The sequence below is a fragment of the Paenibacillus sp. T2-29 genome (assembly GCF_052921365.1).
Genome location: NZ_JBREVE010000016.1, coordinates 1 through 57,671 on the forward strand (window position 1 = coordinate 1; position 57,671 = coordinate 57,671).

General features: G+C 43.9%; 45 protein-coding genes, 2 rRNA genes, 2 pseudogenes and 1 riboswitch (1 of these 50 running past the window's edge). Of the genes and pseudogenes, 32 read left to right on the top strand and 17 right to left on the bottom strand.

Translation table 11 applies throughout. The features are described 5' to 3' along the window. The 4 genes from ACU1JV_RS26210 to ACU1JV_RS26225 form a co-directional block, all read left to right on the top strand. A 23S ribosomal RNA gene (locus ACU1JV_RS26210) occupies positions 1 to 97 on the top strand; the annotation flags it as partial. 145 nt (positions 98 to 242) lie between these two features. Beyond that, positions 243 to 359 (top strand): 5S ribosomal RNA (gene rrf, locus ACU1JV_RS26215). A gap of 383 nt (positions 360 to 742) precedes the next feature. Next, positions 743 to 1,594 carry an alpha/beta fold hydrolase gene (locus ACU1JV_RS26220; RefSeq protein ID WP_013371126.1) on the top strand — a complete coding sequence of 284 codons (852 nt, stop codon included), beginning with the start codon at positions 743 to 745 and terminating at the stop codon, positions 1,592 to 1,594. 257 nt (positions 1,595 to 1,851) lie between these two features. After that, a complete protein-coding gene (locus ACU1JV_RS26225; RefSeq protein ID WP_058831409.1) occupies positions 1,852 to 2,574 on the top strand; it encodes a YjjG family noncanonical pyrimidine nucleotidase in 723 nt (240 codons plus the stop codon). 182 nt (positions 2,575 to 2,756) lie between these two features. On the opposite strand, the gene ACU1JV_RS26230 is transcribed toward ACU1JV_RS26225, so the two are convergent. Together ACU1JV_RS26230 and ACU1JV_RS26235 are read right to left on the bottom strand one after the other, a co-directional pair. After that, complete coding sequence (locus ACU1JV_RS26230) at positions 2,757 to 5,030, bottom strand: alpha-galactosidase (protein ID WP_413986126.1); 2,274 nt, start codon at positions 5,028 to 5,030, stop codon at positions 2,757 to 2,759. Between the two features lie 70 nt (positions 5,031 to 5,100). Next, complete coding sequence (locus tag ACU1JV_RS26235) at positions 5,101 to 6,099, bottom strand: LacI family DNA-binding transcriptional regulator (RefSeq protein ID WP_192443092.1); 999 nt, start codon at positions 6,097 to 6,099, stop codon at positions 5,101 to 5,103. 175 nt (positions 6,100 to 6,274) lie between these two features. Here ACU1JV_RS26235 and ACU1JV_RS26240 point away from each other — a divergent pair, with 175 nt between their 5' ends. The 7 genes from ACU1JV_RS26240 (at position 6,275) to ACU1JV_RS26270 (ending at position 15,894) form a co-directional block, all read left to right on the top strand. Beyond that, positions 6,275 to 8,083 (top strand): cache domain-containing sensor histidine kinase, encoded by a 1,809-nt coding sequence (locus ACU1JV_RS26240; RefSeq protein ID WP_413986127.1) that lies wholly within the window; start codon positions 6,275 to 6,277, stop codon positions 8,081 to 8,083. Then, the gene (locus ACU1JV_RS26245; RefSeq protein ID WP_413986128.1) at positions 8,076 to 9,182 is read left to right on the top strand and encodes a response regulator transcription factor; all 1,107 of its coding nucleotides are present in this window, start codon (positions 8,076 to 8,078) and stop codon (positions 9,180 to 9,182) included. Before ACU1JV_RS26240 ends, ACU1JV_RS26245 begins: the two co-directional genes overlap by 8 nt. A 195-nt stretch (positions 9,183 to 9,377) precedes the next feature. Beyond that, complete coding sequence (locus ACU1JV_RS26250; RefSeq protein ID WP_413986129.1) at positions 9,378 to 10,679, top strand: ABC transporter substrate-binding protein; 1,302 nt, start codon at positions 9,378 to 9,380, stop codon at positions 10,677 to 10,679. A 78-nt stretch (positions 10,680 to 10,757) separates the two neighbouring features. Further along, a complete protein-coding gene (locus ACU1JV_RS26255; RefSeq protein WP_025678388.1) occupies positions 10,758 to 11,636 on the top strand; it encodes a carbohydrate ABC transporter permease in 879 nt (292 codons plus the stop codon). Positions 11,637 to 11,664: 28 nt separating this feature from the next. Further along, positions 11,665 to 12,507 (top strand): carbohydrate ABC transporter permease, encoded by an 843-nt coding sequence (locus ACU1JV_RS26260; RefSeq protein WP_013371135.1) that lies wholly within the window; start codon positions 11,665 to 11,667, stop codon positions 12,505 to 12,507. Positions 12,508 to 12,701: 194 nt separating this feature from the next. After that, positions 12,702 to 14,303 (top strand): alpha-amylase family glycosyl hydrolase, encoded by a 1,602-nt coding sequence (locus ACU1JV_RS26265; RefSeq protein WP_446724705.1) that lies wholly within the window; start codon positions 12,702 to 12,704, stop codon positions 14,301 to 14,303. 526 nt (positions 14,304 to 14,829) lie between these two features. Beyond that, positions 14,830 to 15,894 (top strand): Gfo/Idh/MocA family oxidoreductase, encoded by a 1,065-nt coding sequence (locus tag ACU1JV_RS26270; protein WP_413986131.1) that lies wholly within the window; start codon positions 14,830 to 14,832, stop codon positions 15,892 to 15,894. Between the two features lie 161 nt (positions 15,895 to 16,055). Here ACU1JV_RS26270 and ACU1JV_RS26275 read toward each other — a convergent pair whose 3' ends face one another. Continuing rightward, positions 16,056 to 16,574 carry a DUF3231 family protein gene (locus ACU1JV_RS26275; RefSeq protein ID WP_413986132.1) on the bottom strand — a complete coding sequence of 173 codons (519 nt, stop codon included), beginning with the start codon at positions 16,572 to 16,574 and terminating at the stop codon, positions 16,056 to 16,058. 150 nt (positions 16,575 to 16,724) lie between these two features. Between ACU1JV_RS26275 and ACU1JV_RS26280 the strand changes: the two genes are divergently transcribed. The 5 genes from ACU1JV_RS26280 to ACU1JV_RS26300 all read left to right on the top strand — a co-directional run bounded on the left by ACU1JV_RS26280 (position 16,725) and on the right by ACU1JV_RS26300 (position 21,070). Then, positions 16,725 to 16,988 carry a WGxxGxxG family protein gene (locus ACU1JV_RS26280; protein WP_413986133.1) on the top strand — a complete coding sequence of 88 codons (264 nt, stop codon included), beginning with the start codon at positions 16,725 to 16,727 and terminating at the stop codon, positions 16,986 to 16,988. Positions 16,989 to 17,178: 190 nt separating this feature from the next. Continuing rightward, positions 17,179 to 17,607, top strand: coding sequence for a MarR family winged helix-turn-helix transcriptional regulator (locus ACU1JV_RS26285; protein WP_025678381.1), 429 nt, complete (start codon positions 17,179 to 17,181; stop codon positions 17,605 to 17,607). A 213-nt stretch (positions 17,608 to 17,820) separates the two neighbouring features. Next, a complete protein-coding gene (locus ACU1JV_RS26290) occupies positions 17,821 to 18,843 on the top strand; it encodes an NADH:flavin oxidoreductase/NADH oxidase (protein ID WP_013371141.1) in 1,023 nt (340 codons plus the stop codon). A 193-nt stretch (positions 18,844 to 19,036) separates the two neighbouring features. Then, positions 19,037 to 20,089 (top strand): helix-turn-helix transcriptional regulator, encoded by a 1,053-nt coding sequence (locus ACU1JV_RS26295; protein ID WP_413986134.1) that lies wholly within the window; start codon positions 19,037 to 19,039, stop codon positions 20,087 to 20,089. Positions 20,090 to 20,275: 186 nt separating this feature from the next. Further along, complete coding sequence (locus ACU1JV_RS26300; RefSeq protein ID WP_413987565.1) at positions 20,276 to 21,070, top strand: SDR family NAD(P)-dependent oxidoreductase; 795 nt, start codon at positions 20,276 to 20,278, stop codon at positions 21,068 to 21,070. 276 nt (positions 21,071 to 21,346) lie between these two features. Here the strand turns inward: ACU1JV_RS26300 and ACU1JV_RS26305 are convergent, their stop codons facing one another. Beyond that, positions 21,347 to 22,732: an MFS transporter gene (locus tag ACU1JV_RS26305; RefSeq protein WP_013371144.1), complete on the bottom strand. Its 1,386-nt coding sequence runs from the start codon at positions 22,730 to 22,732 to the stop codon at positions 21,347 to 21,349. 112 nt (positions 22,733 to 22,844) lie between these two features. Here ACU1JV_RS26305 and ACU1JV_RS26310 point away from each other — a divergent pair, with 112 nt between their 5' ends. The 5 genes from ACU1JV_RS26310 to ACU1JV_RS26330 all read left to right on the top strand — a co-directional run bounded on the left by ACU1JV_RS26310 (position 22,845) and on the right by ACU1JV_RS26330 (position 30,387). Continuing rightward, positions 22,845 to 23,723, top strand: coding sequence for a LysR family transcriptional regulator (locus ACU1JV_RS26310; RefSeq protein WP_413986135.1), 879 nt, complete (start codon positions 22,845 to 22,847; stop codon positions 23,721 to 23,723). Positions 23,724 to 24,073: 350 nt separating this feature from the next. Beyond that, positions 24,074 to 25,447 carry an MFS transporter gene (locus tag ACU1JV_RS26315; RefSeq protein ID WP_413986136.1) on the top strand — a complete coding sequence of 458 codons (1,374 nt, stop codon included), beginning with the start codon at positions 24,074 to 24,076 and terminating at the stop codon, positions 25,445 to 25,447. Positions 25,448 to 25,677: 230 nt separating this feature from the next. Then, positions 25,678 to 26,682, top strand: coding sequence for a LacI family DNA-binding transcriptional regulator (locus ACU1JV_RS26320; RefSeq protein WP_413986137.1), 1,005 nt, complete (start codon positions 25,678 to 25,680; stop codon positions 26,680 to 26,682). 579 nt (positions 26,683 to 27,261) lie between these two features. Next, a complete protein-coding gene (locus tag ACU1JV_RS26325; protein ID WP_413986138.1) occupies positions 27,262 to 28,599 on the top strand; it encodes a glycoside hydrolase family 5 protein in 1,338 nt (445 codons plus the stop codon). Positions 28,600 to 29,382: 783 nt separating this feature from the next. Next, the gene (locus tag ACU1JV_RS26330) at positions 29,383 to 30,387 is read left to right on the top strand and encodes an aldo/keto reductase (RefSeq protein ID WP_413986139.1); all 1,005 of its coding nucleotides are present in this window, start codon (positions 29,383 to 29,385) and stop codon (positions 30,385 to 30,387) included. 36 nt (positions 30,388 to 30,423) lie between these two features. On the opposite strand, the gene ACU1JV_RS26335 is transcribed toward ACU1JV_RS26330, so the two are convergent. Beyond that, positions 30,424 to 31,245, bottom strand: a complete 822-nt coding sequence (locus tag ACU1JV_RS26335; RefSeq protein WP_413986140.1) for a helix-turn-helix domain-containing protein — start codon at positions 31,243 to 31,245, stop codon at positions 30,424 to 30,426. Positions 31,246 to 31,332: 87 nt separating this feature from the next. On the opposite strand from ACU1JV_RS26335, the gene ACU1JV_RS26340 reads away from it, so the two are divergent. The 5 genes from ACU1JV_RS26340 (at position 31,333) to ACU1JV_RS26360 (ending at position 35,748) form a co-directional block, all read left to right on the top strand. After that, complete coding sequence (locus ACU1JV_RS26340) at positions 31,333 to 31,620, top strand: xenobiotic reductase b (RefSeq protein ID WP_413986141.1); 288 nt, start codon at positions 31,333 to 31,335, stop codon at positions 31,618 to 31,620. A gap of 158 nt (positions 31,621 to 31,778) precedes the next feature. After that, positions 31,779 to 33,290: an aminotransferase-like domain-containing protein gene (locus ACU1JV_RS26345; RefSeq protein WP_413986142.1), complete on the top strand. Its 1,512-nt coding sequence runs from the start codon at positions 31,779 to 31,781 to the stop codon at positions 33,288 to 33,290. 36 nt (positions 33,291 to 33,326) lie between these two features. Further along, positions 33,327 to 34,244 carry a D-alanine--D-alanine ligase gene (locus ACU1JV_RS26350; RefSeq protein ID WP_413987566.1) on the top strand — a complete coding sequence of 306 codons (918 nt, stop codon included), beginning with the start codon at positions 33,327 to 33,329 and terminating at the stop codon, positions 34,242 to 34,244. A gap of 301 nt (positions 34,245 to 34,545) precedes the next feature. Further along, entirely contained in the window at positions 34,546 to 35,100 is a 555-nt protein-coding gene (locus ACU1JV_RS26355) for a GNAT family N-acetyltransferase (protein ID WP_064963314.1), read from the top strand. A 36-nt stretch (positions 35,101 to 35,136) separates the two neighbouring features. Next, entirely contained in the window at positions 35,137 to 35,748 is a 612-nt protein-coding gene (locus tag ACU1JV_RS26360; RefSeq protein WP_013371156.1) for a DUF1349 domain-containing protein, read from the top strand. Between the two features lie 451 nt (positions 35,749 to 36,199). Here ACU1JV_RS26360 and ACU1JV_RS26365 read toward each other — a convergent pair whose 3' ends face one another. The 6 genes from ACU1JV_RS26365 to uxuA all read right to left on the bottom strand — a co-directional run bounded on the left by ACU1JV_RS26365 (position 36,200) and on the right by uxuA (position 43,791). Beyond that, complete coding sequence (locus ACU1JV_RS26365; protein ID WP_165084025.1) at positions 36,200 to 36,928, bottom strand: HAD family hydrolase; 729 nt, start codon at positions 36,926 to 36,928, stop codon at positions 36,200 to 36,202. A gap of 29 nt (positions 36,929 to 36,957) precedes the next feature. Beyond that, on the bottom strand, positions 36,958 to 38,007 hold the full coding sequence (gutB1, locus tag ACU1JV_RS26370) for a 2-amino-2-deoxy-D-mannitol dehydrogenase GutB1 (protein WP_413986143.1): 1,050 nt from the start codon (positions 38,005 to 38,007) through the stop codon (positions 36,958 to 36,960). A 34-nt stretch (positions 38,008 to 38,041) separates the two neighbouring features. Further along, entirely contained in the window at positions 38,042 to 39,310 is a 1,269-nt protein-coding gene (locus ACU1JV_RS26375; RefSeq protein WP_254207958.1) for an aspartate aminotransferase family protein, read from the bottom strand. Positions 39,311 to 39,532: 222 nt separating this feature from the next. Beyond that, on the bottom strand, positions 39,533 to 40,741 hold the full coding sequence (locus tag ACU1JV_RS26380) for an MFS transporter (RefSeq protein WP_025678347.1): 1,209 nt from the start codon (positions 40,739 to 40,741) through the stop codon (positions 39,533 to 39,535). 362 nt (positions 40,742 to 41,103) lie between these two features. Next, positions 41,104 to 42,711, bottom strand: a complete 1,608-nt coding sequence (locus tag ACU1JV_RS26385; RefSeq protein ID WP_058712355.1) for a mannitol dehydrogenase family protein — start codon at positions 42,709 to 42,711, stop codon at positions 41,104 to 41,106. Then, positions 42,712 to 43,791, bottom strand: a complete 1,080-nt coding sequence (gene uxuA, locus ACU1JV_RS26390; RefSeq protein WP_040101342.1) for a mannonate dehydratase — start codon at positions 43,789 to 43,791, stop codon at positions 42,712 to 42,714. Between the two features lie 158 nt (positions 43,792 to 43,949). Between uxuA and ACU1JV_RS26395 the strand changes: the two genes are divergently transcribed. Beyond that, positions 43,950 to 44,603, top strand: a complete 654-nt coding sequence (locus ACU1JV_RS26395) for a GntR family transcriptional regulator (protein WP_058831429.1) — start codon at positions 43,950 to 43,952, stop codon at positions 44,601 to 44,603. Between the two features lie 186 nt (positions 44,604 to 44,789). Here ACU1JV_RS26395 and ACU1JV_RS26400 read toward each other — a convergent pair. Both ACU1JV_RS26400 and ACU1JV_RS26405 read right to left on the bottom strand, forming a co-directional pair. After that, a pseudogene (locus ACU1JV_RS26400) lies at positions 44,790 to 45,643 on the bottom strand (SDR family oxidoreductase). Between the two features lie 98 nt (positions 45,644 to 45,741). Beyond that, complete coding sequence (locus ACU1JV_RS26405; RefSeq protein ID WP_413986144.1) at positions 45,742 to 46,557, bottom strand: AraC family transcriptional regulator; 816 nt, start codon at positions 46,555 to 46,557, stop codon at positions 45,742 to 45,744. A gap of 139 nt (positions 46,558 to 46,696) precedes the next feature. Between ACU1JV_RS26405 and ACU1JV_RS26410 the strand changes: the two genes are divergently transcribed. Then, positions 46,697 to 50,344, top strand: a complete 3,648-nt coding sequence (locus ACU1JV_RS26410; RefSeq protein WP_413986145.1) for a glycosyl hydrolase 115 family protein — start codon at positions 46,697 to 46,699, stop codon at positions 50,342 to 50,344. A gap of 85 nt (positions 50,345 to 50,429) precedes the next feature. Here the strand turns inward: ACU1JV_RS26410 and ACU1JV_RS26415 are convergent, their stop codons facing one another. Then, the gene (locus ACU1JV_RS26415; RefSeq protein ID WP_090739207.1) at positions 50,430 to 51,317 is read right to left on the bottom strand and encodes a dihydrodipicolinate synthase family protein; all 888 of its coding nucleotides are present in this window, start codon (positions 51,315 to 51,317) and stop codon (positions 50,430 to 50,432) included. Between the two features lie 210 nt (positions 51,318 to 51,527). Continuing rightward, positions 51,528 to 52,172, bottom strand: a complete 645-nt coding sequence (locus ACU1JV_RS26420; RefSeq protein ID WP_346835727.1) for a YczE/YyaS/YitT family protein — start codon at positions 52,170 to 52,172, stop codon at positions 51,528 to 51,530. Between the two features lie 114 nt (positions 52,173 to 52,286). On the opposite strand from ACU1JV_RS26420, the gene ACU1JV_RS26425 reads away from it, so the two are divergent. From ACU1JV_RS26425 to ACU1JV_RS26435, 3 genes are all read left to right on the top strand, one after another. Further along, positions 52,287 to 52,739, top strand: a complete 453-nt coding sequence (locus tag ACU1JV_RS26425) for a MarR family winged helix-turn-helix transcriptional regulator (protein ID WP_013371169.1) — start codon at positions 52,287 to 52,289, stop codon at positions 52,737 to 52,739. A 30-nt stretch (positions 52,740 to 52,769) separates the two neighbouring features. Then, positions 52,770 to 53,291: a GNAT family N-acetyltransferase gene (locus ACU1JV_RS26430; protein WP_413986146.1), complete on the top strand. Its 522-nt coding sequence runs from the start codon at positions 52,770 to 52,772 to the stop codon at positions 53,289 to 53,291. Positions 53,292 to 53,299: 8 nt separating this feature from the next. After that, positions 53,300 to 53,398, top strand: a riboswitch (guanidine-I (ykkC/yxkD leader). Between the two features lie 94 nt (positions 53,399 to 53,492). Beyond that, positions 53,493 to 53,669: an SMR family transporter gene (locus ACU1JV_RS26435; protein ID WP_274597500.1), complete on the top strand. Its 177-nt coding sequence runs from the start codon at positions 53,493 to 53,495 to the stop codon at positions 53,667 to 53,669. Between the two features lie 67 nt (positions 53,670 to 53,736). On the opposite strand, the gene ACU1JV_RS26440 is transcribed toward ACU1JV_RS26435, so the two are convergent. Both ACU1JV_RS26440 and ACU1JV_RS26445 read right to left on the bottom strand, forming a co-directional pair. Then, positions 53,737 to 55,905, bottom strand: a complete 2,169-nt coding sequence (locus tag ACU1JV_RS26440) for an amidase (protein ID WP_413986147.1) — start codon at positions 55,903 to 55,905, stop codon at positions 53,737 to 53,739. A gap of 469 nt (positions 55,906 to 56,374) precedes the next feature. Beyond that, positions 56,375 to 56,615, bottom strand: a pseudogene (locus ACU1JV_RS26445) (LysR substrate-binding domain-containing protein); the annotation flags it as partial. 209 nt (positions 56,616 to 56,824) lie between these two features. Between ACU1JV_RS26445 and ACU1JV_RS26450 the strand changes: the two are divergent. Next, positions 56,825 to 57,671, top strand: partial view of an RICIN domain-containing protein gene (locus ACU1JV_RS26450; protein ID WP_413986148.1) — the 5' portion only. 827 nt of this gene lie beyond the right edge of the window; 847 of the gene's 1,674 nt are visible here — the first part of the coding sequence; the start codon lies at positions 56,825 to 56,827; its stop codon lies beyond the right edge, outside the window.

Genomic DNA, 57,671 nt, shown 5'->3' on the forward strand with positions numbered 1-57,671 from the left:
GTAAGACCCCTTGAAGACGACGAGGTAGATAGGTTGGGGGTGGAAGTGCAGTAATGCATGGAGCTGACCAATACTAATCGGTCGAGGGCTTATCCTAAAGATAAGACGCAATGAGTTTCGGATCCAGTTTTCAGGGTGTAAGTTCAGTATATCGTCAGCTCAAGTAGCTGAAGTTACACGAACAAACACACAGCATTTGGCGATGCTGATTCCTGAAAAAGAATTTAGGGTGTAAATTCATGTTTGGTAGCGATAGCGGAGGGGTTCCACACGTACCCATCCCGAACACGACCGTTAAGCCCTCCAGCGCCGATGGTACTTGGACCGCAGGGTCCTGGGAGAGTAGGACGTTGCCAAGCACAAAAAAAGAGCACAGCCTTAATGGCTGTGTTTTTTTTGTATATCCGATTCATTTATCATTCATATGAAAGGCTCATGGCATGCCTTTGGTTAAAAGCACTACAATATTCTGGTTGTTCCCTTGTATAGTGCTGCTGCTGGAGGACACTTAAGGCTTGAAGTTTACGGGTAATTTCCTTTTGCCACTTTGTATCTCCGACTTGACGACAAGATTGAGAAGATCCAAATTCGGTTTTGTTTTAGAAAAAATCATGTTAAACTTTTCTCATAAAATAAACAGACTTTCAGAGGTGAGTTATAGTGCTGGAACGATCTATGGAGAATACAAGGGATTTAAACAACGGAAAGGGAGTGATTTAAAGAAGAAAAGGAGACGATGGAGATGAGCACTTATCAAACGGTTATTAGTGATGGATTTGAGCTGAAATATACTATAAGAGGTAACGGAAAGCCGATATTGGTGATCGGCAGTAGTGTATATTATCCTCGCTTATTTTCAGACCATTTATATAAAAAGTTTCGGTTTATTTTCTTAGATCATAGAGGGTTTGCAAAACCGACTCGTGCTTTAAAACCAGAAGACTATACTTTGGATAAAGTCATTAATGATTTAGAAACAGCAAGACGTTGCCTTCATTTAGATACATTTATTATATTAGGACATTCCGGGCATGCTTTTATGGCTTTGGAATATGCTAAACAATTCCCAGGCTATGTTGAAAAAGTGGTGCTATTAAATTCAGCACCTACGAACAGCCAAGAAAGACAGCGGCAAAGCTTTTCATTCTTTTATGAAACGGCCAGTCCAGAAAGAAAGGACCGTTTTGAAAAGGAAATTGCTTTATTAGAGAATGATATCAAAAGAGAGCCCGACAGAAGATTTGTTCACATGTGTATACGTATGGGAGCACAAAGCTTTTATGATTATACCTATGATGCAGCTTATATGTGGAATGATGTGCACACAAACATGCCTATCATTGATTATTTATGGGGAGAAGCCTTCGGAAAGATGGATTTGATACAGTCCTTGGCGGATGTCGATAAGCCCGTGTTTATTGGTCTTGGGAGATCTGATTACTTAGTCGCACCTGTTTCATTATGGGATCGGGTCGATGATAGCTATACGAACGTAAAAAAGGTGGTTTTTGAACATAGTGGGCATAATCCGATGTTTGAAGAACCTCATTATTTTGATCAAACATTAACCGAATGGATTAATGAAAATCACTAGGATTTTAAAACGGTCGATTCCTATTATAAGGAGTCGACTTTTTTGATATTTGGAGCACAATAGCAAGGATCAGCAAGTTTGATTCAATTATGGCGTGTTCCATGACTTGACGAATCAATGAGGTTCTGTATAATTACCGGGAGATCATACTGTATTGATAGTCTATTTCCGTTTTTCTATATCCTATTTGGGACAAGTCTATAGTTCATGGAACTTAACCATATAGCAAAGTTATGACATGGAGGTTGGGGGTCGTTATGAAATACGAAATTATTTTATTTGATGTTGATGATACGCTGTTTGATTTTAAAATGGCAGAGAGTCATGCGCTACATAATACGTTTGCCCAATTTGGATTGCCGCAAGGGGCCACTGAGTATAAATCTAGCTATGATGAGATCAACAGTTCGTTGTGGCGAGAGGCAGAGGAAGGACTTATTACCTCGGCACAGCTGCGGGTGGAAAGATTTAAACGATTGTTTACTGTTCATAAGCTAGACTTCAATCCCGACGCCTTTAGTGCTGCTTATTTACGTTATTTGGGTGAAGGAGCTTTTTTGATGGACGGAGCGGTTGAATTATGTGACGTACTATCTGAGTGTCGTTTGGCGATCATTACGAATGGAATAAAAGAGGTCCAAACCTCCAGAATTCAGCTTTCCCCGCTGCATCATGTGTTTGAGCAGATAATTATTTCAGAAGAAGTGGGTTACCAAAAGCCGCAGGCCGAAATTTTTGATTACGCATTTACCAAGCTAGCTATTTCAGATAAAAGTAAGGTCCTAATGGTGGGCGATTCTTTAACCTCGGACATTCAAGGAGGGAATAAGTACGGAATTGACACTTGCTGGTTCAACCCTTCCGGAAAAACAAATACGTCCGGCATTCAACCCACTTATGAAATAGCAAGTTTGATGGAACTACCGAGTAGTGTACTTTCAATGCCTCCCGTACTGAACCATACATCTTTAGAATACTAGATAATAAGAAATTGAAGTCAGACTCTAGCAGGTTAAAATTGCATAGTATGATATGGAAAAGGAAAATCAAGGACTGTTATGAACTGAGATGTCTGAATAAAGAGAAACGGATTCGTTGTAGAACGAATCCGTTTCTCTTTTTATTTCCTATTGCGATATTGAAGAAAATCCCTTCATTTTGATTAGCAGGAGATCGCTTTAAGGCGGAAGGTAGAACTGGCAAAATCCCCAGTAAGATCCGAGACAACAAGCCCAATTTTCATTAAGCGGTCACCTCCAAAAATTTCGCCGTCAAACGCTACACGGAAAGGGGAAACGCCATCTTCAGCCGAGGTATTAATAGAATCTGAAGTATTGCCGGTCGCACCGGTTTCGATTATATACTTTTTGGCTGGGTCAAGTCCTTTTAGCGTTAGTCGCCGGATAGGTCCATTTGGCTCAGCCAGCACACGGAAGTAAGCGACAAAAGCTTCGGACTGGTCCTCGCTAACAAACATCCAGGCAGTATCGCCTCGGCCTTCAAACGGACTAAGAAGTCGATACATATCTCCCTGCTGTACAAGGGAACGGATTTCTTTATACTGGGCAATTTGTCTGGCAGCGAGCTCTTTTTCTTCATTTGTAAATGCAGTAAGGTCAAGTTCGTAGCCAAAATTCCCGCTCATTGCCACGTCGCCACGTATGGCGAGGGAAGTGTTTCGTCCCACCTGGTGGTTCGGCACGTTCGATACGTGGGCCCCCATAGTACTGGCCGGATACACGATGCTGGTGCCGTACTGGATCGCCAATCTTTCGATAGCATCAGTGTCATCACTGGTCCATGTCTGCGGCATATAGTAGAGCATCCCTGGATCGAATCGTCCGCCTCCGCCGGAACAGCTTTCAAACAAGATATCCGGGAACCGTGAGGTCAGGCGTTCCAGCAGATCATATAGTCCGAGCATATAACGGTGCGCAGTTTCCTTTTGACGTTCGCTAGTAGCGGTAGCCGAAGCGATCTCCGTCATATTACGATTCATGTCCCACTTGACATAAGTAATTGGAGCGATCGAGAATACTGAGCTAAGCGTCTCGTACAAGTAATCGCATACTTCTTTGCGGGAGAGATCAAGCACCAATTGGGATCGACCTTCCGTCCGCCGTCGACCTTCTGCATGCAGGCACCAGTCGGGATGGGTGCGGTACAGTTCACTATCAGGTGATACCATTTCCGGCTCAACCCATAAGCCAAACTGTAATCCTTGTTCATTAACTCGTTTGGCCAAGTCGGTAAGACCACAAGGTAGCTTGCGGCGGTCTTCGAACCAGTCTCCAAGCGAACTGTTATCGTTGTCACGATTGCCAAACCAACCGTCATCAAGGACAAATAGCTCAATTCCAAGAGGTCCCGCTTCTTTGGCAATCGCCTCAATTTTATCGGCGTCGAAGTCAAAATATGTGGCTTCCCAATTGTTCACGAGAATCGGGCGTTCCTTGTCGCGATAAGTTCCCCGGCACAGACGTGTGCGGTAGAGTCGGTGATAGGTGCGCGACATGCCCCCAAGACCTTCTTCGGAAAAGACCAGCACGGCTTCAGGGGTCTGGAATAACTGACCCGGTTCAAGCCGCCAGGAGAAGTCAAAAGGATTGATTCCGATACTTACACGAGTCTGATTAAATTGCTCTACTTCCGCCTGTGCGACGAAGTTGCTGCTGTAAATTAGACTGAAGCCGTACACATCCCCACGATCTTCAGTTGCATCAGGACGAAGCAGTGCCAGAAAAGGATTCATTTGGTGACTGCTGGAGCCCCGTCGGCTTTCCAAGCGAATGGCGCCGGGCCCAAGATCGCGGCGCTGGATATGTCTTTCCCGAACCCAGGCACCAGATAAATAGAGAGCTTGGTAATTGGAATCGGCGAAGTCGACAGAGGCGCTCATCGCATGCTCAATATTCATGACAGCGCTTCCCTTATGTTCAAAAAGAGTAGACCTAGCAATTGCGCTGTGGTTCGCAAACACAGTATAAAGCAGTGTAGCCTTGAGGCCTGAATGTTGATCCTCGAGGAACAACAAGAGAGTTGTTGCTTCATCATCCGATTCGGTATAAACGGAAGGAAGTCCTTCGAGCTTGGGTTTACCCGGTTCAATACGGTAACCACTATATTTTAGCTCCGTAGTCCGAGTTCCATCCGCAAGCGTAACTTGATAAGCCGGCTGACGGAAGTCGCTTGTTCCATACTGTGGATATTCCTGTGGAAGCGTATCCAAAGAAAGCGTACGACTGGAAGAATCGGGAGTGGGGGAGAAGGAGCAGCGCTCTCTAAGCTCCAATATACTTGCAAGACTTTGGTCATGATGAAGTTGAGCTCCCCAATAGACATGTGCAGGATATCCTTCTGCAAGTTGGATAATATAGCTGCAATCCTTGGACTGCAGGTGAAACAAACCAAGCGCCTCGTTAACATGAATGTTCATGATATTCACTCCTTAGGGGTTATCATCTCGATTGTTTTACGTAAGGATACTTATCAATGACAAATGACTCTTAAGAATTGATTTTACTGTTTAAGCATGAGCTTTCCCGTATGACAAGCTTAGTCCCGATCACGTTGTACGCAGGTGGTTCACGTCCCTCAAACCGTTCAGAGAGCAGCTGCACAGCAGCCTTTCCCATCTGTTCGGGATAGGCACGCACTGTAGTTAGCGGAGGCTGAACGAAGGCCGCCATCTCAATGTCGTCGAAGCCGACAACAGCCATATCTTCTGGTACCTTGACTCCATGTCCATGAAGGGCGCGGAGAGCACCGATGGCGAGCGGATCGCTTGCAGCGAAGCAGGCTGTTGGTCGTTCCTGCTCGGCTAGGAGCTCATTCATCATGAGATATCCATCCGCTGTACTCCAGGCGCCTACCCGGACGAATTGAGGATTGTACAATCCTCGTTCCCGCATAAATCGTTCAAAATAATGGGCCCTTCGCTCTCCGTCGCTCTTGCCGCCGATAAATCCGATTTGTCGGTGGCCAAGCTCGAGCAAATGTCCGAGTGCCTGATCAACCGCTTGCCGGAAATGGAGTCGTACGGAATCGTATTCTAGCTGCTCATGGTACTGGTCAACAAGGACAATGGTGTTCTTGTCTGGATACAGCTTGGACACCTCTTCAGGATCAACGCCTCCTACGACAATCAGACCGTCCGCCTTCTGCAAGGTGCCGAGAGATGAGCGGCCTCTCAGCGTCTGCCCCAATGTCAGGCCAAGCTCTTCACAGCGCAGTTCGATTCCACGGCGGATTGAGGCGTAATACGGATCGTCCCTTTCCTCCTCAATGGAACACCACAGCAGGAGGGCGACCGTTTTCCCGGCACGTTCCGTATTCCGCTTTAACTGCCTCAGCCGGGAAGGCTTATACCCAAGCTGTTCAGCAATTAAAAAAATTCTGTTTTTGGTGTCTGGACTCACGGACAGTGACAGATCGTTATTTAAAACCCTTGAAACGGTTGCGGCAGACACACCCGCTTCGCGGGCAATGTCTTTAATGGTTGCCAAAGAGCTCACACCTTTTTAGTTAATAATTTTACTAAAAATCGACTTTATCCTAACATATCCTTTTGCCACTTTCAAGATGGAGCGTTGAATTTTTTTAACAATATTTTAGTTCTACTACTGTTCAGATTAGTTGTGTTAACATGATGAATATTCTTTGATGACGGAGGGGGTTTATTTGAATATTCTGTCCCTAGCTCGTAAGTGGTTTGGTCGCCTTCGCTTTAAAAGCAAGGTTATAGCGGTATTTCTCCCGCTAATCATTATTTCTCTGCTCATTCTTGGACTTGTGTCCAATCAACTTTTCAGCCGTTCATTGATAGAGCAAACTACCAGCAACGTAGTGGACGAATCGCAGCTTATCCTGTCCCGGACCGACTACATATTCAGTAGTGTGGAAACAGCGGCCAATATTATGGTCACGAATATTAACCGCATGTATGATTCATACGGCGCTAGACCTGATACTGCTGTGGATCGTGTTCAATTTGGAAACCTGATGCAAAGCCGCCTATCTATTGACTTGTCTATCTTTCGCGAGGTGGATGCGGCGGTATTTATTGATACTGAAGGGACAATTTTCGCTTCTTATACCGAAAGTGGGGACGATACCAAAGTCGATAGCATGCTCAAACGGGTAAGGGAATCTGAAAGTTATGGACAGGCACTCTGGTTTGATATGGAGAAAAGAGATTTCCTAACACCAGATCCAAACTCACCGGTTTTGACGCTGGGAAAGATGGTCATTAATATAGACACCGGCGACCCCTATGGAACGCTTTTTCTTTTGGTAAAGGAAGAAGGTTTGTCTGATTATTTTCGTTCCAGCGATCCCGATACGAACAAATCTTATTATTTTTTAGATAACGAGATGCGTGTGGCTGTGGCAGAAGACAATGGGATGCTGATGAAGCCAGTGAGTTCACAGTTGGCGGAGGCCATCCAAGGCTGTGGATCTAATGTGTCCCCAAAAACATGTTCATTTGAGGACGGTGGCAATCTCGTAACAGTCAATGATTATAACCGAATGGGTTGGAAGCTAGTCAATATTGTTTCTCTTAGCCTGCTTACAGCTGATGTCCGGCAAAATGTAAGGCTTTCACTCTTAATCGGCGTATTCTGTCTTGCTTTTTCCTGGCTCGGTGCTAGCTTTCTGTCCAAAATGGTCGTTAGCCCGCTCGAACAACTGACTAGAGCCATGCGAAAAGTAGTAACCGGCGATTTACAATCGGTTGCGACAGTCCGAACAGAAGATGAAATCGGTACCATTGCTGAAGCTTTTAACTTTATGATAAGACGGATTAGGGAGTTGCTGGATGAAGTTAGGCAGGAACAAAACCGCAAGCGTGAATATGAACTTGCACTGATGACCGCTCAAATAAAACCGCATTTTCTGTACAACACTTTAGATACCATTTATGCACTGAATGAGTTGGATCGTAATGATGAGGCTAGAGATACTACGAAGGCGCTGGCAGATTTTTATCGAATGGTGCTGAATAAGGGACGGGAACTCATTATTTTAGAGAAGGAAGCTCAGATTACGGATGATTACCTGACAATTCTGCAAATCCGTTATCCCGATGTGTTCCGCTATGAAGTGGATATCCCTTCAGAGCTTGCGGGTACACCGATTCCGAAACTCTCGCTCCAACCACTTGTCGAGAATTCGATTTACCATGGTCTTAAAAAGAAAGGAACCAAAGGTTTTATCCGTATTTTCGCTTTTAAACAGAACGATAGGGTGATCGTCCGGGTAGAGGACAACGGTGTGGGAATGAACGAAGTTCAAGTTCAGAACATTATGTCCAGACATTTACCGAAAGAAGGAATACGATCAATCGGTACCTACAGTGTTCAGCAACGGCTGAGCCTGTATTTTGGCGAGGAGTACGGGATATCCGTGCAGAGTGTTCTCGGAGAAGGAACCATTGTTGACCTGTCGCTACCAACGCTGCCAAAGGGGAGTGAACACCAAGATGTATAAAGTGATGATTGTTGATGATGAGCCGCTGTTCCGAGACTTTCTGCGAATTAAGATAGACTGGGAAAGTCACGGCTTTCGAGTTTGCTGCGAAGCAAGGAACGGGCGGGAAGCGCTTCAGGAAGCCGAGCGGCATCAGCCGCATCTTGCCCTCGTTGATATCAATATGCCATTTATTGACGGAATTGAATTAGCCCAGAGATTGAAAGTCAAGTTCGAACGAATCGTAATTGTATTCATATCCGGGCATAACGAGTTTGAATATCTACAGAAGGCCGTTCGAACTGGAGTGCAGGATTATTTGCTGAAACCGTTCAATGCCGAAGAAATGCTTTCAATGTTGGAGCGTATTAAGCCGAAATTACCAGTGCTTCCACAGGAGAGCGAAAGCGCAGAGTTAAGGGGACAGGGCGGCGAAGCGTTGCATAGCAGAGCAGGTATGCCTGATTTGGGCCATCTACGCGATGCGGTTGTGCTTGACCTCCGAATGAAAGACAGTGAAACGCTAGAGGAGGTCCGCAAGGCAATCCGTCAGCTTAGTAAATATAACTGGGGAGACGAATACGCAGATGCGATGCTTATGGGAATCGTATCTTTAGCCCTTTCCTTTGCCAGTGAACGAGGCATTCCTTATGACCAGCTATGGGAAAACGGAGGAGACAATTCTCCTTACGAACGGCTGCGGGAGTTAGATTCCTGGGAGGCTGCTGAAGGTTGGATGCTCGCCCTATACCGCAAGCTGATCCAACTGATGGAGAATATGCGTCCGACGAAGGCTTCCAATTTATTTGCGGCAGCGATCAACTATATTGAGGAACATTATGCAGACTCAGAGCTGTCTGCTGAGCAGGTTTCGTGCGGAGTATTCGTCGATCCCAGCTACCTGCGCCGCGTATTTCGCAAGGAGTCTGGCTTTTCCATAGTGGATCATATTACACACATCCGAATGAAGAAGGCTAAGGAGCTTTTGCTGAAAGGAAATCGGAAGCTGTCAGAAATCGCCGAAAGTGTAGGATACAGTGACCCTAATTATTTCAGCAAATGTTTCAAGAAACGCTTTGGTATGACACCCACAGAATATGAACAACTCAAAAAGAGGTAGCATCTGCCTTGTGAGGCAGAACACATCGATTTAAGCCTGGCGGTTTTCCTATATGGAGGGCCGCTGCTCTATTTGTCCCGTTTTTTACTGATAATACCCGTTTTATTCCTTAAAGAAGAAAAGAGGCAGCGGTATACTGTAGTCAAGCAAATGAAAGCGTAATCATCAAAGACTCTTCATGAGGGGGAAAAACAAATGAAAAAAAATCTCAGAATTTGGAGTGCAGCCTTGCTAGTGCTCACCATGTCCGTCGGATTGGTCGCTTGTGGTGAAGACAACTCAGCCTCTTCCAATAACGGATCAGGGGACGGAACGATTAAATTGAAGGTGTATGCGCAGCATTTCGATGACGATACCATAAAGCCGTTCGATTATGCGGTGGAAGAGCTCAAGAAGAAGATGCCAGATGTAGAAATTGAACTAGATCCTGCCGTGCAGGACGGGGGACAGAAGCTTAAAACTTATGCAGCAACGGGCAACATGCCGGATATTTATTTAGCTGATTGGCCTGTCCTGCAAACCTTTGCAAAATCAAAAAATGTCGAGGTGCTGGACAACTATGACACAACTGCCGAATTCAAAAAGAATCTTAACCCAGGTGTGGAATCGCGTTTGGTAGCTCCTGATAATCATGTGTATGCTTATCCCGAGACTGGTATTGAATTCCAAATGATCTATTACAACAAGTCAATTTTTGAGAAGGTAGGAATCAAGACACCACTTAAGACGATTGACCAGATGGCCGATGCAGCTAAGAAGTTGAAAGCTGCTGGTTATGTACCGATGTCAATCTTTGCTAAAGAAAAATGGATTACGACCGCTTTTTATAATGGGCTGGTTACAAGAGAGCAACCACGTGGATTCGGAGCACTTGAGGAGAAGGGTGTAAAAGCATTGCCAGAAGCATTCGTAACAGCGGCACAGCAGATGAAGCAACTGCAAAGAGCCGGATTGTTCGATGCCAACGCCACGAACACCAATTATGATCAGGCATCGTCCCTATTTTATCAGGGCAAAGCTGCCATGTTCGTAAATGGACAATGGGAAATTTACAGCTCCCAGGAAAAGCTGGGCGATCAAGTCGACTGGATGTACTGGCCTGCAAAGGATGAAGCAACCTACGAGAATTCCAAATATTTTATTGACGGCTCAGGTTCTCCACAAGGTTACGCAGTATCAGCGAATAGCAAAAATAAGGAAACAGCCGTAAAGGTAGCGGCATTCCTTGCCTCAAAATCAGCAGAGTACAGATACTCCCAACTTGGAAGTCCAATTGTTCCAGTGAAAGTTGATAAACCAATGGCCTCCAATGTTCCAGCAATGATGCAGCGAGTTGTTAAAGAGTTGTTACCAAATGCGCAGGAATATGCTCAACTTCTGAGTAATACAAAAATTCAGAACACGATTAATGACAATACTCAGAATATGATGGTAGACAACTTTTCAGAAAACGATTTTGTAAACAATCTGAATAACACATTGAATAAAGAAAACTGAGAATTCAGGGAACGGCAACCCTTGGCGGCATAAGGCGCTGGGGGGTGCTGTTCCAAAGATAAGGGGTGGAAGCAAGACATGAATAAATATCTGGGGAACAAATCAGCGCTCGCACTGTTTCTCCTCCCTGCTTTGATACTGTATAGCGTGATACTGATATATCCCGTTCTGCAAACCGTTCTTCGCAGCTTTTATGATTGGGATGGCCTGAGTACGCTGACCTTTTCAGGATTGAATAATTACCGGGAGTTGTTCTCTGATCCTCTACTTGCTACTTCGCTTAAGAACGGATTGATCTTTGCAATTGTACTGGCAGTCTTTCAGATCGGACTGGGAACGATATTGGCACTAATCTGTGCGGACCCACGTACACGCGGGCGGAAAATACTGAAAACCGCTTATTTTATCCCAGTTGTCCTATCGGTAACCGTGGTATGCCAGCTGTGGATTGCAATTTATGATCCAACCAACGGATTAATCAACCGACTGTTTGATCTCTTGAACATTCCGTATCAGCAAAATTGGTTGAGCTCCCCAACAACATCCATTATTGCCATCGCCTTTGTTAATGCTTGGCAGTTTATGGGATACCAATTCTCGTTGTTATATGCGGGTGTTAAGTCAATACCCGAAGACTACTTTGAGGCTGCCACGATTGACGGTTGCAGCAAATGGAAAGCGCATCTGCATGTTACGCTTCCTTTAATGAGAGAAACGTACAAATTTTGCTTCATTATCGCGATAACCTCTGGAATAGGGGCGTTTGTGCAGATGCTGATTATGACAAATGGTGGGCCCGGTACTACAAACTATACACTGACATTCATGATTTATCGCTATGCTTTTATGGAGAGCAACTATGGTTATGCGTGTGCTGTATCCGTGCTACTTGTATTAATCTCGCTATTGGCAACTGTAGTTATCAATAAGCTGTTCGACCGCGGACAAACCGCCTGATAAGGCGTGTATTGAAAAGGAGAACGAAATGAGTAAAACCGCTTTGAGCAAGTTCAGACATGCTGCCCTGCAGATACCACTGTGGTTGTATCTAATTGTTTCGGTCTACCCGTTGTTTTGGATGGTATCCTATTCGTTAAAGAACAACGATGAGATCTTCGTCTCTAACCCATTTGGACTGCCAACGCATTTTCGATACGAAAATTACATCAATGCCTGGACACAATTTAATATTCCCCGTTACTTTCTAAACAGTCTGGTCGTATCAACGATTTCGACTCTGTTTATCCTTTTACTGGCTCTGATGTTTGCCTTTGCAGTGGCTCGTATGAGGTGGAGATTTCGTTCTACCGTTCGGACTTATATGACCATAGGAATGTTTATGCCACTTCAGGTTATCATGATACCGCTGGCGATTCTGGTTCGCGATTTTAATCTAACGAATACGTATGGAGCTCTTATTCTTCCTTATATCGCAATTGGCCTTCCTTTCTCGTCCATGATTTTCTATGGATTCCTTACAGGAATCCCTAAGGAGATTGAAGAGGCAGCATGCATGGATGGAGCTAATATTTATAGACTGTTCCTGAAAATCATTGTACCCCTTGCATTACCTGCAATTGCGACTGTAGCCATTTTTCAGTTTTTGAACAACTGGAATGAATTCACTTTGGCCTATATTCTCATTTCTGATGAAAATATGAAGACATTGCCACTAGGCTTGCTTTTCTTCCAAGGCTCTTATAGTACAGATTGGGGAGCGATGGGTGCTGTTATGACTATTGCCTCCTTACCGATGGTACTCGTCTATCTGTTCTTGAGTGAACAAGTAGAGCGGGCGATGACGGTAGGATCCGCTGTAAAAGGGTAAAAATAGACTTTCAAGCAAACTGCCTGGGTTAAGGATCACCAACAGATCCTCTAACCCAGGCAGTTTGTTCGATAACGACATCAGACAATAAAATCGATATTTTCCACTATAATAGATAATAATATCCCCTTTTTTTGGGTGTTTTTTCTTTATAATGAAGGCGCACCCATAACAATTAAAGGAGCTGATATGTTTTGACTCGTAACCAACGCTTAAGAAAATGGTCCACGATCCTGTTAACGGTGCCTATGCTCACGATGTTCACCTCAGGTGCAATGGCCGAGCAGGATATGAACGGGCATAAGCCTCCGAATTCTGCTGGAAGCGGCGTGTTTTACGAAATTTATATTAATTCTTTTTATGATTCGAATGGGGACGGACATGGTGATTTAAAGGGTATTACACAAAAGCTTGATTACTTAAACGATGGCAATCCCCGTTCGGGCAAGGATTTGCAGGTCAGCGGTCTCTGGCTCATGCCACTGAATCCGTCTCCAAGCTACCATAAATATGATGTAACTGATTACTATCAGGTGGACCCGCAGTACGGGAATCTGAATGATTTCCGCACCTTGACGAAAGAAGCGAAAAGAAAGGGTGTCAAGGTGATCATCGACCTTGTTATCAATCATTCGAGCAGCGAGCACCCTTGGTTCAAGGAGGCCAGCGCCAACCCGCAAAGCAAATACCATGACTATTACGTATGGGCAGATGAGAATACAAATCTGGATGAGAAGGGATCATGGGGCCAGCAGGTATGGCATAAGAATCCGAATGGCGAAGGGTATTTCTACGGTACCTTCTGGTCGGGGATGCCGGATCTGAACTTTGACAATCCCGAAGTCCGCAAGGAAATGATCAAAGTGGGCAAGTATTGGCTACAGCAGGGTGCAGACGGATTCCGGCTTGATGCGGCGATGCATATTTTTAAAGGGCAAACGAAGGATGGCGCAGATAAAAACATTGCGTGGTGGAATGAGTTCCGTTCCGAGATGGAAAAGATAAATCCAAATGTATATCTGGCAGGAGAAGTATGGGATAAACCGGAGACAATAGCTCCTTATTACGAATCGCTCCACTCTCTGTTTAATTTTGATCTGGGCGGAACGATTTTGAACTCCGTGAAAAGCGGCCAGGATCAGGGTATCGCAACATTCGCAGAGAAAACGCTAAAGCTGTACAAATCATACAATAGGGCGGCACTCGATGCTCCGTTCCTAAGCAATCATGACCAGACCCGTGTTATGAGCGAGCTGGGCGGGGATGTGCGAAAAGCCAAACTGGCTGCATCCATTCTTTTGACGCTGCCGGGTCAGCCATTTCTCTATTACGGGGAGGAGATCGGCATGAAGGGAGAGAAGCCCGATGAGTTTCTTCGGGAGCCTATGCGCTGGTACAAGGGAGAAGGTCTCGGTCAAACGAAGTGGGAGGAGCCCAAATACAACAAAGGCGAAGTATCGGTGGAAGCGCAGTTGCGGGACAATGATTCCCTGCTGGCAAGCTACCGTACGCTTATCCGCCTGAGGGAAGAACATGAGGCTCTTCGCAGCGACAATCTAGAACCGTTCCAAGCAGGTTCTGCCAACGTGGCGGCATACAAACGTTCCTCAGGCAAAGAAACATTGTATATATATCATAACCTGTCAGGAGAGTCGGTTACTCTCCAGATGAAAGATCGGGATAAGCAGAAGAGGAAAGTAGTCTTCTCCAGCTCAAAGGATGTGAAAGTAAAGAAAGATACGGTGAAGATTCCCGCCTACAGCTCTTTGATTACCAAAGAAGATAGAAAGAGCTGAGCTACGCAAACTTACAGCCACAATAAGGATGGACATTTATTGGTAAACCCATGTGGGGGTGTGAAAAACACCCCTCGTAAGGAGGAAGCAACATTCTAAAAACGAATTACAGATTCATGATTTCAAATTAAAGTCTTCGGGAAACATTTTCGAACTGCCATAATATCTTTGAAGGATCAAGAGTCATATGAGGAAGCTTGTGAAAAGCAAAATTTGCAGCAAGGATGGCCGGTTCCATGCGAGACAACTTAATAAATATGCTTCAAGAAATAGGATTGCATGACTTTTTGAAAGTGTCGCATGTACGTAAATTGTTTGATTCAGATGGCTCGTTGTTACATACAACTTCCTTAACCACCTAGATCATAATATCCCCTTTTTTTGGGGGAAGATTTGCTTTATAATGAAAGCGTATGCAGGGTAACATCTTACGGATGACCTGCTTGGCAATAACCGATTTACAATTGAATTCGATCCGTGAGCAACCGTTTGATAGGTGGTGGCTCAATTTAGGAGTGGAAGGAAAATGAAAATGGACAATCGGAAATACAATGTAGTTATTATTGGTTATGGAGGTATGGGAAGCTACCATGTTCAATTAATTGAACCTATTGAGCAGCTTGCCATTGGCGGTGTATATGATATTGTTGATTATCGGATGGAATTGGCTGCAGCAGCCGGCTATAAAACATATGCCAGTCTAGAGGCTGTTCTCGGCGATCAGGATGTAGATATTGTATTAATAGCAACGCCTAATGACGTTCATAAAGAAATCGCGATCCAAGCACTGCAAGCTGGCAAACATGTCATTTGTGAAAAGCCAGTTACGATAACAAGCGCAGATTTCTTAGATATTGTCGAGGTGGCCAAGCAAGAAAATCGTCTGTTTACAGTACATCAGAATCGCAGATGGGATGAAGACTTCCGGATTGTCAAAGATATAATCAGTAAGAAGACCGTTGGCGATCTTTTCCACCTGGAATCGCGGGTTCAGGGAGCTAACGGCATTCCAGGAGACTGGCGGCAATTAAAGGCGTATGGTGGAGGAATGCTGTTGGATTGGGGAGTGCATCTGTTGGACCAGCTTCTTCAGATTACGGACAGCCAAATCGAAAGCGTGACTGCTACCTTAAGTTATATTCTGGGGACAGAAGTGGATGACGGCTTTACCAGCTTGATTGAGTTCAAGGACGGTCTTACAGCGGTCATTGAAGTAGGTACAACGAATTACGTAAAGTTGCCGCGTTGGTATATTAAAGGAAATGAAGGAACCGCAGTGATCAAGGATTGGGATTTGAGCGGAGAGATTGTCACCCGAAATCCAGATGTCGCTCACGTGGAACCCAAACCGATTCAAGCAGGTCAAGGGTTAACGAAAACGATGGCACCGCCATCTGAGGAATCCACCCTTAAGTTCCCGATTGAGAAAATACCTGCTGCAGCAGAAAGCTTTTACGAAAATTTTGTCTCCACCATCGAAGGAAAAGCCGAGCTTGCGATCAAAAGCGAAGAAGTGCACCGTGTACTGGTGCTGATCGAAACCATTTTTGAGGCAGCAGCGACCAAAAGCGTGATTCGAAGATCGATTTGAAAGAAACGCAGAGTCTCTCACAGATTCTGGAATGAAATAATTTGAGAGCATGGGCAGGCGGATATGGCTCGTGAAAGAACCCCCTTTATCCTCATAATGAGGACAAAGGGGGTTCTTGTTTAATCTACCCTGAATATAGCCAGCAGAAATTTTAGTCTGTTTTACACTTCAACAGTTTCGGGTCTTTTCACTTGGAGAGGAGGTGGAATTAACCATCCTTTTTCTTTAGACATTTGAAGAATCCTAACTCCTAAAGCAGTTTTAGTAAGATGATACTTTGCAAACAAGGCTCCTATATCCTCTCTGATGGATTGACCCATCACTTGACTACAAGCCACCAATCCCAATGATGTATCAGACGCAATTTTAGCGGCGATCTCCGGGTCAGTAAACCGCGCACCTACAGGAATATCTTCAAGTTTCACTGGAGGTCTTTCTGGTAAGGTTGGCGCTGGGGCAATCCCATTGTCAGTAAGGAGCTTATCACACTCCTTAATTTCAAGTCTTGCTTGATCAATGAGTGCATCCAATATTTTTTTCAAATCCTTATCTCCTGCATGATTCAGGAATGCTTGGTAGAAAGACAGAGTTCCTTTCGCGGCCAATGAATATTGCCAAACACCGGAAATTTCGCCATAATGCATAGGTTCATTTTTTGGATTCCCACTTAATATTCCCATTATAACCGCTCCTTTAATATTTTTTACATCAATCTTATAGTTCCAATTAATGATTAAAAGTATCCACATAAATTTGTAAATCACAATGGAATAAGGAACGGTTTTTTGGAGAAATTATATGCATCACACTTTTAGGGAGGATTCCTGTTTATGAAAAAACAAATAGTCACAGCTGTAACTTCCATATGCTTATTTGCAGCTTTAGCCACCCCTTCTTTAGCACAAAGTGCAAATGTAAATGCAGCCAATGACCCAGCTCAAAACCCTTATCAAAGTAACAATCCAACTTATAACGCTAACAGTGTACGAGCAAACGCCGTAGATAATGACAACGACATGGATTGGGGTTGGCTTGGCTTGCTTGGTTTGATAGGACTGGCTGGAATGCGTAGAAAAGTATCTGACCATAAATAATTTGTAAATTAAAATCAATTTCAAAACAAAACACCTTCAGAAGATGCATTCCTAAGCATGGAAGCTGATTTGAAAGGTGTTTTTGTGTTGTTTTGACCATTTCGAGTAACCCTGATAGAATTAATTATTCCCTATGGTGACTCCTATAATGTGTGTAATTTATACTTCAGAATAGAACGGATGAGTCGAAATGCATAACAACAATACTATCGAACTTTTAAATATTTGGCTGTCCCTTACTAAACTCCAATCGAACATAAACGATGAATTGGAACGTGCACTTCAAGAAAACTATAGTTTATCCTTAAATGAATTTTTGGTTCTGTATTTCTTATCTCAAACTGAGGAAAAGAAATTGAGATTGCAGCATTTACAAGAGATGGTTGGGTTAAGCCAAAGTGCTTTATCTAGACTGGTAGTCAGAATGGAAGCAAAAAGCTGCGGAGCTTTGCAAAGACATATATGTGAAGATGATCGTCGGGGAATCTATACAAGCATGACCGATTTTGGTGAAAAGAAATTTGATAGAGCGCTCGAAACCTTCAACCAGATTCTGGAGTCAGTCCTTTCAAAAGATGAGTTGAAGCAAAAATTACAATCACTTATTGAAAAAATATAATCCTTTCATATAAATTAAAACTTAATACGAAAGTTAATGCTTGAATAGAGCAAGATTTAATCCTAGGTCTAGAGAATATAATCTCTGGGCCTTTATTACGTAAACGCATAGTTTAAACGATAGTTGACAAATAAAAAATGCATGCTGTATTATATGCATGTGCATGCATTTAGTATAGTGTTCACTATAAAACCTAGAAAGGGGTCTTTCTTAATGAAAGATTTATTTAGTGCTTATAAATTTAAAGGCTTGGAATTAAAGAACCGGGTTGTCATGCCTCCAATGTGTCAATACTCTGTTGAAAAGAAAGATGGTATAGCTACCGATTGGCATTTCATGCACTACGTAAGTCGTGCAATTGGTGGAACTGGATTTATTATAATTGAAATGACCGATGTAGAACCGGATGGACGGATTTCTGATTTCGACCTGGGATTGTGGTCTGATGAGCAAATTCCTGCATTGAAAAGAATTGTAGATGCCTGCCATAGTTATGGAGCAAAAGTAGGTATCCAAATTGCTCATGCTGGACGTAAAGCAGAAGATGCTGAGGTGCCTGTTGCTCCGTCCGCTATTCCATTTGATGAGAAATCTAAATTACCTAGAGCTCTTTCAACACAAGAAGTTAAAGAAATGGTGGAGAAGTTCCGCGGTGCTGTAGCACGTGCTGTGAAGGCCGGAGTTGATGCCATTGAATTACATGGAGCTCACGGATACTTAATCCATCAATTTCACTCTCCTCTTACCAACCAAAGAGATGATGAATACGGGAAAGACCTTACAAAGTTTGGTCGGGAAATTATTCAGGCAGCCAAGGCAGAGATGCCGGAAGACATGCCGCTTATCATGCGCATTTCCGCTAAAGAATACGTAGAAGGAGGATACGACATTCAAGAAAGCATTTCTTTTGCCAAAGAATATCAACAAGCAGGAGTAGATATTTTTGATATTTCTTCAGGCGGGGAAGGACCTATCGCTGCGTGGGGTAGACCAGGCAGTCACGCAGCATACCAAGTGACACTTGCTCGAGAAATCAGACAAGCACTCGAAGTTCCAGTCATTGCAGTCGGAAGACTCGATGATCCGATCCTGGCAAACGCTGTAGTAGGAAATGAGGACGCAGATCTTGTGGCTGTCGGGAGAGGAATGTTAAGAAACCCTTATTGGGCTCTTGAGGCTGCAACAAACTTGAAAAAAGAAACAACGATCCCGAAACAGTATACTACAGGTTTTTAGATACAGTTTCTGCTGGTAGAAATATAGGAAACTGCAATTATCGAAGTGAAAATGACTCAAAAGCAACCGACATATCGGTTGCTTTTTTATTTATTTTGATCAAACATTTAGTAAGCATATGTTAACAAAATTCACTATACTGGAATGGTTATAGAGTTTGAATAATGTAAGTAAATAAAGGAGGTCTATATGTATGAAGAAGACTCATACCTCTGACCATATTAAAATTCCGCCAGGATTTTGGACGGGATTACACGAATTGGGAATTTCTGCTCACGACGTAGCTCATAAAGCACGGCTGCCGCTTAACATTATGACAGAACCAGTAGTCACCCCAGCCCAATATTTCGCGATCTGGCAGGCTTATTCCGATCTCATTGGTGACACTGCCAAAGGAATCATCAAGCTTGCAACCGTCTTTGAAACAGCGAAGTACCCACCGACCGTCTTAGCGACTTACCACGCTCGTAACTACCGAGACGCTCTAAATCGAATGGCTCGGTACAAACAATTATGTCCCCCTGAAACCTTACGTATCACTGAAGAGGGCGAGCACTGTACAATCGAACTGGAATGGCTGTATACCGAGCAGCCTGGTCCACCGATGCTGATCGGTATTACGCTGGCATGTCTTCTAGAGCTTGGGCGCCGGGGCACTGGTCAACCTTTGACGGCACAGCTTGTGGAATTTTCGCAATCAATGGGCGATGTACAAGCTCTTGAAGCTTACTTCGGTTGCCGTATCCGGATTGATGCAAAATGTAATCGAATGACGCTACATCGAAGAGATCTGGACCTCCTTTTTGTTTCGTACAACGAAGAATTGCTGGAGATTCTTACTCCCGTCCTAGACCGATCTCTGGCTGAACAGCAACGCAACTGCTCCATTACCGAAATGGTCAAATGGATTATAAAACGGAGCCTCACAGGAGGACGCCCTGATATTGAGGCTATCGCGAAGGAACTCAACATGAGCGATCGCACGTTGCAGCGCCGGCTCACTGACCAAAACACGAACTTTAAGCATCTGCTGACACAAGCTAGACATGAGCAGGCACGAAAGTACTTGGCAGACCCATCGCTTGATATTAAAGAAGTGGCTTTCTTGATTGGATATGAAGACCAGAACTCGTTCTATCGGGCTTTCCGCCTTTGGGAAGGTGACACTCCTTTAAATTGGCGTACTAAACATTTAGCTGCAAACTCAATATCAGAAGGACAGCTCGGAAGACCGTCTATTCATTAATAGATTCCAGACTAGCCAATTGTTCAGAGAGCTAGTTTTATTGAGTTTTATCAATTGGCGTGTGAAACAAGAATTTTGGCGCAATATGCTAGTTACTGAACAATCCAGGCAAGGTAATATAATCAGGACTCTTTAAAAGGCTGATCTTAACATAGTTTGGAAGTAGAGAAAAAGGAGAAATGTATGATGGATATGGGTTTAAACAATAAAACTGCTTTAATTACAGGATCAACGAAAGGTATAGGTAAAGCAATAGCGATTGAACTTGCCAAAGAAGGTGTGAATGTACTTATTAATGGACGGAATTATGATGAGGTAGAACAAACAGTAAATAAAATAAAGTCAAAGTTCCCAACTACCTCTCCCCAAAATGCTACGGCCGATATTGTGGATAAAGAGCAAAGAAAAGCATTATTTGAAAAATACCCCGAAGTTGATATTTTGGTTAACAATATGGGTATTTACGAAATTATGCAGTATGAGGACGTTGACGATGAAGTGTGGGAAAAATACTTCCGTACTAATGTCCTTGCTGCAAATGGATTAGCTAAATTTTACTTATCTAAAATGTTGAAAAACGATTATGGACGCATTGTTTTCATTGCGAGTGAAGAAGCAATTATGCCTTCAGGACAAATGCCTCAATATTGTATGACCAAATCCATGCTGCTATCATTGTCAAAAAGCTTGTCTAAATTAACAAGAAGTACAGAAGTTACCGTTAATACAATCATGCCAGGACCAACACTTTCTGAAAATGTACATCAAATCATTGAGGGGATTTACGCCAATGAAAATATGACTTTTTCAGAAAAAGAGAAACAATTTATGGCCGCAAACCTGCCTCAATCCGAAATACAGCGATTTATTAGACCTATTGAAATTGGTAGATTAGCCGCATTTGTATGTAGCCCATATGCGTCTGCATTTAAGGGTTCTCCAATCCGTATGGATGGGGGAATGGTGCCAACTATTTTTTAATATTTTTACTGCGAACAGGGCTTCGCTGCGTTTTACCGTAATGCATCAAGCACATCATCGAGCGCAAATACTGTCCTGATGAGACAAGCTAATTTACCTTTGCATAAAGGGATTTGAAAGCTGGATTAGGGCTGTGAACTGGAATTATTGTCACCTACCAATCGCTACCAAAAACAGCCGATTGCTCGGCTGTTTTTTAACTAAATTCCTTTCTCTTTCGTTGAAAAATTAACGTTAAATAAAGAGTAGAGGGGTTTATTTGAAGAAACGGTGAACCTATGACTCTCGCAATTGTCCTGAATCCAGGCGTCGCCGACTCATGAATACCAAAGTCAATGCAATTACCGTAAGGACAATCCCAAGCACTTGAAATCCCTCGAAGCTGAACTTACCTCCCATTACGATACCTATCAACAATGAAGAGAAAATGGTTCCCAGATATCTTGATGTATTAAATAATCCGGATGCTACACCGATTATTTCTTTTGGAGAACTTTGGAACAAGGCTGCTTGCATACCTACATTGTTCAGTCCGTTGCTAATACCGAATGCAGCCAAAGCCAAACACACGCTGATCACCGGAGAAGTTGGATTTAATGTTACAAGCCACACAGATCCCAATGTCATCAGGATTGCCGATACCAGTAATGCCGGTCTGGGTCCTGATTTATCAATCCATCGTCCTGCTATTGGAGAAGCAGCTAGCGAGCACAAGCCTAAGCTTAGCATGAGAATCCCTGTTTGGAACTCGCTTACATGCCTTACCACTTGCAAGTAGGACGGAAGCCCGAAAAAAAGCGAGTAATAGAGTACGTTAACGAACATGAATTCGACATTAACCCAAGTCAACGCAGGATATTTGGCAAACGTGCGTAAAGGAATAAAGGGTGACGTCGCTTTTAACTCATATCGTACGAATGCCCCCAGCGCAACGAGGCCTATTAACCCGACAATAACGTTTTCTAACGAGATATGCCCAGATGATTTTGCCGAGAGTAATCCGACGAGCAGGGCAACCAGCCCTAATGTGAAGAGTAGGATCCCTCTTGCATCAATTAAATCAAACCATTTACGAAAGGACATGTTGCGTGCAACAGATGTTGGCGATTCGTCCTTAGGAATAGTCCTCCAAGCCAATAGAAAGCTGGCTACCACAAACGGAATATTGATGAAAAAGATGGCAGGCCAATTCCACCAATGAACCAAAACCCCGCCAATAAAGGGTCCAATTGCTGCTGCTCCTGATAGGAAAATGGACAAAACAGACAGCGCAGTCGCTTGTTTCTCTGTAATATGAATTCGAACAATGGCCATTCCAACCCCAACCATCATACTTGTTCCGATGGATTGTACAATGCGGAACACGATGAGCCATCCAAAGGTTGGTGACAACGGAGCTAATAATGATGCAATGAAGGCTACAACAAGTCCAATAAGAAACATCTTCCTACGGCCGAATAAATCGCTGGCCTTTCCCATGATAGGTTGAGCTATGCTACTTGCAATGTAGAAAGAAAAAATAATCCAGGAAACACCTGTAAAGTCAAGTTGGAACACATTTTGCAGACTTGGAATTGCAACAGAAACCATCGAAGAATTTAATGGGTTCAATAATATCCCTAGACCAACTGAAATCATTAACCACCAGCTGCGAACACTCATTTCTGGCCCCCCCATAGCGAATTAATGTCATCGTACTTGAAATCGATTATTTATTCCAATGCATTTAATGATATAATCTCATTGATTTGAGGGAATGAATGGGGGATGCGAAATGGAACTTCTTCAACTGCAATATTTTCTCACGGTAGCTCGTTTGGAACATGTAACCGAAGCTGCACGAAGTCTGCACGTTACTCAATCGTCGCTCAGCAAAACGATTCAACGCTTGGAGGAAGATTTGGGAGTCCCTTTATTCGATCGAACAGGGAGGAAACTGCGATTGAATGAGTTCGGAAGCAGATTCCTTTACCGTGCAGAAAGGGCTTTATTTGAATTAGAACAGGGGAAGCAGGAGCTTAGCGACTTATCCAGCCCAGAACACGGAACTCTCGAATTGGCAGTGACCACCGCAAGCACATTACCAGGTATTCTTCGAGAGTTTCGGAGAAAACGACCCTACATTCAATTTCATGTACAAATGCTGACCACACAGGAAATGGTTACACTTCTTCATAGAGGAGAAGTTGATTTTTGCTTGTCTTCACCTCCTGTTGAAGGCGATGACATCGAATGTAAAATCGTATGTATCGACCCCATTCTTGTAGCTGTTCCAAAGGGGCATCGGCTTGCGGATCGAAATAGCGTATCCTTGACAGAGCTAAGGGAAGAATGGTTTGTCGGCGTAAAAAGAGGCTATGGTACTCGTGATTTAGTGGACTCTGTATGCATGTCGGAAGGATTTGTGCCTAACTATGTGTATGAGGGGGATGAACCTGCAAGGCTTAGTACTCTTGTGGAAGCCGAAATTGGGATAGCTTTCATACCGAGCACGGCACAAAATTCGCAGGAACATCTCAAATATCTCCAGGTAGAGAATCACGAATTGATACGTGAGATTGCTTTATTATGGAACAGGAATCGGTATATTTCGCGGGCTGCTCAGGAATTTCGCGAGATAGTAGTAGAATATTTTGCGACGAATTCCAAATAGACAACTTAACTCCATATATGTTTTTGATGATCTACCATTGAAAATAAATAAGTAGGAGATTGCGTTAATAAGATAGCGCAGAGGCTAAACATTGTTATCCAACGAGCAGGAACTAACCGTTTTTGCTTTACCTTGTCATGAAATGATTATCGTCAAAAATAACAGGTGATATTTTTATTATTTTAATGATAATATGGTTAGGTAATTGCAATTAAACAGATTTTTACTTTTATTTTGTGGAGGCGTTAGAATGAAGTACATAGTGAAAAGAAGGGCACAAATTAAAGGGGATAACGCATCACTGGCCCTATAAACTGCGTAATCCCTGGCATTTTTAAGGGGTTTGCATAATGGAAAAATCGATTGAGAAACGTATTCCTAAATCTTTGATTTGGCTGTGCGTGCTTGCATTTTTCAGCGTATTGAATGAGACGGTGTTCAACGTATCGTTGCCCGACATTGCCGCTCAATTTGGGATTAAGCCATCCGCTGCAAATTATGTTAATTCCAGCTTCATTCTTTCTTTTGCCGTAGGAACGGCCGTTTACGGAAAAATATCGGACATTTACGGCGTAAAAAAACTGGTTCTCATCAGCATGATGATATATAGCGGGGGATCGCTAATTGGCTTGCTTTTTCATGCCTGGTTTCCGATTTTGCTTGTCGCACGATTTATCCAAGGAGCGGGTGCTTCTGCCGTCCCCGGACTGATTATGGTCATCGTTACCAAAAGTATCGAAAAGCAGCATCAAGGAAAAGCTTTTGGAATGATTGGATCGACCGTTGCTCTGGGAGAAGGTTTTGGTCCTATACTTGGAGGCTGGATCGCGGACTATGTACATTGGTCCTATCTGTTTTTTCTGCCAATGATGACGCTAGTCACACTACCTTTTTTCTTACGGACGCTGCCTGACGAACCTATGAAAAAAGGTGGGCTTGATGTTCTGGGAGGCCTGCTCTTTGTTCTTGGAATTGTTTCGTTCACTTTATTTACGACACATTACGAGTGGTGGTATTTGACCAACAGTGTCATTCTTTTCATAGGATTTGTGCTGAGAATTCGAAGAGCTAAGGAACCTTTCGTAGAACCAGCTTTATTCAAGAGGAGAAGGTTTATTGTCGGCGTATTTGTAGGGGGAATACTTCTAGGGACCGTTGCAGGATTTATGTCTATGATCCCTTACATGATGAGAGAAGTACACCAGATGTCGACAAGCCTTATCGGAGGCGGTGTTCTGTTTCCAGGAACGCTTAGCGTGATTCTTTTTGGGATCGTTGGCGGTTCTTTGGTCGATAGGCAGGGAGCTCGTTTTGTCATGGTTGCAGGGTTATTGCTTCTCGTGATGGGGCTTTTCATCGTTTCACTTTTTGCCGATCGTAGTCTCTGGATCATTTCAGGAGCATTGGTTTTGATTTTTGGTGGACTATCCTTTGTCAAAACGGTCATCTCAACCATTGTGGCAGGCTCGCTAAGTGCTGACGAATCAGGCTCAGGTATGGGGTTTTTGAATTTTTCCTGCTTTTTGGCGGAAGGGATTGGTATCGCAATTGTAGGCGGGCTGCTTACACAGCTTAGGTGCAACTTTCCTATTCTCCCGATCGTTACTGACGTTGCAGCGTATTTGTACAGCAATTTGACGTTACTACTTCTAGCTGTAGTAATTACAGGCGGTGTCATTTTTATGATCGTATTTAAGGGGGAAAAGGCTTCCTTGGATCATTAATAGAAAATAATAATTTTTATAGAGCTGACATTGATACGTAATGATGTCAGCTTTTTTGTACAAAAAACTAAACTTTTTAAAGGGTGCATACATTGATTATTTGGACATCAACTAGATGTTTTTTCGGTATTACTGAACGTTTCCTATGAGGCTGAGCATCGCGTATAATATATAGTAAATTGTTATGTACCGAGTGTGAGATTCGTTTATTTTGGTTTGGGGTGAGTGTAGTGGCATCTATTCATGAGGTGGCGAAACAAGCAGGGGTATCGGTGGCAACGGTATCCAAAGTGATTAATAATTATTCTGATGTCAGCAGCAAAACGAGGAATAAGGTGAACAAGGCGATTGAATTGCTGAACTACCAGCCGAATGTGGTTGCCCGAAGCCTCGTGAAAAAGCGTTCCTGGACGGTCGGGATGTTCCTGCTGGATTTCTTCACGAATCCTTTTATTTCGGAGCTTCTTGATGGGTTAAGAAAGTCTCTTGAAGATAGCGGTTATGACCTGCTCTTTCTATCACCGAATCTTAGCAATCCCGATTATACCTTCACTAAGCATTGCATCAGCCGCAATGTAGATGGAGTTGTCATGTTTGGTGTCGATCGAACTAATCAAAATTTTTTGGACTTACTTCAGGCTGAGATGCCGACGATGATGATCGATATCGATCTGCTGGGACCTAGAACCGGATATGTAACAGCCGACAATTGCAGAGGTGCTTACTTAGGTGTTCAGCATTTGGTGGAACTCGGACATAAACGCATCGCTTTTATTTCAGGGGATTTGGGATGTCTGGTTGGTCAAACGAGATTTTCCGGGTATCAGGAGGGGCTGCGCTCGAACGATCTTCCTTACTACGACCAATATGTGGAGGTAGAGAAATACAGCATTGAAGGTGGATATAAGGCGATGAAGCGCCTGCTACAGCTTCCGGAAGCACCGTCCGGCGTAATCTGCTCTTCAGACTATATGGCGACCGGTGCGATCGAAGCAATTCGCGAAATCGGAATGCGAGTACCTGATCATATTTCCGTTGTTGGGTTTGACAACACATTCTATGCGGAACTGTCCATGCCCAAGCTTACAACAATCAATCAGAACATTACGCTAATGGGAATGAAAGCAGGAGAGCATCTCATCCGAATGATTGAGAATCCCGATTATTCACCGCCAACGGAGATTGTCCCGGCAAATCTGGTTGTACGAGACTCGACAGGAGAGTATAAGGAATAGTTTTTTAAGAATTGACAAACACAAAAACAAATTGTATTTTAATTATGGTGTAAGCGCTTAATATAAGGTCCCTTGAATCACTTCTGCTCGTTCTTGTTTCATTCCCGAGTTATGGACAAAAGGGAAGGTCTCATATTGCGTCAGAGGGGAGGAAACTGGAATAGATATGATTTTAAAAGAAGGTGGTGATCCGGAAGACGTAGGGCGATATGTTGTTAACCTGAGGAAAGCGTGAAGATGTTAATGGTTGAATCTAATTGAGTCTATTGGAACAGGAGGTTTCACTAACATTTTTATTTCATTTTCGAAAACGTTTTCGCCAACAAGTTTGAATGCTGTCACTGTTCTTGAATCCGGCCGATATGCAGATGAATATCGGGGCTACTTGCCGAAATTTTTCGCGTAATCATGCCATATTAAAGGGAGAAGAGAATTATGAAAATGTCGTTCAATTCATTCACTAAGCCATTAATCATGATCCTACTGTTCAGTTTATTAACGCTACTTTTTCAAGCGGCCATACCTGCAACGCCCGCTTCTGCAGCTGCCTGCGCAAACCCTGTAAGTTATTTCGGTGAAATGAAAGCAAGTGGAAACAAGATTAACGGCTCCAAAACGAATCGGCCTATGATGGTCAAAGGGTCGAGCTTCTTCTGGAGCAACTGGTCCGGTCCATTTTGGAATACCGCCACGGTGAATCGGATGGTGGATGAATTCCAAGTAGAGATCGTAAGAGCGGCATATGGCGTGGACCCCAGCGGAAATCCGTATAACACGGCCGATGAATCCAAAGTTCGTGACGTGGTCAATGCGGCAATTGCTAAGGGGATCTATGTTATTATCGATTGGCACTCACATGACGCGCACAACAACGTCAACGCCGCTAAAAGTTTCTTCAGCCGCATGGCGCAGGAATACGGAAGCTATGATAACGTCATTTTCGAGATCTATAACGAACCTACGCAAGTCTCGTGGGGGACAATCAAAAGTTACGCTGAGCAAGTTATTCCAGCCATTCGTCAACATTCTGACAATCTGATTGTCGTTGGTACGCCATTCTGGTCTCAGAATGTAGACCAGGCAGCGAACGATCCCATTACATCCTCTAGTAATATCGCCTATACATTGCACTTTTACGCTGGAACTCATTTTCAGTCGCTCCGGGACAAAGCCAACTACGCAATGAGTAAGGGCATCCCGCTATTTGTTACCGAGATGGGCTTTGTTAACGCGGACGGCGACGGCGGCATTAATTACGATTCCACGAACCAATGGCTTGACTGGATGAACCAGAATAACCTGTCATGGGCCAACTGGGCGATTAATGACAAGACAGAAGGCGCCAGTATTTTCAATACGAACGGGAGTCTCACAGCAGGAGGTAACTATCTGAAAAGCATTCTAGCCGGGCACGCTCCGTATGCCGAGTGGAGGCAGAATGCGGCTTGCGGTGGCAGTAGCACAAACACATTATATGACTTCGAGGGTAGTACGCAGGGCTGGACCGGTTCGAATATATCCGATGGTCCATGGAGCGTAAACGAGTGGTCATCCAAGGGCAGTAATTCTCTTAAAGCAGATATTATCATGTCTGCTAATTCCCAGCACTACCTGCTTCTCTCACAAAGCCGCAACCTTAGTGGTAAGGCAACGCTAAGCGCGACCGTCAAACATGCATCTTGGGACTCTACAGGTGACGGACTCAATGCCAAGATTTATGCCAAGACAGGATCAGGTTGGGCTTGGTATGCTGGCAAAGCTGTCAAGATTAATTCTTCTGGAGGTACGACGCTGTCGTTCAACCTTGCATCTGTACCCAATCTTGACGATGTTAGGGAAATCGGCATACAATTTCTTGCCTCGGCGAACAGCAGCGGTAAGTCAGCCGTTTACGTTGACAACGTGACACTTCAATAATACATTCCTAACCTTTCCTGCTAAGGAACTTCATCGCTATATTGTGGGTTTGCCTTTTCGACCAAGTTATTTGCGAATAGTGGAGAAATGATGCTAGTGATAGCTGATTGATCCATAAAACTGTGTCAAATTAAAGAGGCAAGAGGAAAGAGGAAAGAGGAAAGAGGAAAGACGCAAGATAAAGCTCTTGTCCAAACCAAGTGACAAGAGCTTTATTTCATTACCGATTGTGTCAATAATATGATCTCATTACTCATGGTCTTCATGAAGTACCTGTATTTTGTAGTTGGGAAATATAAGGCTTACAAAAGCTGGTACATATACCGAATTACAAACCAAACACCTCAGTAATTAAAGAGAATCAATAAGCCTCCTTTTAAGTACAACCTTATCTTAGTCTTCGGACTGGAGGAAGGTTGTTTTTCTTTGTTATAAAATAGGCATCATTTGTTGTGTCACACAATTATTCCCTAACTAATCATTCACATTATGATATCGCGGATTTACGAGAGAAGACAGGGACTATGATGAATAAAGCAAAATTCTCATTATTGAAGATTTAGTAGCTGTCCTATTATCAAATAACATTATGACATGTACTTTTATCACAGTGACATTCCAATACATAAGAATTGTTAGATATACTTGAGCTGCCTAAGGTTAGGTCCTCAACTTTATGACATGTCTTGAGGGAGGCGTAAAATGAGAAATAAGAAATAAGAAATAAGAAGAGGGCACGTCAGAGGCCAGTATTTTGCTAGGAATGAGAAAGGATGAAATCAGGTGACTTATATTGCACAAGAGAATCGATACGAACAAATGAAATATCGGCGGATTGGACGGAGCGGTGTCAGGCTCCCGGCCATTTCGCTCGGCTTGTGGCAAAATTTCGGCGGGGACAAACCGTTTGAGGATAGTCGTGTAATGATATTACGTGCCTTTGATCTTGGTGTCTCGCACTTTGATTTGGCAAACAATTACGGACCACCTCCCGGATCGGCCGAGGAAACCTTTGGACACGTTTTAAAAAAGGACCTCGCACCTTATCGGGATGAGTTGTTTATTTCAACAAAAGCTGGCTACTATATGTGGCCTGGCCCGTACGGTGAGTGGGGATCGAGAAAAAACCTGCTTGCAAGCCTGGATCGCAGCCTTCAGCGAATGGGACTCGACTATGTCGATGTCTTTTACCATCATCGTCCCGATGGTGATACCCCCTTAGAGGAATCGATGGGAGCGCTTGCTCATGCTGTGAAATCAGGCAAAGCACTGTACGTCGGTTTATCCAATTACGGACTGGAGGAGACGAAGCAAGCAGCTGTGATCCTTAAAAACCTTGGTACACCGCTGCTCCTCCACCAGCCTATGTATTCAATGCTGAACCGATGGGTTGAGAACGGATTGCAGGACGTGCTGACTGAAGTGGGAGCCGGCACAGTGGCTTTCTGCCCGCTTGGTCGCGGGCAGTTGACGGGAAAATACATCGATAAGCTGGAAACTGAATTTAAAACAGGCCTGCGCACGTTGAAACCAGAGGCCATATCTCAGGAGCGGATTAACAAATTCCGTGCGCTGGAGGCGATCGCGAAGCGCCGCGGTCAAACGTTGCCGCAAATGGCGTTGACATGGGCGCTGCGCGAAAACGGCGTGGATTCGGTGTTAATCGGTGCAAGCCGTGTAGGTCAAATTGAGGAAAATGTGCTAGCAGTACACGCAGATCCGCTATCGGCAGCGGATCTTCAAGAGATCGACCAAGTTATGCATAATATCGGGGATGTCCCCTGGTAATGTCATGGCAACAACACGATTCATTAAACGAACAAATCAGTCGAGACTTGAAAGACCCATTGAGCTGTCTCTTTTAAGCCTTGCGCGAAAGTGTGATGGAGAAAGTCCCTTCACTTTTTTAAACATTTTGGAGAACAGTAGCGGGTCGCTATAACCAACAGAATAGGAGACTTCCGTGATGGACAGCTGCGAATTGTCCAGCAGATCGCCTGCTTTGTCCATCCGGAGGTTCAACAGGTATTGTTGTGGGGAAACATTAAGAATTTCCTTGAAAAGGACGGACAGATAGACACGATCAATCCCAACTATGTGTGCGACCTCGGAAATGGAAACTCTTTGGTTATAGTTCATTCGAATAAACTCGACCGCTTTACGAATGTAGGCGTCTTTGGGCCGTACCTCGGGCAGTAGTTGACTCGTAGCGACCAACATTTCGATCCAATCGGCGAGTAACCTGAACAAAATGCTCTGTCTTCGTAGTTCACTGGTGCTGTGGTTCACGTCGCAGGCAGAAAATTCATCCAAATAAAAATCAAACCAAAACAATGGGGAGTACCTGAATAAGGGATGAAGGGGAGAAATGTGCGCCTGCTCGAATAGAGGTATAACCCCGTTACCCGAAAAGGCTATCCAAGAATAAATCCAAGGATCAGTTGGGTCCGCTTCCATGTAACAAAGAATGTTGTCGTATACGATAAAGCCTTCGCCTTGCTGAAGATGAAAGGTCTTTCCGTCAATCTGGTAAACGCCTCTACCCGCATGGATAAACATGATTTTGTATTGTCCTTTGATGCCGGGCCCCCAAGAATAGCTGGGTTCACATACTTGTTTGCCGTGATAACAGTAACAAATATCCATCTGGTTGCTTTCCTCCTATAATAGTACATCATGACATATAAGATCCTGAAAGTCACTTGCGAAATGAGTTCACTTATAAGGAGTATAATGCTTGATCAGTTCCTTACGGACTATACGAGTCGTCAAACAGATGAATACGGTGGATCCATTGAAAACCGGATACCAGTTATTGCGAATGGCCAGCTTGATGATCCTGATAAGGCTGCCACAATCATTGGGCAAGGGTTTGCTGACGTAATTGCGTTGGAGAAAGGCGTACTTGCAAATTATGATTGGATAAAGAAGGTTAGAAATGGTGATTCGTTATCTGAGCTGGATCAAAATAAAGTTTTAAGACCGGATGCAACCATTAAGGATTTCGAGATTAGTCAATAAGATGATCATTGCGTAACCAACCATTTGGAGGTACGGATATGATGAGGACGTAGCTGAGATAAAATCGGAAGAACCATCGAAGGATGAAAAGTCCAGAGCGGTGGTTCTTTTTTTCTTTTGTTACCTATGCCATCATTATAGATGGAGGGCGATGAACAATGTTCCAAGATTTTAAGCTCGTTGGTGACCGTCCGGTCGCGATACAAGTAAAAGAATATATTAAACGTTTAATTATAAAAGGGACGTTTCATAAGGATCAGAAGCTACCCTCCACACGAGAAATGAGCAGTGTGCTAAAGGTGAGTCGCAATACAGTTATTGCAGCCTATGAAGGCCTGGAGGACGATGGATTTACGTATACAATACCGAGTAGAGGCAGCTATGTGGCCGCTATGGTGGACCTTTTGGTTGCGGATAACGGAGAGGCTGACGCCTCCTTCGCCTGGCAGATTGATTGGAAGACAAGAATGAGCAAGTACGCTGTATCGGCTGCAGAGCTTGATATGATGAAGCAGGGCATTCGCGCCCCAAGAGGAATCATCTCGTTTACAAGCATCGCACCGGATGAGCAGCTGTTTGATCTGGGAGATGTAAGGCGAGCCTTTATGGATCGGATGGCAATCGAAGGGCAGGTGCTGCTCAACTACGGCTATGCCAAGGGTTACAAACCACTGATCGATTACCTGATGAGATATATGGAGAATAAGGGCGTCGATATAAGCGGCAAGGATCTACTGATTACAAGCGGTTTTACAGAAGGCTTCGATATTGTGCTGTCGGCACTTCGCCCTTCAGCGCGCCGCGGTACAGTAATTTGTGAAAATCCGACCCATCACACAGCGATCAAAAATTTAAAGCTACAAGGCTTTGAGATTACCGGCATTCCAATGGAGCGGGATGGTATTAATGTGGAGCAGCTTGAAGCGGTATTGCAGAAGCAGACAAGTAGCTTCGATCTCGCCTATTTGACTCCTTCCTATCACAATCCTACAGGAATTGTCATGTCGCCGGCAAAGCGCAGCGCTGTAATGAATTTAATGATGCGCTATCAGATTCCGGTGATTGAGGATGGTTTTAATGAGGAGCTGCGCTATTCAGGAGCGCATATTGCGCCATTAATAGCAACAGCAGGGCGAGGGAACGGAGTCATCTATATTGGCAGCTTCTCCAAGGTGCTGTTTCCTGGCTTGCGAGTAGGCTGGGTGCTTGGAGATCGAGCGCTGATTGACACTCTGGAAAGCATTAAGCGTGCGCGCACCATTCATACCTCAACAATCGACCAATCGATATTATATCAATATTTGCTCAATGGAAATTTTGAGAAATATGTAAAAAGAGCACGTATGGAATATAAGCGCAAATACGAGCTTACGAAGGCATGCTGTGATACCCATCTCTCTGAGGCGCAACTATCTGGCGATGGGGGCTTGCATGTGTTTCTTACCTTCCCGGCAGGTGTAAATACGCGCCAGTTGCTTGAAGCATGCATAGATCAAGGCGTTATATATACACCTGGAGACAAGTTTTTTATACAGGAAGGTGAAGGGACGAATACTTTGCGGCTTGGCTTTTCCCGAGTAACGGATGAACAGATCGAGCGGGGTATTCAGATTATAGGCCAACAGGTGCGTAACTTTCATAAGGCATGTGGTCATAAGAACAATCCGTAACTGCACTATGATTTTTTAAGAAAATGGGGTGTCATGATGAAGATTGGCGTTATTATGGGGGGGACTTCCACTGAGCGTGAGGTTTCTCTGCAGACAGGTCAAGAGATGCTGAATCATTTGGATCGCAGCCGCTATGAGGTGGTTCCAATTGTGATCGATCAGCCAGCGGATTTAATCGCACAGGTTCAGCACACAGACATCGATTTTGCGCTGTTAGCGCTGCACGGCCAATATGGCGAGGATGGCACGGTGCAGGGAGCGCTGGAGACACTGGGCATTCCCTATACAGGGAGCGGTGTTCTGGCAAGCAGCCTGTGCATGAATAAGCAGCTGTCCAAGATGCTGCTGAAGTCGGCAGGGGTGCTTACGCCTGCAGGCCTCTGCTGGCAGGGAATGGGCGATTATGATCAGCAAGCGGTAGAGCAGTTGGGTTATCCCGTTATTGTGAAGCCGAATATGGGAGGATCCAGCATCGGCATCCAGCTTGTGCATAATGAGAAGGAGCTTCACTCGGCTATTCAGAAGGCTTGTGCTTTGGATCAGACGATTTTGGTTGAGCCTTTTATTCAAGGGACGGAGCTTACCTGCTCAATTGTGGATGGCGAGGTATTACCGATTATCAGGATTCGCTCTGCCCATTCTGAATGGTTCGACTATAAAGCGAAATATGAGACCAGCGGTGCTGAGGAGAAGGTGATCCAGCTTCCTCCCGTTATTGAGCAGCGTGTGCGCGAGACGGCGCTTGCCAGCTATCGGCTGCTGCAGTGCAAGGTGTATGCAAGGATCGATATGATTTTGTGCCAGGATGTACCTTACGTTTTGGAGGTAAACACCTTACCCGGAATGACCGCTAACAGCCTACTTCCGAAGAGTGCAGCTGCAGCAGGCATAACCTTTACGCAGCTGCTGGACCGTATTATTACTAGCTCACTTCATGAGCGAAAAAGGGAATGAGAGAAGGTTTAACATGTTTGATGGATTAGACCAGCTAGAATACCTTGATACGGAAGCTTTCATCTGAGAGAACATCGGAAGACTTTTTGTTCATCCTAAAGAGAATTTAATGGTCTATAAAGTAAAGGGATTAGACAGAAAATGGCGAAATATTGTTATAATGGTTAGAACGGAACAGCGTTAAACTGATGTAGATTTGAAGGATGTTGCAGCATTAATGCAACTTGATTTTGCTTCAAGATGGGGAGGTGTTCACATCTCTATTCGCACCTTATAAAACTGTAGGAGAACGAATACGAAAATGAATATTTTAATCAGAGAAGTGAAGGCTGAGGACGGTGAGTGTAGCACAAACATTGATGGTAGCTTTATCGTGGATTCTACCCTTGTTTTGCAATTAACGGGACAGCAAATCGAATATACGGTGAAGGAGAGGCCTATTAGTAAAAAAAGCTACGATGATGATCAGTTTGAGGAAGACACAGTTGAGGATTATTCGAATTATATCGACAATCCCGATCAGATCATATATTTAGCGCTCGTAAATAATCAAGTCGTAGGTCAAATTGTTCTGAAAAGGAATTGGAATAAGTATGCATATGTGGAAGATATCAAAGTCGACAAGCTATATAGAAGCTTCGGTATCGGTAAGGAACTAATCGAACAGGCTAAACGCTGGGGGAAGGATGGCGGAATGCCAGGAATCATGCTGGAGACACAAAGTAATAATGTTCGCGCTTGTAAATTCTATGAAAGTTGCGGTTTTGTGATCGGTGGATTCGACTCCTACGTCTACAGAGGCCTAGATAAAGAAAGTGACGAGATCGCGATCTATTGGTATCTGATGTTTGATTAGAACGACAAATTTATTTGAATAAAGGAGGACAAAAAGATGACTAAAAAGAGAATGGAATGGGAGGAAGGGAATTGGATCAATTCACCTCTATATGCCCGGAAAGAAGGAGATTTCCTTAAGGTTGCGCCTGAAAAGGGAAGAGATTTTTGGAAAAAGACATTATATGGTTTTGAATTTGAAGATGGGTCCGCTTTATTATCGGATTGGAATAATAACACGGCGGTGGAAGTATCGTTTCAACTCGCATCCTTTACGGAGCTTTATGATCAGGCAGGTATTTTGTTATACCATGGCCCCGAGCAATGGATTAAAGCGGGGATAGAAATCAATGATGGCATTCCTCAGCTTTCCACAGTCGTAACCGCTGGGTATTCTGACTGGTCGCTTGCGGCTGTGCCGGAGTGGGTTGGTGAAGAAGTCACCCTCCGCGCTTCCATCATCAAGGATGCTGTGGTCATTCGCGCACGGACGGAGAATCATGGATGGCGAACGATTCGTGTGGCGCGTTTTCCCTACACCACTGGAAATCAGGCAGGTCCATATACCTGTTCGCCAACCCGTGAGGGCTTTGAGGTTACCTTTACTCGCTGGCACTTTACAGAGCGGGACCAAGACCTTCATAGTGATCCTCCTGTAGAACATCATTGAAGAACGAATGCACAGCTGAGCACAGCAATATGAGATACGATAAACTAGCTTATATGCACATAAAATAATGATTAAGAGTAGGTGTCTCATAATAAAATATATTGTAATGGACCCAAAAGGGAAGATGTGTATTTTGCTGTTAAATCCGGGACTGATAAGGAAGACCAAAGCGGAAAACTACTACTTGACACAATAAAATACATACTCTAAAAACTCCGATTTTGTCTTTCCTAAGTTCAGTTTTTTACGCAACAGACATGAGGTTGAAAAATATTTGATGTAAAGCACGCCCCATAGAGTACACACAGGGTAGTCTAAATGACATACTCTACTGTGTATTCTATGGGGCATAATTATATCTCTTCTCATCCATTTTAAAGATCAGCGGTTTAATATATTTATAGAGGAGTTATGCCTACCAGCATCTTACGGTCCTTCTCTTGGCAGATAACTATTCCCCGAATGGCAAGCTCTCTTTAAGCGCCCACAGGTCATCATAGCTGGAAATACGGTGATCTGCCTTGGATAAATCCTGCTGGCCCGAGCCTGGGTTGTGTAAACCAATGCAGCGCATACCAGCACTCTTGGCTGCATGAACACCATTTCGTGAATCCTCAATAACAATACAATGGTCCGGGGCTATGCCAAGTAGTTCGGCGGCATATAGGAAGATGTCTGGTGCCGGTTTACCCTGGGATACCTCTTCTCCAGTGATTCGAATATCAAAGTAACGGCCAAGTCCCGTTTTTTCCATAATGAGATCAATCAGCGACCGCGGAGAGGAAGAGGCTACTGCAATCGGAATTCCTTTTTCCTGTAGCCAGTCCAGCCACCGTTCCAGTCCGTCGATCGCCATCAGGCCCTCATATGCTGTTATGGTCTGCATCACATTTTTTCGGTGATAGGCAAGTGCCTCTTCCAATGTGTTAGTAAGTTGATGCCTGTCCAGCACTTGACGCCACATGGATTCGAGTGTCACTCCAACATAGGTGTGATGCTCTTCTTCCGTCATGGGTGCACCGAAATGGGCAAAGGAGCTGCGTTCAACCTCAAAATAAATCGGTTCGCTGTCTACCAACACCCCATCCATGTCGAAAATGACCGCTTTGACCGGAACGGACGCTGATAGGTCTCCTGTGCATTCATGATTCGTCGGTGTAACATGATGAATGCTCGTCATGTCCATTCTCCCCCTTGTTAGTAGCTAATTTAGTTGCCGGAGCCATTCGATTGCAGCACAATCTTGATCGCCTGAGACGAAGGCTGAAGGGTCCGCTCGCTGATATTACATCCAAGTGTCTTAAAGGCTTCATGGTAATCATCAAGCGGATACGAGTGGGTTATGATTTTTTTGGCAGGAATGATTTGCTGCTCAATCAGGTAATGTGCCGTGGAGAACGTGCCCAGAGAATCAATCGAGCCGATGATTTTAAGGCTACGGTCAACTACCTCTTTCGGATTAAACGAGCTTACACCATCTCTCAGCCCTACCAGCATCAAATACCCGCCGCTCGCAAGCTGGCTTAGTACCTCAGTGCCGACCACTCCTGTGGTATCCACAATCATGTCCACCTGATTTTTTTCCGGAGCCAGCTTATGAATGGCCGCTTCCAGCGTGGCATGCGCGGACCACCGTTCGGGGGCAATGGAATCCGCTATGGCGAGCCGCTCCTCCGAGATGTCAACGAGGCAACCAGTTACTCCTTTCGAAGCAAGAGCATAGCTGTACAGAATCCCGATTGGACCTGCGCCTATAATAACAGTGGTGAAGTTCGGCAGCAGGTTAATCTGGTTGATCCCGGTTAGCATACAGCTCAGCGGTTCGGTCAGCGTCGCTTCTTCGTAGCTGATATGATCCTTCAGCTTGTACAAAAAACGGTCCTCAGTCACATAATAATCGGTGAACGTACCGTCGGCGCTGACTCCGGTCTCTGTTACGGATTTGTGTGTACAATGATTTTGTCTTCCTGTCCGGCACATTTCACATTGACCGCAGTAGTATGTTGGATCAATCACCACCCGGTCCCCAGGCTTGAGTGAACTGACGGCTGATCCAACAGCGACAACATCCCCGGCTGACTCGTGACCCAAGATCGTGGACGGCACGGCATGATATTTGCCACTAATGATACCTAGATCCGTACCGCATACGCCTGTCGCCCGAATCCGGACGAGTACATCGTTATCCTTTTTAATCTCCGGGATCGGTCTTTCCTCAAGTGCGACATCCCAAGCTGATTTGTATACTAGTGCAAGCATGAATAATTCCTCCTTTTGCCTATTGGGCAGATCGTTAGTGAAGGGTAGAAAGAACGGCATCAAGCCGTTTAACAATTTCGACAATCTCATCTTCTGTAGCCGTGAGAGAAGGTCTCACTTTGACCACATTGCCATAACCGTAACGGGAACCTCTGAGAATTAATTGCTGTTCCTCAAATGCACGATCGATAATCCCATTGCTTTTCACTGCATTCGGGGCATCGTCCTCATCTACAATTTCCAGTCCCCACATTAGTCCGACGCCACGAGCCTCACCAATGCAATCATGCTTGTCGGCCATCTCCGTCAGCAGGGATCCAAGCAGGTCTCCTTTGGACCGGACGGCTTCCAGAAAACCGGGTTCGGTTACAACCTCCAGCGTGGATTTGGCTGCCGTGACCGAGATCAGATTGCTGCCCGAGGTAAAGGAATGCTCGTGCTTCTCCAGGACATCAAGACGAGACTGCATCAAGACCGCTGCAACCGGGACACCGATGCCACCCAGACCTTTGGCGAGTGTAATGATATCCGGTTGGATGTCAAACAGCTCACTTGCGAACATGTAACCTGTCCGTCCAATTCCGGTCTGCACTTCGTCAGCAATCAGAATCATTCCGTGCTCGTCGCATAGCTGACGGAGACGCTTGAAATATCCTGGAGGCGGGATGATATTACCTCCGTTGCCCAGAATGGGTTCGATAATCATGCAGGCCACAGACCCAGAGCTTGCATACTCAATGGCGTCTGATATGGCGTCAATACAATGATGACCACACTTGTCTGGTGAAGAATTAAAGGGACAGCGATAGCAGTAGGGGGCAGGCACATGCAGAGAGTTTGCTGCAGTTGAGTTAGGAAAGTTTTTCCGGCGGAAGGCATTGCCGGAAATGCCTGTTGCGAATTGGGTTTGTCCATGATGTGACAGATGCAAGCTGATGATATCAGTAGCTCCGGTATATTTCTGGGCCAGTTTCACAGCACATTCGTTCGCTGTGGAGCCGGTAATATCTCTCATCCACCCAGCGTCGATACCGTTCGGGGCGTACTGGATTAGATGATCTAGGACTTCTTCGACATAAGGCTCTGTAAAAGACGAAGACATGTGAGCAAGATTGCCGACCTGCTCCTGTACTTTTGCGACGACATGAGGGTGGTTATAACCGAGCGACAAGTTGAAGGTGCCGGATACGCCATCCAAATACTCCTTGCCCGAATCGTCAATCAGAGTAATGCCTTTACCATATCTGAAACGTTCTTTGGTTAACGTATGCACGATATTTCCCCTCCATATCAGAATATACATTCTTATTAAGTCATCTTATAAAAGTGTACCACCCTATTAGAGCATCACGCGGCTGAACTCACCTCCCCAAAATAAGAAGTTTATCTTCCTTGCCCTCATGGGCAAGGGAGCACAATCTGGTGCTTCTGCGATTTCACAGATATGAGAGATAACCGCAGTAACAGAATCAGCCCGAAAAGCAAAAATGCGATAGGCCTCACCTCCCCTAAGAACTAAGCGATGTCAACCTTCCTTGCTCTGATGGGCAAGTGAATCAACTACTCGGCTACCCCGATTGTTCCACAGATGCGTGAGAATAAGTGCCAGCAGCAAAATCAGAGTAAACCCTCCTAAAATCCAGAGGCTAGCCGCCACCGGCCATTCGCTCATGCTCCAGCCAATAACATATTGAAGCACCGATCCGCCAATTCCGCCTGACGCAATCAGAATGCTGGTCGTCCGTTCGGTCATTCCTGGAATCATTACGTTGGCGTAGACAAGCGCGATACAGAAGAGGCCAGACATGAATATGCCTGCACCAAAAATGAGAAGGTATGTAACCCATTGGCTGGATATAAACACCATGGCAACCAGAAAACAGAAAGTTCCAATTGCACTCCATAACAGATAAGGAATATATCCTGCTGATTCTGCAATCTTTCCTGAGAACATACGACCAATGATCATTGCAATCCAAAGCACGCTGACACCTAGCGAGGCAACAGATCCCTGAAGTTGTAGCGTTTCTGTCAGAATAGAAGGTAGGAAGTTCATGAGCCCCAGTTCAAGACCCATATAAACAAAGAAGAAAATAATGAAGATTCCTAGCAATACACGGTGCTGTCCTGAGTAACGAGCTTGTTCAACTGAACGCTCAGTAGTGCGGATGTCTGCTTGTGTGAGGTGAGTGGAGGCTGAAACAGGCATGGTAAGCCAAAATAGCAACAGGATAAAAGTAAGAAAGGAGATGGTGTAAAAAGTTAGATTCCATATTCCAAACCAGATATATAGGCTAACGATGGCAGGCATAAGCAGTGCACCAAGTGCAAAATAGACATCCAGCTTGGACATGGCCACGGCTTTTTGCTCCTCCGTAAACTCAATTGTAAACGCTCCGATGGATGATTCAATAATGCCTGAGCCGAAGCCAATGCAGATTGCCATTACGATGACCCAATTCCATGAGGGCAGTACACCCAAGATAGTACATGCGATGACAATACTCCCCAAGGCAATAGCAAGCATGGACTTGCGGCCCATATGTAGAGCCATGAAGGGAGTGAGTAGAACGCCGACAAGAAAGCCGAAAAACTGCAAGAACAGCAGTAATCCACCATCGCTGTATCCCCGTCCATAGTGAGGCAGCAAAGTCGGCAGTAATGCCCCAAGCACGACGCTGGTGACGCCGATTAACAGATAGAAAGCACAACTTAAAGCAAAAAGTCTCTTCAAGGCCTGTCCCTCCATAAGGTCATATTTTTTTATATGAGCATTGTTTTTACTAGAATATACCATCACTCTGGAAATGTATATATATAATTCCACAGAAATTGTAAAAATAAATCGATAGACTCTTAATAATATGCGTCATGCTCCTTATCAACGTGATACACATCAGTTTTATCTTGAAGGCACTATATACTTTCGTACAATTGACTTTGATTTAGAGGTTGGTCCATCCTTCAGATGAACGGTTGATTAAAAACATTGGAGGGATCTTTCATACATTTGGCAGGAAAAGTTGCGGTCGTTATGAGAATTACAAATCCCCCTGACCAAAGTTTCGTAGCAGGGGGATTGCTTTAATATAAGTTCTAATTCATATACTTCTCTATCGTACTTCGGACTGCTCCGGGACCTGCCAGCATTTCATGAAACATGGCTTCAATCTTGTCGCCCAGACCAATCTCATATAATCGGACGCCGAACAGTTTTTCATCCTCAAGGAGGTAGCGAATTTCGGAGGTCTGATCGCCTAGCTTCGTACTCTGCAAATACCCCTGCAATGTATCCAGTAACGGGTCCGGACTGAGTGAGAAGGGAGCACCTTGATCATCAACCCCCAGCAAATAACGACACCAAATCGCAATGGACAAGGGAATAGCAGTCAAGTTGGCAGGATCAAGCCCTACTGTGCTAACATAAGACTTTATGGTTTCCCCAAAACGGATGCTCATCTTTTGAGAGGTATCTGTTGCAATCCGCTGTGGTGCATCCGGAATATAGGGATTGGCGAAGCGTTCCTGCAATACCTCGTCAATGAATGCTTTCGGTTGGATAATTCCGGGATCAACCACAACAGGCAAGCCTTCCTTGTAGCCGATGGTTTCCACCAGACGACGCAAGGTGTGATCCTTCATTTCATCTGCAATGAGTTGATACCCGAGTAGACACCCGGAGAGGGCCAGCGCTGTATGTAGCGGATTGAGACAGGTAGTCACTTTCATCTTCTCCACTTTGTCCACCGTATCCCGATCCGTGAAGATGATGCCAGCTTCCTCTAGGGCAGGTCTCCCGTTTGTAAACTTGTCTTCAATGACCAAATACTCGCTAACCTCAGCATTGACAAAGGGGGCCGTATACGTACGCCTGGTGGTAACGATCATCTCCATGTCGGCCAACCCCAGCTCCCGAAGAGCAGACTGTACCTGTAAGGAAGGGCGGGGGGTGATTTTATCAATCATAGTCAGCGGGAAGGTTATTTTCTCCTCATTCTGCAGATAGTCTACAAATCCTTTCTCTACCAGGCTTCTGCGTGTCCACTCCTTGGCGATAGTAATCATACTATCCTTTAACAGATCGCCGTTATGGGAGCAATTATCCATGCTTACAAAGGTCATTGGAAGCTGTCCCTTCAGGTAACGCTGATAGACAAGCGAAGTAGCTATGCTCATCACATGCACCGGCTGTTCAGGACCATTCGCTAAATCCCTCTCTACAACAGCCAGATACTTACCGTCGGGCCCGGTGAGGACGTATCCTTTTTCCGTGACAGTGAAGCTGGCCATTTGCAGAGTCGGATTTTCAAATATTTCAATCAGACGGAGGTAATCGTCTGGACGATTCTGCTCTGCTGCGAGACCTTCAACGATGCTTGCGACCACACTCTTGCAAAATCTTCCGTCTGCACTCATCGACACCAGTAGGGTTAGATTGTCGTAAGGCTTATAGGCTTTGTCGATCATTTCAAAATCAAAGGCTTCGGCCGCAATTATACCTGTATCCGCTTTCAAACTATTCAGCAGCTGTTGCTGTGCATTGGCTACGAACCCCCGAAAAATATTGCCTGCGCCGAAATGCACCCATTGCGGTCTAACTCGGGTATTATGGGCTACAAGCTCCAAATCATATTTTGGCAGTTCAATACCTGCTGCTTCCCAGGCCGTCCTGTCTAAAAGGCTTTTCCGGTTAAGCTGGAGCATCTAATTCACTCCCTTGTTGTTTTGAGCCAGACTATCCCAGACACCCAGCAAGTACATAACTCCCAGTGCACGGTCATACAAACCGTAGCCTGGCCGACAATTCTTTTCTTCTCCCCATAGATGTCTGCCATGGTCTGGGCGCACATATCCCTGATAGCCGTTCTCGTAATAAGCTCTAACTACTTCCGGTACATCGACGCTTCCGTCCTTTCCACGGTGTGATACTTCAATAAAGTCGCCATTTTCGAACACCTTAACATTACGAATATGCGCAAAATGAATACGATCATGGAACTCCCGAATCATAGCTGGCAAATCATTCTCAAGATTAGTCCCCAGTGAGCCTGTGCAGAAGGTTAGACCATTATATGGACTGTTCACTGCATCCAGGATACGCCGGATGGTCTCACGACTCCGAACAATTCTCGGTAACCCGAAGATGGGCCATGCCGGATCATCAGGATGAATGGCCATCTTGATGTCAACCTCCTCGCAGACGGGGATAATGCGCTCAAGAAAATACTTTAGATTGTCAAACAGCTTGTCTTCAGTGACTTCCGCATAAGCAGCAAACAATTCATCTAGTCTCGCCAACCGCTCCGGTTCCCAGCCTGGCATCGTGAACTTCCCTGCTCCCTTGAGAATCCGATCCACCATTTGGCGGGGATTATCGGTAATGGCAGCCTTTTCATAAAACAGAGCGTTAGATCCATCAGGTAGTTCTTTATACAACTCTGTTCTGGTCCAGTCAAAGATAGGCATAAAGTTATAGCAAATCACCTTGACTCCCACCTTGGCTAATTTGCGAATGGTGTCAATATAAATGTCAATGTATTGATCGCGGGATGGGAGGCCGATTTTGATATCATCGTGGACATTTACACTTTCTACGACCGCCGTACTAAAGCCCTTGCTTGTGATCTGCTCAGCTACCTTCTCAATTCGTTCCATTTCCCATACTTCACCAGCTACCTTATCATGTAAAGACCAGACAATACCCATAACTCCCGGAATTTGCCGGATATGATCCAGTGTAATATTGTCGTTGCCTTCTCCATACCATCTCCAGGTCATGTTCATAAAGATACCCTCCCTGATTTTATTGGTGATCTTGTATACAAGATCGGTTTGATCATAAAGTACAAAGTTTGCCCTTGTCAATGACAATTTTAGAGGGGTTCAACACATCAAAATGTTTTATAATAAGTCTAGATTTATAAAGTGAAGGCAGGAATGATATGTTTACAAAGGAAGAAATCAAGCAGCTTTTGAAAAATGATATTTTGTCGATGATCTTAAAGCCTGGTACTCTGCTCAGCGAGACGACCTTGTCAGAACGCTTCCAGTTGTCCAGAACTCCGCTGCGCGATGTATTGAAGCAGCTTGCACTGGAATCTTATATTGATATTTATCCCAAAAAGGGGAACATTGTCTCTTATATCGATCTGGAGTCCGTAGAACAAATGAGCTACTTGAGAAGCGCAGTGGAAAAAGAGATTATGAAGGAGCTTTCTACGCAATTTGCATTAAGCGATATACAGAAGCTGAGCGAAATTCTGGACAGACAGAGGGCTGTCATTGATGAAGATCATGCTACGGATCAATTTCTCATTTTGGACGATCAGTTCCACCAAACTATGTTCCAATTGGTAGGCCGAGAATTTCTTTGGCAGCTAATTCAGCAATCAAATGTTCACTATATCAGATATCGCAAGCTGCATATGCTGCAAGCAGGGAAGCTGATGGAAATCTGGCATGAGCACCAAACCATGCTTGAATATATGTTGAATCAGGAAACAAGCAAAATGGATGATCTGGTTCACCATCATCTCAGAAAGGATATACATTCTCTCGAATTCCTCCGGCAGTTCGCTGACTATATCAAGAAATAATGCTGGTGTGTGTTATTCATTTTTTGCTTATGAGTTTAGTTGTTTACCGTCAAGTGGTGGTTGGAATTGAAGGATTTTCATAGGAATTCGAGATCTTGTATACAAGATAGGGCGTTGTTGACACACTAAGCCCCTTGCCGCTTCGCAATTGTAAAATAGAAGGGCAAGGGCTGGAAAATGAAGATTCTATACCCCCGAATAGGCCATGAAACCACCATCGATAGGAATGACTGCACCTGTCACAAAACCGGAAGCGGTTTCATCGACCAGCCAAAGCAGCGTTCCGAGGAGGTCTTCAGGTTCACCGAAACGGCGCATCGGGGTGTGGGCAATAATCTTGGCCGAGCGCTCGGTAAGCGAGCCGTCCTCGTTGGTGAGCAATTGTCGGTTCTGCTCTGTCAGGAAAAATCCGGGGGCAATGGCATTCACCCGAATGCCGGATTCGGCTAGATGTACGGACAGCCACTGGGTGAAGTTGTTGATGGCGGCTTTGGCAGCGCTGTAGGCGGGAACCTTGGTCATCGGGCTGGGAGCGCTCATGGAGGATATGTTAAGGACCACAGCGCCGGGTCGCCCGATCATGCTTTTGGAAAAAATCTGTGTTGGGATTAAAGTCCCGATAAAATTTAAATCAAGTACATTGCGGAAGCCAGGCACACTGAGATCGAAAAAGGTAGTGATTCCCGGCTGGTTCAGATCTTCAGGATGAAACGTCTCCTGACTCGTATTCGCACTGGGGTGGTTGCCGCCTGCTCCATTGATTAGAATATCGCACGACCGAGCAGGCGGCGGACCGTCTCCTCAGCCTGCTTCACGCTTTCGACATCGGTCACATCGCAGGCAACCGCGATGGATTCTCCGCCGCTTTCACAAATTTCCTTTGCAATCAATTCGCCCTTATCAGCAGTACGGTTCAAAATGGCGACCTTGGCACCCTGGCGGGCAAGCTCCTTGGCCATGGAGCTGCACAACACGCCGGAACCGCCGGTTACCACAACTGTTTTTCCGGACAAAGCCGGATGCAGGGGAAGACTAGTCAATTTACATTCCTCTTTTCGTTGGAAGATAAGCCCGTATTACGCTTATTCGCGTCCCACAAGCTGTCATGAATTTTAGTCTAAAACGATAACAGATGATCTTATCTAGCTTTCTTTCTAAATTCGCTAGGTGTCATGAATATCGTTTGTTTAAAGATCTTACAAAAATACATGGACGAGTTGAAGCCACATTCGTTACCAATCTCGAGTATCGTTAACTTTGTATTGATCAGCAAGTTGCAAGCATGTTGAATCTTAATGTTATTTAAATATTGAATAACCGTAAGTCCCGTGACTTCTTTAAAACGATGACACAAATAATATTTGGACATGTAAAACGACTTTGCGATTTCTTCGATTTTGGTGATTTTGTTATAGTTTTGGTTGATATACGACAGAATAGGTCCAAAGTTAGCGTACTTGGAAGACTGCTGCTCCACGGTTTGGGAATCCTTATTATTATTTAATAGTGATAACAGTTCAGCTAAAAGTATAAAAATACGATCACTCTCACCCGAGACGTTTTCTTTCTCCAGAGATTTCAATAGCCTTTTCACTTTCGCAAACACTTCTTGGTTCAAAGAGATGATGATTTTTGTGTTAAAGCAGCCTAATAAAGATTTTATCGCCCGCTCCGTAAAATATAATCGCAAGAAACGCTCCGTGAAATAGACACATGTTCTGGCACAGCCTTGATTTTGGTAGCTTCTATGGAACAAATTTGGTTTGAACAGTGCAACATCATGCAGCTCAATGTCATAGATGGAGTCCTGGATCAAAATCTGATGGTACCCTTTTTCTAGAAAATAAAGTTCATATGCATCGTGATAATGAAAATTGGTCATGTTGTGGTCTGCATCATGGACGACATACTCGATTGAAAATAGGGGATGCATATGACTTACATCAGCAATCATCGCTCAACCTCCATCCTATAGCAATATAATATAACAAATCGATAATTAGGCAACATATTAAAAGATTATTGCTTGGTATTCAGGTATAGTTTAGCTACCAGATTTTCTTCCGAATGGACCACATGAGGAGGTTAGACACTTGAAATCACACCAAGGAACCCAGAATGAATTTGAACTGTTGAAAAGAAATCACACGGTGCCTGTTTTTGTTTCCGAAACGGAAAACAGCGCGGTGCATCTTGCCTTTTGCAATCTTATGCGAGATATTGATTGGGTTTGCGGTTGTAAGCTATTGCGAGCAAAAGAAATGGATCAAAGCAGCATCGTGATCGGCACGATCACAGACAATGAGCCGTTACTCGCTTATCTGCAAGAAAAAGGGGTATCGCTGAAAAAACTAGCGCTGGAGGATGGCTCATATCGGTGGGAAGCGTTTCTTCAGGAAGTCATTGACGGTGTCTTATATATCATAGGAACCGACAGGCGCGGTACCATCTTCGGAATCTATGACTTGTGCGAGGCAATGGGTGTGTCTCCGTGGTATTACTGGGCGGATGTACCGGTGAAAACCTACGATGTACTTTGTCTGCCTTTGGACTACTCCAAAGCAGATTGGCCAGCGGTTCAGTACCGGGGAATTTTCCTGAATGATGAGGAAGAGCTTGATGACTGGGCCAAGATTCATACGCAAGATGGCACCATCGGGCCTGCCGCGTATCAATCCATTTTCGAACTTTTACTTCGACTGAAGGCCAATTTCATCTGGCCTGCCATGCATGTGAATTATTTTAATGAGAATCCCGAAAATGGAGCACTCGCTGAAAAAATGGGGATTGTTGTAGGCACGTCGCATTGCGATATGTTGCTTCGCAGCAACCAGAATGAATGGGAGCCATGGCTTGCAGCCAAGGGTTATGACGACGCCTCATACGATTATTCCATCGAAGGCCGAAATCGCGAGATTCTACAGGAGTATTGGCGGGAAAGTGTCGAGAAGAATAAAAATTACGAAGTGTGTTATACGGTTGGCATGCGTGGAATCCATGATTCGGGATTTTATACGCAGGCCATTGAAGAGGACAATTCCATGACTAGGGAAGAACGGGCAGAAGCCAAGTGTTCTCTGCTAGGAAAGGTCATACAAGATCAAAAGCAAATTCTCAAGGACGTGATCGGCGAATCAAAAGAAAATGCTTCATTACAGACATTTATCCCGTACAAAGAAGTACTAGAGCTATATGACCGAGGTCTTGATATACCTGAATGTGTGACTCTTATTTGGGCAAACGATAACTTTGGGCATATGCGCCGATACCCGAATGAGAAGGAACGTCAACGCAGTGGAGGCAACGGTTTGTATTATCACAATTCTTACTGGGCAGCTCCAGGAACGTCGATGAGCTATCTCTTTATCAATTCAATTCCATTGGCCCATACAGGGAATGAATTGAAAAAATCGTATGAATCGGGAATTCGAAAATTGTGGATTCTGAATGTTGGCGGGTTGAAGCCCCTTGAACAGGATATGGAATTCTTTTTGCGATCTGGCTGGGAAGCCGGCAAAGAGGAAGGAATGACCAAGAATGCATCCCAATTCGTCGAATCTTGGATAAACGCCAATTTTTCCGGCAACCACGGACCTGAAGCTGCGGAATTATATGAAACATTTGCACAGGTCACTAATGTACGAAAGATCGAACATATGCAATCCAATGTGTTTTCACAAACTGTATTAGGTGATGAAGCAGGGCGCAGATTAATGCGGCTGGAGGATATTTTTCGTCGAGGCAATGCCATAATGTACAGCCTTCCGGTCCAGGAGCGGGCTGCATTTTTCCAGATGTTTCTCATGAAAATTCACGCGTCATATTATACCAACCATGAGTTTTATTTTGCCGACAGAAGTACGCTTTCTTACGAGCGCGGAAACATGCAGGCTGCTGACCAATATGTGGAGCTTTCGATAAAAATGGCGGACTACAAACGAAGAATGCTTCATTTCTATAATGCAAAAATGAGTGAAGGCAAGTGGAATGGAGTCCTCACACCGGAAAGCTTTCCACCACCGCCTACCGTCTTGTATCCTGCGCGAAAGCCCGCATTGAAAATTGCTCAGGGTGGCATGAGAATCGACCTTTGGAATGAAGAAACCACACTGCGCTTTTCCATCCATGGTCAAAAACAAAAATGGTTTGAGATTGGAAACCAGGGGAACGGGACTATTCCATTCACGATTGAGGTAATGGAAGGCGAAGATTGGATCATTCTTTCCGAAAGTGAAGGATTGATCCAAACGGAGAAAAGAATTCTTGTCTCGATCATTGATCCGCATCAGCATGCTGGAAAGACTGGACAACTGACCGTCCGAAACCATAAAGATATGACTTCTGTTCCAATAAAGGTGCAAGTTGAGGAAGGTGTAAATGTTCCTGAAACGTTTTACGGACATATAGAGGCAGACGGGTATGTGTCTATCCCAGCAGCCTCCTACGACCATAATGTTCCCGGTGCAGATTCGACAGATAAGTCTGGTTGGGTAGTCATACCGGGGATGGGAAGATATGAAGGAGCCGCGATGATGGCCTGGAACGGTGAACTACGACCCCTTGGAGGAGAGCTTAAGAATCATCCATATTTAGGATACGATATTTTTTTGAAAGAGGCTGGGCAGTTTACCTTAGAGATTCACCGTTTTCTTACTTTAAATTCGACAGGCAACATTCGTTTCGGTATCGGAGTCGATGATATAGCACCTATTCTGGTAGAATCAGAGACTCGTGACGAGTGGCTGGGCACCTGGCAGGAATCCGTTTTTAATAACGGTGAGAAGATAAGAGTGGAGCTGCCCTACCTAGCTTCCGGTATACATGCCTTAAGAATTTATATGGTAGATCCTTATGTCACGATTAACAAGTTAGTGATATATACGAATGAGCAAAAAACGTGCAATTTAGGACCGATTGCCAGTCAGCATTATCATAGGTTGGTTACCGATCACGGTCTGGAAAGTCCTACTGTGAATTGGAATGAAATCGAACAATTATGTAATCAATTTTACGAAACTGGAGAGCATGAAGTACCTCTCCCCGTCGTTCTTTATGCCACAAGAGATTTTTACGCTACCATTGATGAGATCTTCTTGAAATGTTTTGATGTTCCGCAGACCATGTTGGGGGACAAACGCTATGTGGACATCTGTGATGCTGACGGTACAAAGGATATTATAAAAGAATTTGGTGCGGGTATGTTTATCGAATCAAACAGCATCGTTGCGATCGAAGCCGAATATGCATTGGAAAACTCTAAAAATGCGTATCTCACGTCCAGTAAAGACGGTAATGCTATTGATTGGAGCCACGTACAGGCCGAAACCAATGGAAGAACAGGTTTCGCCATGCATGTCTCTGAGCCTGGAAGGCAGTGGGAGAACCCGGAGATTGCTCCAGGGATGCATTACAAAATAAACATCACGAATTCAGGTAATTACCATATTTGGATTTTGGTTCGACATCATAACGGCCAATCCGATTCATGCTACTTATCGCTGGACGGCGTAGTGAGACCTTTATCCGAACAACTGGGCCAGGGCACACTGCATACGTATAACACAGCTCAAGTGTACTATTGGTGTTTACTGTCGGATTTGGAATTGACCCGTGGTGATCATCTGTTTTCGATCTTAGCTCGAAAGTCGCAACTCAGAGTCGACCGGATATATATGACACAAGGGAACGAATTACCGCCTGTGGATGCACTCTGGACGGATTCGATAAGAAAACAGCCCTAAGTTAAAGTAGCGCCTCCATGCTGAAAGAGCGGAATTTAGATACATGTTGAGATTCCGCTCTTTTTTCGATAATAAAAGAAACAATTCATTCCTGAAGATTGTTTAATATGAGTTTCAAGTATTCTCTAGCTGATGGATTCAATGGTTGTAAGGGTAAAGGAAGACTGGGACTTGAGATCAAGCCACTTATTTCTGCTGCTGCTGAAACAACACGAAGGCTACCATATTGATGAAATAACGTCCAAATAGGTTCAAGTAGTGCCGAGAGTCGTTCTGCTTCGTCAGCAAAACCGTCCTGGGCCAATCGGGTCATATTTAGACACGCTTTTGGGAACAATCCGCCAAGAACTGAGAACCATGCTTCACAACCTGCATTCAAGCCGGTGACTGCAAATGAATCTCCACTTACTCCTATAGTTACGTGGGGAGGAATCGACCCTCGTAGTTTTTTGATGCGTGTCTTGGCTGCTTCGGGATCAGTAGGTACTCCGGGAATCTTAATCGAACCAACATTAGGTAACTCAGCAATTCGGCCGTGCAATTCATCACTGAAATGAAAATGGGAGGTACCCGGATTATCATAGACACAAAGTGGAATGGAGAGTGAACTGGTTACCTGTTCATAAAGTGAAAATACTTCTTCATTCGTTAGTGCTTGATAGGAGATGGGGGCTAGCAGCACTGCACTTGCTCCTGCTCTTTGTGCATCTTCCGCTAATCGAAGTACTTCTAAGGTACGAATCGCACTTATACTTGTCATCACGGGAATCCCCTCGGCTGAGTGGACAGCAAGTTGAAGAACACGTAAACGTTCTTCTCGATTAAGATATGCATAATTTCCAGTTGATCCTAATGTACCAATTGAGTCTACACCAGCTGCAACTAATCGTTGAATCAGCGTCACAAATGCTTTTTCGTCAATGCCTGTCTCATTAACCGGTGTGAGTGGAAAAGCAGATAATCCGTGGAACATAAAGTTACACTCCTTTATGAATTGACCTTCAAAATACAAACACATTATAAAAATGAATAAGACGCAATTAAAGTACCAATTAAGAAACAAATAACTGTACCAATTCTTCTAGAGAACTTAAAATTGAAAATAAAGATTCTGTATCGAAATTAATGTAATGATATTACGCCTTCAGATCAGGTTAGTTGAATTAGAAAGACAAAAAGCATTCTATATTGAATGCTTTTTGTCTTTATCATGATTTGGTGATGTACCAGAGTGTGTTAAGATGCGATCTAATACTTTTCCAGTGAGGGGCATGAAATAATTGAGTATTAGCCCCCCTAGACCAACAGTTAACAAAGTTCCGATGCCAATGGGTCCATTTAAAATTAACGCTATGACCAAGAATATGAGGTAAATGAATGTTCTTGAAAAAAATAGATTTGTTCTAGTTAATTCCTGTACGATTATTGTTAATCGGTCAACTGGAATGGGCGCAAAGTTTGTCTGTAAATATGTTGCAGTTCCTAATCCAACAACAATTAAACCAATTCCAAAACAAACAACTTTGCTGTACCATAGTTCAGGCGTTAACACATCCTGCAATAAAAAAAGCCACATATCAATACCAATCCCCGTTATAAATGCTGTTAACAACCCCAAAACTTCTGGTCTTTGTCTATTTAAAAGTGAATTACAACAGATCAAAATCAAAGCCATTATGATTTCCCAACTTCCTACAGTAAGCCCCACATTTGTGGATAGTCCTACCAAAAGCGCATCAAAAGGTGATGTCCCAAGGTCTGATTGTATAGTGAAAGAAATACCAAGGGATAATATAAAAATACCTATTACAAAAAAAACATATTTCACTTTACTCGACCTCTTTAATATAATTTTATATTGCAAATGCAACAAAGTTAGGGTAGATTAAATATATACCATGTTTATTGCATTTGCAACAAAATAGGGGCAAAGGAGTTCATTATGAAGGAAGTACTTCGTGAAATTGGGATGATAGCCAGAGCATTAGATTCGATAAGTAATATTGAATTTAAAGAATATGACCTTACAAAAGGACAGTATTTATACCTTGTACGAATATGTGAAAACCCAGGAATCATTCAAGAAAAGTTAGCTGAGATGATAAAAGTAGATCGAACAACCGCATCTCGCGCTATCCAAAAACTTGTAATTAATGGGTTTATTGAAAAGAAAGAGGATCAGCATAACAAAAAAATTAATAAACTCTTTCCAACAGAAAAAGGGAACAATGTCTATCCTTTCATAAAAAGAGAACATGATTATTCGGATAATGTTGCCTTAGCGGGATTTTCGGAAAGTGAAGTAAACACTATTTTTAATCTACTTCAAAGAGTAAGAAAAAATATAAGCGATGAATGGGAATTTGTGAAAAAAGGGAACAAAAGAATTTACTAATTGATTTATATGAAGGAGCATAAATTTATAATGAATGCGAAAATTATCAAATGCAGCCGTGCAGATTTACAAACACTCCAAGAAATAAGCATTGAAACATTCAACGATACTTTTAAAGAACAAAATTCACCTGAAAATATGCAAGCCTATCTGGAAAGAGCATTTAACTCGAAACAGTTAGAGAAGGAATTGTCCAATGTCTCTTCAGAATTCTTTTTCGTCTATTTTAATGAAGAACTTGCTGGATTTTTAAAAGTAAATATAAATGATGCCCAATCCGAAAAAATGGGTGATGAGTCACTCGAAGTTGAGAGGATTTATATCAAAAACAAACTTCAAAAATATGGGCTTGGTAAATATCTGTTAAATAAAGCTATGGAAATTGCACTGGGACATAATAAAAAGAAGGTCTGGCTCGGGGTATGGGAAAAAAATGAAAATGCCATTGCTTTTTATAAGAAAATGGGGTTTGTTCAAACGGGTGCACACTCTTTTTATATGGGGGCTGAAGAACAAATTGATTTCATAATGACCAAATCAATGATACTGTAATTGAATTTAAAAATGTTTTCTAGGGTTCCGCGATGTCATATCGGCTGGTCCGAGAGAAAACTCACAGTCGTTGCACTGTGTCACGGAAGGATAAAAGCCTGGGAGAAAAACTGCTGTATGCAGTATGATCTCAGGCTTTTTTTAATTGCTGCTTAGATCCATATTACATTTGCAGCGTTATCAAAAAGGAGGAAGTACAAAATGAACAAGACATGGTTATCTGTTGTAATTGCGGCATTATTTGAAGTTGCATGGGTTATCGGGCTGAAACATTCCAGTGGATGGTTAGAGTGGGGAGGGACTTTGGTTGCTATTTTTGTAAGTTTCATACTCATGATTTGGACTAAAGCTTGTAGGCTGAACAATGATGGGATTTGAAGACAAACTCCCTATACTGGGAAAGCAGCTAGGGAGTTTGCTAATTTATGTTCTATGATGTCCTTCGTCATTGGGGTAATGTGACAGATTTGATTTGAGCAGAGGTATTTCCGTAAATATCCTTCGCCAGCACAAGAATATGCAGTGTATCGGCTTGGGAGGCACCACTCTGTTTATATATAGCAGTTGGAAGTGTTGCTGACCAATTAGCTTTATCTTCTGTAATAGCGACACGCATGCCATTGACATAAACTTTGAGCTGAGCGATTTCACTTTGATCTGTGACTGAACCTTTCAAAGCGAGAATATCGCCCTTGAGCGAAGCATTCAACTTAAGTGCAGGAGCTTCTGTTTCCTTGCGTTTAGAGGGTGGGAGAGCAGTTTGTGGGTTATAGGAAAAGGTTTCATCCTCAAGCGCTGGCGTGCGTGTTGCAATAGGACGGTTTTTGGTTGCTTGCTCATAGGAATAAGCGTATCGAAGCAGGTCGTTATCGCTATATGCGGCACCTGCCATCGTCAGGTTGACGGGCATACCGGTATCTTTCATAGCACCCATACTCACAGACACACTCGGGATTCCGTACTCGCGTAGAAGGAAATTCGTATTGGAGAAATAGTTGCCATTCTCCCAAGCCTCCTCATAGGATGTTTCATTTACATCGGAGTCCGCTTTGCCGATATTCGAATTGGCCGGGAAAACTATAAAATCAAGGTTATTTTGCTTCATCCAATTTTCAAAATCAATTTTTCGTACATTTTCAAGCCCCCGCAGCCCTTCTTGAAACTGAGGAATTTGTTCGTAAGGGGTGACGCCTTTCTTTATGGTGTCAATGAATACGTCATAGTGACCAAGGTCTCTGCCACGTTTGGCATCAACCGAACCGGGCGGATTTGGAAAGACGGTTGCAGGGTCGATATTAGCCCATGAGGGGAAATTCGGATCGCCCACACTTTTAAGGAATTCCTCAGCTACATAAGGATTAAGCAGTCCGAATTCCTTTTCAGCCCACTTTGCCGGCATCAAACCGCGTTCTTCAGGTGTTTTCGCTGTAGGTCGGTCCTTCTCGCTGTTCACTTGCAAAGGGAAGTCAACTTCCACAACTTCAGCTCCAAGAGCAGTTAAATCCTTTACAGCTTTTTCCCATAATGCCTGTATTGAAGGTCTGAATTTAATCGGAGTTGTGGTTTCAGGGTCCTTACCGATATAGATTTTCGGAACACCAATACGTTTGCCTTTCAAAGCTTGCGTATCTCGCAACTCCAGATAGGAATTGGGACGGACACTGTTGACAGAAGGGAGCCGAACGGCTTTCTGTTCTCGCCAAAAATCGCCCTTGGTGATCTTATCCTCAACAACAATCACGTCAAGCAGGCGGAGCATGTCCTCGATAGTTCTCGTATGTGGAACGACGACATCCCGTATAGGGAAGAGCGGCCAATTCCCCCGAATGGAGATTAGGCCCCGCGATGGGGTGTAGGCAATTAAACCATTGTTCGATGCTGGTGATCTTCCAGAGGATACCGTTTCTTCCCCCATACCGAAGGCAGCGAGGTTGGCGGCTGTTGACACGCCAGATCCGTTAGAGGAGCCAGAGTACCAGGCTGCAGCCAAATAATCTGGATTGTACGGACTTTCGGCACGACCATAAACGCCTCTTTGCATTCCACCAGCTGCCATTGGCGGCATATTGGTTTTGCCAATGAGCACCCCACCGGATTTGCGTATCTTCTCTACTGTAAAGGCATCATCTTTTGCCATCAGGTTTTTGAAAGCCGGAGATCCAGAAGCAACAGTGAGTCCCTTAACCTTGTAACTGTCTTTAACCGTGTAGGGGATGCCTTGCAGAGGCCCGGTATTAATCCCCTGTGCCCTTTGCTGATCAGCCTGAGCGGCTTCTTTTAGTACGTCAGGATTCAGAACAGGGATGGAATTCAGCTGAATGCCACTAGAATCATAGGCATATACCCGGTTAAGGTACATGGCTGTGAGCTCGACACTCGATAGTGCTCCTGACTTCATCGCGTCCTGCATCTGAGCAATCGTAGCCTCTTGCAATTGAAATGTAACCAGGGAGGAGGTAGGTTCACTAGTTTTACTTGAGGATGAGAGTGAGGGTGAAGGAGCGGCGGATGCAAGCGAGCATCCCGTGAGAGTTACAATCATACCAGCTGCGATCCATTTGTAATAGCTACCGATTACATTCCTTGTACTTGCTTTTAACGTTCGTGCGCGCATAGCATTTTCACTCCTTAAAATAAGATAGGTAGGATCAAGAATTTGAATAGAGGGGAATGAGGAAAGGACTCTTTTTTGTATAAATCTTTCTATTTATACTACTTATTTTCATTAGAAGTGTCAATTTTTGTAATGTTGGGAGCCAGAAAGTACAGCTAATAAGTTGCATTACAATCCTTGATACGTAAAGATACTTTCATGACTGATATATTTTGGTTCCAATCAAGTAATCTATGAGAACAAATTAATATGAAGAATAAACAACTCAGTAATCAGATTTCTACAGGAGGCGGGTCAGTATATTAAATAAAAGATAAATTGAAAGAGATCCACTATGAAGCGTTAAAAGAAAAAAGACAACTTAATTACGCCAGTTTTTCACAATTATAATCGGTAACCCTAGAGGGCAATAATACCAGTTATCCAACAAATGGTAGTCATTTTGATTTTCGATAAAATCGCTATCCGTTTCACGGATCGACTTTATGACAAGTTCAGAGAAAGCTTTCACTGTTGGAGATAGCCACTTTTTCTTTTTAATCAGCGTATGGGAGTATATAGGATCGAACTTTTCGGAATAATTTACAATTTAAGTTTTCCTCTATTTACGTTTCTTTAACTGTAATATAAGGCAAAAAAGAAAATCCAAGCCCACTCATAACGGTGTGTGTAATCGCCTCTACACTCCATAACTCCATGGTTTGAAAATGAAACTGGAAATGAAAATGAAGAAAAATGTTAAGCAAAAAGACCTATTTTTCAAGATATTACTATTATCAAACATTGAAGTGCCGATAAACATAATAGCGCAGAAAAAACAGGTATATATACCAACTCAAAGGAGAATTACATAAAGGAGGGATCGAGGATAAAATAGCGGAGGATTTATTTTAAACACACTAATATAAGGGGAATGTAAATGTTGAAAAGAATACTATTAGTATCCATTATTTTTTGCCTAGTAATAAGTACGTTTGAATTCACTGAGAAAACATTGCCTAAAGCTGCAGCATCCACTGGATTTGCTCATCCTGGCCTATTACATACGAAAGAAGATTTTGACCGAATTAAGCAAATGATTAATGAAGGCAGACAACCGTATTTGGATGGTTGGAATCAATTGCTGTCCAGTCCACTTTCACAGGCTGGATGGAAACCACGCGCTACTTCTACCATTATCAGGGGAGGAAGTGGGCAAAATGTAGCTGTGTTTTACAATGATATAGCTCGTGCTTATCAGAATGCACTTCGTTGGAAAATTACAGGGGACACCGCAAATGGAGATACAGCTCGTGATATTTTGAATGCCTGGTCCTCTAATCTTAAAACGATTTCCGGCAATGCTGATCGCTACTTAGCGGCGGGAATTTATGGATATGAGTTGGCTAATGCAGCAGAACTTATGAGAGATTATCCGGGGTTTAATGTGGAACAAATGCAGAACATGCTTCTTACCGTATTTTACAAACCATTGAACGAGAGATTCCTTATTGGCAATGAATATGGGAATAGTCATAATGATTCATATATACAGAATTACTGGGCGAACTGGGATCTAAGCAATATGGCTGCCACCATTGCAATCGGAATATTCTGTGACCGCCGGGATATTTATGATATCGGTGTTGAATATTTTAAAAATGGTGCAGGAAATGGGTCCATTTATAATGCGATACCATTCCTTCATCCTGATGATCTTGCCCAATGGCAAGAGTCTGGAAGGGACCAAGCGCATACTCAATTAGGTATTGGTTTAATGGCCACAA

Coding starts and splice junctions, on each gene's coding strand:
- ACU1JV_RS26260 (WP_013371135.1), top strand. CDS start 11,665: ATGAGTAAAACCGCTTTGAGCAAGTTCAGACATGCTGCCCTGCAGATA.
- gutB1 (WP_413986143.1), bottom strand. CDS start 38,007: ATGCTTGCACTAGTATACAAATCAGCTTGGGATGTCGCACTTGAGGAA.
- ACU1JV_RS26440 (WP_413986147.1), bottom strand. CDS start 55,905: ATGCGCGCACGAACGTTAAAAGCAAGTACAAGGAATGTAATCGGTAGC.
- ACU1JV_RS26290 (WP_013371141.1), top strand. CDS start 17,821: ATGAAAGATTTATTTAGTGCTTATAAATTTAAAGGCTTGGAATTAAAG.
- ACU1JV_RS26220 (WP_013371126.1), top strand. CDS start 743: ATGAGCACTTATCAAACGGTTATTAGTGATGGATTTGAGCTGAAATAT.
- ACU1JV_RS26355 (WP_064963314.1), top strand. CDS start 34,546: ATGAATATTTTAATCAGAGAAGTGAAGGCTGAGGACGGTGAGTGTAGC.
- ACU1JV_RS26360 (WP_013371156.1), top strand. CDS start 35,137: ATGACTAAAAAGAGAATGGAATGGGAGGAAGGGAATTGGATCAATTCA.
- ACU1JV_RS26305 (WP_013371144.1), bottom strand. CDS start 22,732: ATGAGTGTTCGCAGCTGGTGGTTAATGATTTCAGTTGGTCTAGGGATA.
- ACU1JV_RS26395 (WP_058831429.1), top strand. CDS start 43,950: ATGTTTACAAAGGAAGAAATCAAGCAGCTTTTGAAAAATGATATTTTG.
- ACU1JV_RS26350 (WP_413987566.1), top strand. CDS start 33,327: ATGAAGATTGGCGTTATTATGGGGGGGACTTCCACTGAGCGTGAGGTT.
- ACU1JV_RS26345 (WP_413986142.1), top strand. CDS start 31,779: ATGTTCCAAGATTTTAAGCTCGTTGGTGACCGTCCGGTCGCGATACAA.
- ACU1JV_RS26280 (WP_413986133.1), top strand. CDS start 16,725: ATGAAAAAACAAATAGTCACAGCTGTAACTTCCATATGCTTATTTGCA.
- ACU1JV_RS26315 (WP_413986136.1), top strand. CDS start 24,074: ATGGAAAAATCGATTGAGAAACGTATTCCTAAATCTTTGATTTGGCTG.
- ACU1JV_RS26430 (WP_413986146.1), top strand. CDS start 52,770: ATGAATGCGAAAATTATCAAATGCAGCCGTGCAGATTTACAAACACTC.
- ACU1JV_RS26300 (WP_413987565.1), top strand. CDS start 20,276: ATGGATATGGGTTTAAACAATAAAACTGCTTTAATTACAGGATCAACG.
- ACU1JV_RS26325 (WP_413986138.1), top strand. CDS start 27,262: ATGAAAGCAAGTGGAAACAAGATTAACGGCTCCAAAACGAATCGGCCT.
- ACU1JV_RS26340 (WP_413986141.1), top strand. CDS start 31,333: ATGCTTGATCAGTTCCTTACGGACTATACGAGTCGTCAAACAGATGAA.
- ACU1JV_RS26405 (WP_413986144.1), bottom strand. CDS start 46,557: ATGATTGCTGATGTAAGTCATATGCATCCCCTATTTTCAATCGAGTAT.
- uxuA (WP_040101342.1), bottom strand. CDS start 43,791: ATGAACATGACCTGGAGATGGTATGGAGAAGGCAACGACAATATTACA.
- ACU1JV_RS26425 (WP_013371169.1), top strand. CDS start 52,287: ATGAAGGAAGTACTTCGTGAAATTGGGATGATAGCCAGAGCATTAGAT.
- ACU1JV_RS26365 (WP_165084025.1), bottom strand. CDS start 36,928: ATGACGAGCATTCATCATGTTACACCGACGAATCATGAATGCACAGGA.
- ACU1JV_RS26375 (WP_254207958.1), bottom strand. CDS start 39,310: ATGTATATTCTGATATGGAGGGGAAATATCGTGCATACGTTAACCAAA.
- ACU1JV_RS26225 (WP_058831409.1), top strand. CDS start 1,852: ATGAAATACGAAATTATTTTATTTGATGTTGATGATACGCTGTTTGAT.
- ACU1JV_RS26310 (WP_413986135.1), top strand. CDS start 22,845: ATGGAACTTCTTCAACTGCAATATTTTCTCACGGTAGCTCGTTTGGAA.
- ACU1JV_RS26270 (WP_413986131.1), top strand. CDS start 14,830: ATGAAAATGGACAATCGGAAATACAATGTAGTTATTATTGGTTATGGA.
- ACU1JV_RS26245 (WP_413986128.1), top strand. CDS start 8,076: ATGTATAAAGTGATGATTGTTGATGATGAGCCGCTGTTCCGAGACTTT.
- ACU1JV_RS26250 (WP_413986129.1), top strand. CDS start 9,378: ATGAAAAAAAATCTCAGAATTTGGAGTGCAGCCTTGCTAGTGCTCACC.
- ACU1JV_RS26435 (WP_274597500.1), top strand. CDS start 53,493: ATGAACAAGACATGGTTATCTGTTGTAATTGCGGCATTATTTGAAGTT.
- ACU1JV_RS26415 (WP_090739207.1), bottom strand. CDS start 51,317: ATGTTCCACGGATTATCTGCTTTTCCACTCACACCGGTTAATGAGACA.
- ACU1JV_RS26275 (WP_413986132.1), bottom strand. CDS start 16,574: ATGGGAATATTAAGTGGGAATCCAAAAAATGAACCTATGCATTATGGC.
- ACU1JV_RS26285 (WP_025678381.1), top strand. CDS start 17,179: ATGCATAACAACAATACTATCGAACTTTTAAATATTTGGCTGTCCCTT.
- ACU1JV_RS26335 (WP_413986140.1), bottom strand. CDS start 31,245: ATGGATATTTGTTACTGTTATCACGGCAAACAAGTATGTGAACCCAGC.
- ACU1JV_RS26385 (WP_058712355.1), bottom strand. CDS start 42,711: ATGCTCCAGCTTAACCGGAAAAGCCTTTTAGACAGGACGGCCTGGGAA.
- ACU1JV_RS26295 (WP_413986134.1), top strand. CDS start 19,037: ATGAAGAAGACTCATACCTCTGACCATATTAAAATTCCGCCAGGATTT.
- ACU1JV_RS26255 (WP_025678388.1), top strand. CDS start 10,758: ATGAATAAATATCTGGGGAACAAATCAGCGCTCGCACTGTTTCTCCTC.
- ACU1JV_RS26230 (WP_413986126.1), bottom strand. CDS start 5,030: ATGAACATTCATGTTAACGAGGCGCTTGGTTTGTTTCACCTGCAGTCC.